The organism is Streptomyces fructofermentans, from assembly GCF_014651055.1.
Taxonomy (GTDB): Bacteria; Actinomycetota; Actinomycetes; order Streptomycetales; family Streptomycetaceae; genus Streptomyces; species Streptomyces fructofermentans.
The window spans coordinates 195,026-250,932 of the sequence record NZ_BMWD01000010.1 but is presented as its reverse complement, the minus strand read 5'-3'; the positions used below and the strand labels follow the sequence as shown (position 1 = coordinate 250,932).

At 72.1% G+C, this 55,907-nt stretch carries 54 protein-coding genes; 28 read left to right on the top strand and 26 right to left on the bottom strand.

Annotated features, from left to right (window positions below; genetic code table 11):
• Positions 1–450 precede the first annotated feature (450 nt).
• Positions 451–966 (top strand): GtrA domain-containing protein, encoded by a 516-nt coding sequence (locus IE265_RS17015; RefSeq protein ID WP_190036412.1) that lies wholly within the window; start codon positions 451–453, stop codon positions 964–966.
• Between the two features lie 54 nt (positions 967–1,020).
• Here the strand turns inward: IE265_RS17015 and IE265_RS17010 are convergent, their stop codons facing one another.
• On the bottom strand, positions 1,021–2,133 hold the full coding sequence (locus IE265_RS17010; RefSeq protein ID WP_190036411.1) for an LLM class flavin-dependent oxidoreductase: 1,113 nt from the start codon (positions 2,131–2,133) through the stop codon (positions 1,021–1,023).
• An 840-nt stretch (positions 2,134–2,973) separates the two neighbouring features.
• Here IE265_RS17010 and IE265_RS17005 point away from each other — a divergent pair.
• The 14 genes from IE265_RS17005 to IE265_RS16940 all read left to right on the top strand — a co-directional run bounded on the left by IE265_RS17005 (position 2,974) and on the right by IE265_RS16940 (position 18,062).
• The gene (locus IE265_RS17005; protein WP_229916233.1) at positions 2,974–4,287 is read left to right on the top strand and encodes an NtaA/DmoA family FMN-dependent monooxygenase; all 1,314 of its coding nucleotides are present in this window, start codon (positions 2,974–2,976) and stop codon (positions 4,285–4,287) included.
• Between the two features lie 427 nt (positions 4,288–4,714).
• Positions 4,715–5,491 carry an ABC transporter permease gene (locus IE265_RS17000; RefSeq protein ID WP_229916239.1) on the top strand — a complete coding sequence of 259 codons (777 nt, stop codon included), beginning with the start codon at positions 4,715–4,717 and terminating at the stop codon, positions 5,489–5,491.
• Positions 5,492–5,556: 65 nt separating this feature from the next.
• On the top strand, positions 5,557–6,612 hold the full coding sequence (locus IE265_RS16995) for a taurine ABC transporter substrate-binding protein (RefSeq protein ID WP_190036409.1): 1,056 nt from the start codon (positions 5,557–5,559) through the stop codon (positions 6,610–6,612).
• Positions 6,599–7,417 (top strand): ABC transporter ATP-binding protein, encoded by an 819-nt coding sequence (locus IE265_RS16990; RefSeq protein WP_190036408.1) that lies wholly within the window; start codon positions 6,599–6,601, stop codon positions 7,415–7,417. The genes IE265_RS16995 and IE265_RS16990 overlap by 14 nt, the downstream gene beginning before the upstream one ends.
• 88 nt (positions 7,418–7,505) lie before the next feature.
• A complete protein-coding gene (locus tag IE265_RS16985) occupies positions 7,506–8,375 on the top strand; it encodes a TauD/TfdA dioxygenase family protein (RefSeq protein WP_190036407.1) in 870 nt (289 codons plus the stop codon).
• A 197-nt stretch (positions 8,376–8,572) separates the two neighbouring features.
• A complete protein-coding gene (locus IE265_RS16980) occupies positions 8,573–9,934 on the top strand; it encodes a bifunctional o-acetylhomoserine/o-acetylserine sulfhydrylase (protein WP_190036406.1) in 1,362 nt (453 codons plus the stop codon).
• Positions 9,931–11,082, top strand: coding sequence for a homoserine O-acetyltransferase MetX (gene metX, locus IE265_RS16975; protein ID WP_190036439.1), 1,152 nt, complete (start codon positions 9,931–9,933; stop codon positions 11,080–11,082). The genes IE265_RS16980 and metX overlap by 4 nt, the downstream gene beginning before the upstream one ends.
• Before the next feature lie 191 nt (positions 11,083–11,273).
• The gene (locus IE265_RS16970; RefSeq protein ID WP_190036405.1) at positions 11,274–12,491 is read left to right on the top strand and encodes a hypothetical protein; all 1,218 of its coding nucleotides are present in this window, start codon (positions 11,274–11,276) and stop codon (positions 12,489–12,491) included.
• A gap of 221 nt (positions 12,492–12,712) precedes the next feature.
• On the top strand, positions 12,713–13,648 hold the full coding sequence (locus tag IE265_RS16965) for an ABC transporter ATP-binding protein (protein ID WP_190036404.1): 936 nt from the start codon (positions 12,713–12,715) through the stop codon (positions 13,646–13,648).
• A complete protein-coding gene (locus IE265_RS16960) occupies positions 13,645–14,493 on the top strand; it encodes an ABC transporter permease (RefSeq protein WP_190036403.1) in 849 nt (282 codons plus the stop codon). The genes IE265_RS16965 and IE265_RS16960 overlap by 4 nt, the downstream gene beginning before the upstream one ends.
• A 273-nt stretch (positions 14,494–14,766) precedes the next feature.
• On the top strand, positions 14,767–16,194 hold the full coding sequence (locus IE265_RS16955; protein WP_190036402.1) for a sensor histidine kinase: 1,428 nt from the start codon (positions 14,767–14,769) through the stop codon (positions 16,192–16,194).
• Entirely contained in the window at positions 16,191–16,868 is a 678-nt protein-coding gene (locus IE265_RS16950) for a response regulator (protein WP_190036401.1), read from the top strand. The genes IE265_RS16955 and IE265_RS16950 overlap by 4 nt, the downstream gene beginning before the upstream one ends.
• A gap of 129 nt (positions 16,869–16,997) precedes the next feature.
• Positions 16,998–17,597 (top strand): hypothetical protein, encoded by a 600-nt coding sequence (locus IE265_RS16945; protein WP_190036400.1) that lies wholly within the window; start codon positions 16,998–17,000, stop codon positions 17,595–17,597.
• 27 nt (positions 17,598–17,624) lie between these two features.
• A complete protein-coding gene (locus IE265_RS16940; protein WP_190036399.1) occupies positions 17,625–18,062 on the top strand; it encodes a VOC family protein in 438 nt (145 codons plus the stop codon).
• A 4-nt stretch (positions 18,063–18,066) separates the two neighbouring features.
• On the opposite strand, the gene IE265_RS16935 is transcribed toward IE265_RS16940, so the two are convergent.
• Positions 18,067–18,531 (bottom strand): hypothetical protein, encoded by a 465-nt coding sequence (locus IE265_RS16935; RefSeq protein ID WP_190036398.1) that lies wholly within the window; start codon positions 18,529–18,531, stop codon positions 18,067–18,069.
• Between the two features lie 345 nt (positions 18,532–18,876).
• Here IE265_RS16935 and IE265_RS16930 point away from each other — a divergent pair, with 345 nt between their 5' ends.
• Positions 18,877–20,085: a hypothetical protein gene (locus IE265_RS16930; RefSeq protein ID WP_190036397.1), complete on the top strand. Its 1,209-nt coding sequence runs from the start codon at positions 18,877–18,879 to the stop codon at positions 20,083–20,085.
• A 117-nt stretch (positions 20,086–20,202) separates the two neighbouring features.
• On the opposite strand, the gene IE265_RS16925 is transcribed toward IE265_RS16930, so the two are convergent.
• On the bottom strand, positions 20,203–20,529 hold the full coding sequence (locus IE265_RS16925; RefSeq protein ID WP_190036396.1) for a plasmid stabilization protein: 327 nt from the start codon (positions 20,527–20,529) through the stop codon (positions 20,203–20,205).
• A gap of 246 nt (positions 20,530–20,775) precedes the next feature.
• Here IE265_RS16925 and IE265_RS16920 point away from each other — a divergent pair, with 246 nt between their 5' ends.
• A complete protein-coding gene (locus tag IE265_RS16920) occupies positions 20,776–21,303 on the top strand; it encodes an SMI1/KNR4 family protein (protein ID WP_190036395.1) in 528 nt (175 codons plus the stop codon).
• Positions 21,304–21,500: 197 nt separating this feature from the next.
• Here IE265_RS16920 and IE265_RS16915 read toward each other — a convergent pair whose 3' ends face one another.
• Positions 21,501–22,997, bottom strand: coding sequence for a sialate:H+ symport family MFS transporter (locus tag IE265_RS16915; RefSeq protein WP_190036394.1), 1,497 nt, complete (start codon positions 22,995–22,997; stop codon positions 21,501–21,503).
• A gap of 76 nt (positions 22,998–23,073) precedes the next feature.
• Complete coding sequence (locus IE265_RS16910) at positions 23,074–24,003, bottom strand: dihydrodipicolinate synthase family protein (RefSeq protein WP_190036393.1); 930 nt, start codon at positions 24,001–24,003, stop codon at positions 23,074–23,076.
• Between the two features lie 182 nt (positions 24,004–24,185).
• Between IE265_RS16910 and IE265_RS16905 the strand changes: the two genes are divergently transcribed.
• From IE265_RS16905 to IE265_RS16895, 3 genes are all read left to right on the top strand, one after another.
• The gene (locus tag IE265_RS16905; protein ID WP_190036392.1) at positions 24,186–24,869 is read left to right on the top strand and encodes a FadR/GntR family transcriptional regulator; all 684 of its coding nucleotides are present in this window, start codon (positions 24,186–24,188) and stop codon (positions 24,867–24,869) included.
• A gap of 169 nt (positions 24,870–25,038) precedes the next feature.
• Positions 25,039–25,401 carry a VOC family protein gene (locus IE265_RS16900; RefSeq protein ID WP_190036391.1) on the top strand — a complete coding sequence of 121 codons (363 nt, stop codon included), beginning with the start codon at positions 25,039–25,041 and terminating at the stop codon, positions 25,399–25,401.
• 48 nt (positions 25,402–25,449) lie between these two features.
• The gene (locus IE265_RS16895; RefSeq protein WP_190036390.1) at positions 25,450–26,208 is read left to right on the top strand and encodes a hypothetical protein; all 759 of its coding nucleotides are present in this window, start codon (positions 25,450–25,452) and stop codon (positions 26,206–26,208) included.
• Positions 26,209–26,356: 148 nt separating this feature from the next.
• On the opposite strand, the gene IE265_RS16890 is transcribed toward IE265_RS16895, so the two are convergent.
• Both IE265_RS16890 and IE265_RS16885 read right to left on the bottom strand, forming a co-directional pair.
• A complete protein-coding gene (locus IE265_RS16890; protein ID WP_190036389.1) occupies positions 26,357–27,361 on the bottom strand; it encodes a HEAT repeat domain-containing protein in 1,005 nt (334 codons plus the stop codon).
• A gap of 6 nt (positions 27,362–27,367) precedes the next feature.
• The gene (locus tag IE265_RS16885; RefSeq protein WP_373302970.1) at positions 27,368–28,072 is read right to left on the bottom strand and encodes a HEAT repeat domain-containing protein; all 705 of its coding nucleotides are present in this window, start codon (positions 28,070–28,072) and stop codon (positions 27,368–27,370) included.
• Positions 28,073–28,246: 174 nt separating this feature from the next.
• On the opposite strand from IE265_RS16885, the gene IE265_RS16880 reads away from it, so the two are divergent.
• The 3 genes from IE265_RS16880 (at position 28,247) to IE265_RS16870 (ending at position 30,915) form a co-directional block, all read left to right on the top strand.
• Complete coding sequence (locus IE265_RS16880) at positions 28,247–28,492, top strand: DUF6479 family protein (protein WP_190036388.1); 246 nt, start codon at positions 28,247–28,249, stop codon at positions 28,490–28,492.
• 132 nt (positions 28,493–28,624) lie between these two features.
• A complete protein-coding gene (locus tag IE265_RS16875) occupies positions 28,625–30,163 on the top strand; it encodes a CYTH and CHAD domain-containing protein (protein ID WP_190036387.1) in 1,539 nt (512 codons plus the stop codon).
• A 278-nt stretch (positions 30,164–30,441) separates the two neighbouring features.
• Positions 30,442–30,915, top strand: a complete 474-nt coding sequence (locus IE265_RS16870) for a MarR family winged helix-turn-helix transcriptional regulator (protein WP_190036386.1) — start codon at positions 30,442–30,444, stop codon at positions 30,913–30,915.
• Positions 30,916–31,129: 214 nt separating this feature from the next.
• Here IE265_RS16870 and IE265_RS16865 read toward each other — a convergent pair whose 3' ends face one another.
• From IE265_RS16865 to IE265_RS16855, 3 genes are all read right to left on the bottom strand, one after another.
• Entirely contained in the window at positions 31,130–31,870 is a 741-nt protein-coding gene (locus tag IE265_RS16865; protein WP_229916232.1) for a hypothetical protein, read from the bottom strand.
• A 134-nt stretch (positions 31,871–32,004) separates the two neighbouring features.
• Positions 32,005–32,511 carry a hypothetical protein gene (locus IE265_RS16860; protein ID WP_190036385.1) on the bottom strand — a complete coding sequence of 169 codons (507 nt, stop codon included), beginning with the start codon at positions 32,509–32,511 and terminating at the stop codon, positions 32,005–32,007.
• Positions 32,512–32,554: 43 nt separating this feature from the next.
• A complete protein-coding gene (locus tag IE265_RS16855) occupies positions 32,555–33,541 on the bottom strand; it encodes a YhjD/YihY/BrkB family envelope integrity protein (protein WP_190036384.1) in 987 nt (328 codons plus the stop codon).
• A 255-nt stretch (positions 33,542–33,796) separates the two neighbouring features.
• Between IE265_RS16855 and IE265_RS16850 the strand changes: the two genes are divergently transcribed.
• The gene (locus IE265_RS16850; protein ID WP_190036383.1) at positions 33,797–34,615 is read left to right on the top strand and encodes a GAP family protein; all 819 of its coding nucleotides are present in this window, start codon (positions 33,797–33,799) and stop codon (positions 34,613–34,615) included.
• 183 nt (positions 34,616–34,798) lie between these two features.
• The gene (locus IE265_RS16845; RefSeq protein ID WP_190036382.1) at positions 34,799–35,704 is read left to right on the top strand and encodes a hypothetical protein; all 906 of its coding nucleotides are present in this window, start codon (positions 34,799–34,801) and stop codon (positions 35,702–35,704) included.
• A 319-nt stretch (positions 35,705–36,023) separates the two neighbouring features.
• Here IE265_RS16845 and IE265_RS16840 read toward each other — a convergent pair whose 3' ends face one another.
• The 4 genes from IE265_RS16840 to IE265_RS16825 form a co-directional block, all read right to left on the bottom strand.
• Positions 36,024–36,956, bottom strand: a complete 933-nt coding sequence (locus IE265_RS16840) for an alpha/beta hydrolase family protein (RefSeq protein WP_229916231.1) — start codon at positions 36,954–36,956, stop codon at positions 36,024–36,026.
• A gap of 233 nt (positions 36,957–37,189) precedes the next feature.
• On the bottom strand, positions 37,190–37,807 hold the full coding sequence (locus IE265_RS16835) for an acetoacetate decarboxylase family protein (protein WP_190036381.1): 618 nt from the start codon (positions 37,805–37,807) through the stop codon (positions 37,190–37,192).
• Entirely contained in the window at positions 37,804–39,516 is a 1,713-nt protein-coding gene (locus IE265_RS16830) for a GMC family oxidoreductase (RefSeq protein WP_190036380.1), read from the bottom strand. The genes IE265_RS16835 and IE265_RS16830 overlap by 4 nt, the downstream gene beginning before the upstream one ends.
• A complete protein-coding gene (locus tag IE265_RS16825; RefSeq protein WP_190036379.1) occupies positions 39,513–40,166 on the bottom strand; it encodes a TetR/AcrR family transcriptional regulator in 654 nt (217 codons plus the stop codon). Before IE265_RS16825 ends, IE265_RS16830 begins: the two co-directional genes overlap by 4 nt.
• A gap of 199 nt (positions 40,167–40,365) precedes the next feature.
• Between IE265_RS16825 and IE265_RS16820 the strand changes: the two genes are divergently transcribed.
• Positions 40,366–41,691, top strand: a complete 1,326-nt coding sequence (locus IE265_RS16820; protein ID WP_229916238.1) for an NAD(P)-binding domain-containing protein — start codon at positions 40,366–40,368, stop codon at positions 41,689–41,691.
• A gap of 105 nt (positions 41,692–41,796) precedes the next feature.
• On the opposite strand, the gene IE265_RS16815 is transcribed toward IE265_RS16820, so the two are convergent.
• The 3 genes from IE265_RS16815 to IE265_RS16805 all read right to left on the bottom strand — a co-directional run bounded on the left by IE265_RS16815 (position 41,797) and on the right by IE265_RS16805 (position 44,121).
• Positions 41,797–42,270 (bottom strand): carboxymuconolactone decarboxylase family protein, encoded by a 474-nt coding sequence (locus IE265_RS16815; RefSeq protein ID WP_190036377.1) that lies wholly within the window; start codon positions 42,268–42,270, stop codon positions 41,797–41,799.
• A 226-nt stretch (positions 42,271–42,496) separates the two neighbouring features.
• Positions 42,497–43,168 (bottom strand): lysophospholipid acyltransferase family protein, encoded by a 672-nt coding sequence (locus tag IE265_RS16810; RefSeq protein ID WP_190036376.1) that lies wholly within the window; start codon positions 43,166–43,168, stop codon positions 42,497–42,499.
• A 224-nt stretch (positions 43,169–43,392) separates the two neighbouring features.
• Positions 43,393–44,121 (bottom strand): SMI1/KNR4 family protein, encoded by a 729-nt coding sequence (locus IE265_RS16805; RefSeq protein WP_190036375.1) that lies wholly within the window; start codon positions 44,119–44,121, stop codon positions 43,393–43,395.
• A 107-nt stretch (positions 44,122–44,228) separates the two neighbouring features.
• On the opposite strand from IE265_RS16805, the gene IE265_RS16800 reads away from it, so the two are divergent.
• Positions 44,229–44,696 carry an SRPBCC family protein gene (locus tag IE265_RS16800; protein WP_190036374.1) on the top strand — a complete coding sequence of 156 codons (468 nt, stop codon included), beginning with the start codon at positions 44,229–44,231 and terminating at the stop codon, positions 44,694–44,696.
• A gap of 85 nt (positions 44,697–44,781) precedes the next feature.
• Here the strand turns inward: IE265_RS16800 and IE265_RS16795 are convergent, their stop codons facing one another.
• From IE265_RS16795 to IE265_RS16770, 6 genes are all read right to left on the bottom strand, one after another.
• Positions 44,782–45,585, bottom strand: coding sequence for a class II aldolase/adducin family protein (locus IE265_RS16795; protein ID WP_268255796.1), 804 nt, complete (start codon positions 45,583–45,585; stop codon positions 44,782–44,784).
• 77 nt (positions 45,586–45,662) lie between these two features.
• Complete coding sequence (locus IE265_RS16790) at positions 45,663–46,034, bottom strand: DUF4387 domain-containing protein (RefSeq protein ID WP_229916230.1); 372 nt, start codon at positions 46,032–46,034, stop codon at positions 45,663–45,665.
• Entirely contained in the window at positions 46,027–47,418 is a 1,392-nt protein-coding gene (locus tag IE265_RS16785) for an acyclic terpene utilization AtuA family protein (RefSeq protein WP_190036373.1), read from the bottom strand. Before IE265_RS16785 ends, IE265_RS16790 begins: the two co-directional genes overlap by 8 nt.
• Positions 47,402–48,517 (bottom strand): ABC transporter ATP-binding protein, encoded by a 1,116-nt coding sequence (locus IE265_RS16780; protein WP_190036372.1) that lies wholly within the window; start codon positions 48,515–48,517, stop codon positions 47,402–47,404. The genes IE265_RS16785 and IE265_RS16780 overlap by 17 nt, the downstream gene beginning before the upstream one ends.
• A complete protein-coding gene (locus IE265_RS16775) occupies positions 48,510–50,252 on the bottom strand; it encodes an ABC transporter permease (protein WP_190036371.1) in 1,743 nt (580 codons plus the stop codon). The genes IE265_RS16780 and IE265_RS16775 overlap by 8 nt, the downstream gene beginning before the upstream one ends.
• Complete coding sequence (locus IE265_RS16770; protein WP_190036370.1) at positions 50,249–51,367, bottom strand: ABC transporter substrate-binding protein; 1,119 nt, start codon at positions 51,365–51,367, stop codon at positions 50,249–50,251. The genes IE265_RS16775 and IE265_RS16770 overlap by 4 nt, the downstream gene beginning before the upstream one ends.
• 501 nt (positions 51,368–51,868) lie before the next feature.
• Here IE265_RS16770 and IE265_RS16765 point away from each other — a divergent pair.
• Positions 51,869–52,474, top strand: coding sequence for a dihydrofolate reductase family protein (locus IE265_RS16765; RefSeq protein ID WP_190036369.1), 606 nt, complete (start codon positions 51,869–51,871; stop codon positions 52,472–52,474).
• A gap of 398 nt (positions 52,475–52,872) precedes the next feature.
• On the opposite strand, the gene IE265_RS16760 is transcribed toward IE265_RS16765, so the two are convergent.
• From IE265_RS16760 to IE265_RS16750, 3 genes are all read right to left on the bottom strand, one after another.
• Positions 52,873–53,868, bottom strand: coding sequence for an alpha/beta hydrolase (locus tag IE265_RS16760; protein ID WP_190036368.1), 996 nt, complete (start codon positions 53,866–53,868; stop codon positions 52,873–52,875).
• Positions 53,869–53,884: 16 nt separating this feature from the next.
• Positions 53,885–55,327, bottom strand: a complete 1,443-nt coding sequence (locus IE265_RS16755; RefSeq protein WP_190036367.1) for a sensor histidine kinase — start codon at positions 55,325–55,327, stop codon at positions 53,885–53,887.
• A partial coding sequence (locus IE265_RS16750; RefSeq protein WP_229916229.1) for a response regulator transcription factor occupies positions 55,324–55,907 on the bottom strand: 584 nt, incomplete at its 5' end. The genes IE265_RS16755 and IE265_RS16750, both read right to left, overlap by 4 nt.

Sequence of the window (55,907 nt, the reverse complement as noted above, 5' to 3'; positions counted from 1 at the left end):
GAAGCGGGTACGGCCGCGACAACCCACCCGTCCACACGCTCCGACCTGGGGCGATGCGGCGACACCAGGTCACGCCAGTATGGCGTCACGCGCAATCTCGACCCTCATGACACCCACAGTGGCACCAAGCGGCGCCACATGGCACCGCCAGGGCACCCCTCGATCCCGTACACCGCGGCCACCACGCCGCCACTCCACCTTCCACCGACGGGAGCGGCGACCGTCCACGGCACCGCGAAACCAGCGAAGGCGACCGCGCCCCTGGCCTGCCCACACGCGCAGACCGGTCGCGCGTGGCGCCATCAGTTCATGCGTGGCGCCAATAATGGCTCCACATGGCGCCACACATGTGCCACTATGGCTCCACTCGCGACGCACCCTCGTTGTCACATCCGGCATCGCACCCGAGGGAGCGCGCTCCGCGCACTGGGCCGTTGAAGGAGTCGGATCATGGAGACAGCACAGAACCGGCAGCCGCCGGCCCCCGGTGCCCTCGGCGCGTTCGCCCGCTTCGTGCTCTGCGGCGGCGGGGTCGGGCTCGCCTCCAGCTTCGCCGTGGCCGCTCTCGCCTCGTCGGTTCCCTGGGTCCTGGCCAACGCCCTGATCACCGTGGCGTCCACGCTCCTGGCCACCGAGCTGCACGCCCGTTTCACGTTCGGTGCAGGCGGCCGCGCCACTTGGCGCCAGCACACGCAGTCCGCCGGGTCCGCCGCGGCGGCGTACGCGGTCACCTCCGCCGCGATGCTCGCCCTCCAGCACCTGGTGGCGGCACCCGGCCCGGCGATCGAGCAGGCCGTCTACCTGTCCGCGTCCGCGTTCGCCGGCGTCGCCCGGTTCGCGGTGCTGCGCCTTGTCGTCTTCGCACGGAACCGCACCCAGGCCCCGGCCACCGCTCGCCCCGTGCGCACGGTCGCGGCCCGCGCCGAGGCGGCGACGGACCCGGCGGCGCTCTGCCACGCGGCCTGACGGTTCAGGGGCCCCTGCCAGGGCGCCGCCCTCACGCCCGTCGCCGACTCCTCCTCACGCGGCCACGGCCCGCGTCAGCTCCCGGAGCCGCGGGGCGACCTCCTCGCCCACCCGGTAGGCCTCCTCCAGGTGGGGATAGCCGGAGAGGATGAACTCGTCCACCCCCAACCTCCAGTACTCCGCGAGCCGTTCGGCGACTTCCGCGTGCGAGCCGACCAGTGCCGTACCGGCTCCCTCGCGGACCAGGCCGATCCCGGCCCACAGATTGGGGGCGACCGTCAACGCGTCGCTGCGCCCGCCGTGCAGGGCTGTCATCCGGGCCTGCCCCGCCGAGTCCATGCGGGCGAATCGCTCCTGGGAGACGCGGATCGTCTCGGGGTCGAACGCGGCGAGGATGCGGTCGGCCTCCGCCCAGGCCTCCTCGGCGGTGTCCCGCGCGACGACGTGCAACCGCAGCCCGAAGCGGACGGTTCGCCCCAGCGCGGCGGCCTCCTGCCGGAGGCGGGCGATCCGTTCGGCGACCGCGGCGGGAGGTTCACCCCAGAGCAGTTGTACGTCCGCGTGGCGGGCGGCCACTTGTTCGGCCGCCGGGGACGCACCGCCGAAGTACAGGGCGACCGGCCGGTCGACGGCCGGTTCCTCCAGTCGCGCGCCCGCCACCCGCACGTGCCGCCCGTCCAGGTCCACGGTCCCGCCGGCCAGCAACCTGCCGACCACGTCCATGAGTTCGCCCGTCCTCGCGTACCGCTCATCCTTGTCGAGGTGGTCCCCGTAGGCCCGCTGCTCCCGAGGGTCGCCGCCGGTCACGACGTTCAGCGCGATGCGCTCGCCGAACAGCCTGCGGAACGTGTCCGCCTGCTGGGCGACGAGCGTGGGCTGGGCGAGCCCGGCGCGGAAGGCGACGAGGAATCCGATCCGCTCGGTGGACGCAGCGACACCCGAGGTCAGTACCCATGGGTCCACGCAGCCGAGGCCCACGGGGGTCAGTACCTTCTCGAACCCGGCCCGCTCGGCGGCCCGGGCCACCTCGACGAGGTATCCGAGGTCCGCCGGCCGCCGCGTGGCCGCGGCGGTACGTCCCTGCACGGCGGTCACCCCACCGGGGTCACGTCCGTCACCGCCGGTGGGCAGGAACCAGTGCAGAACGGGGGCGGAGCGCAAAGACATGCCGGGGTCCTTCGACGAAGGGTCGAGCGGGCCGTCACGGTCCGGAGACCGGCGCACGGCGGCGCGGGTGGGGAACAGCACGGCGACACGCACGAGTTGGCGGTGCGGCCGGGCGGATGCGCAGGCTCAGCGGCCAGGACATCGGCGGCGGGCGCCGGTCCGACAACACGCACCCTGCGCACGCACGGGACTCCGGCGGTGCTGCGGCGGGCGGCTGGCTGTCATGGCCGCATCCTCGGCCGCCGACGCCCGGGCGGCAAGCAGCGGTCCGGCATGTGGACAGTGGTGGCACCGCGGAACCGGTGCACCGAGTCCGCGCGGGACAGCCGTGGCACCGCGCGCCGCAGCCCGGTCCGTCACTCCCGTGACAGCCGTGCGGGGCCCGGACGGTCTTGCGGCCCGTACGACCGCGGGGGACCATGTGGCTGCTGATCGATGGCGCCCGCCGTGGTCGAGGAACGACTGCGGAGCGGTGGTACGGGCTCGACGCGAGCCGCAGCACCGGGCCGCCGTTCGCACCACGGCACCGTCAGGCGCCGGCGTCGTGACCGAGGGGAGTCGGCGTGGGGACCTCGCCCTTCATGCTGCCCCTCGCACCCGTACGGACCGCGGCCCTGCTCCCACTTCGGACGAAGCGTCGGCACGTGGACCTGTGCCGCACCCACACCGCGCTCTGTCGCTGACCCGTTCTTCGGCTTTCCCCTGGCAGGCACGTGTGTCGGCCGTGCCCGTCCAGGCCCGACCGCGCGCGTCCGGGCGTCCGAGCACGCCCGAAGGACCGCGCCCACCGAGACGACACCGGAGTCGGCGAGCACCGAGCCGGTGGGAATGGACGAGTTCGTGAGCGCGAAGCAGCCCAGGACACTGAAGACCGTCACCGGAGCCGGCGGCACCTCGGAGACGTACGACCTGGCGGTCGATCCGACCCGGTCCACACTGGACACCGCCGTGCGGGTCGCGAAGCTCGCCGAGGCGGCGCGGATCGACGCGCTGTTCACCGCCGATCTGCTCAGCTTCGGCGCCCAGGGGGCGATCGGGTCGCAGGAGCCGCTCGTCTTCGTGTCGGCGCTGAGTCAGGTGACCTCGCGGATCGGACTGATCGCCACGGTCTCCACGACCTTCAACCACCCCTTCAACCTCGCCCGGTTGTTCGGGACCCTCGACCACGTCAGCAACGGGCGCGCCGCCTGGAACCTCGTGACCTCCTCCATCGGCGAGGAGAACTTCGGGCCGGGCGAACTGCCCAGCCCCGAGGAGCGCTACGCACGGGCCGCGGAGACCCTGGAGGTGGTCAACGCCCTGTGGGACAGCTGGGAACCCGGGGCCCTGACCGTCGGCCCGGACGGGAGCGCGGTGCTGCACCGCGACCGGGTGCGCCCGATCAACCACTCCGGCCGCTTCTTCGACGTGGCCGGTCCGCTGAACATCCCGCCCCTCCCCCAGCGGCGCCCGGTGCAGATGCAGGCCGGGCAGTCCGAGGCGGGCACGGCCCTGGGCGCGCGCTACGCGGAGGTCGTCTTCACGTCGCTCCCCACGCTGGACCACGCGCTGGACTTCACGCGCGCGATCAGGGGCCGGGCCGAGCGCTTCGGCAGGGCCGACGGGCTGCCGCTCATCTTCAGCTCGTTCCACGCCACTTACGGCGCCACCGAGGCGGAGGCACGCCAACTCGTGCGCGAGCGGCGCGAGTCGATCGACTTCGAACGCGGCCGGGCCCAGGTCGCCGACATGCTCGGCGGCGGACTCGACCTGTCGGAACTCCCCCTCGACGCGAAACTGCCGGAGAGCCTGCTGCCGGAGATCACCTCCGTGAACCGCCGCCGCGGCCGCGTAGACATCTTCGCCGGCTATGTGCGGCAGGGCCGCACGCTGCGCGAACTCGTCGTCGCCGCCCAGGACACGGGCCACTGGGCCGCCGCCGGCACCCCCGAGCAACTCGCCGACGCGGTGGAGGAGCGCTTCCGGGCAGGCGTGCTGGACGTCATCACCCTGGGCGGCCTCGCCGACCCGCGGGAGCACGACTTCGTCGTCAACGGCCTGCTGCACGAACTGCGCCGGCGGAGGATCGTCGCTCCCGACTACACCGGCACCACGCTGCGCGAGAACCTCGGACTGCGACTGCCGGCCCGTGACGACTCGGCCGTACGCACCTGACCGGGCGCGGATCTCCTCGAGTGTTCCGAATCGTGGGACAGCTCTTGGTGGACAACGTCGGCTGCTGTACAACTGGGCCCATGATTCACGAGCCCCTGGTGCGACGCCTGGTCATCGACCTGTGCCGACGCCCGGCTGCGTGTTGTCGCTGATCACACCTACCTGACGCTCCCTCGGGCCGGTGCTCTCCCCCGGTCCCTGAGCCGTCGCACCCTCCCCCCGCCGGGGTTCGAGGGTGTCGTCCCCGCTTCCGTCGCGCCCCGTACCCCACGGGGCCGTCCGACGGCGGCGGCCGACGTCGACCATCCACGTTCCGGCGCCCCCTGGAGGCCGCCCCGTGTCCACGACCCCACGTCTGTCACCTGCTGAAACCATCCCCGTACCCGAGAAGACCCCCGCGTCGCGACGCCCGCGCGTCGCCGCGCGGGTGCGCCACGTCGCCCTCCCGCTCGGCTCACTCCTGCTGTTCCTCGCGCTGTGGCAGCTCCTGGCCGCGAGCGGCACCTGGAGCCGGACTCTGGTGCCGTCGCCGTCCGCGGTGTGGGACGCCTTCATCGACGTGTCCACGACGCACGACGGCACCCGCGGCTACAACGGCACCACCCTCGTCGAACACCTCGGCATCAGCCTGCGACGCATCCTGATCGGGGCCGGGATCGGCATCGCCGCGGGAGTCGTCCTCGGGCTGCTGATGGGAACGGTGGGGTGGCTGCGTTCCCTGTTCGAGCCCTGGATCACCTTCCTGCGGACACTGCCGCCGCTGGCGTACTTCTCACTCCTCATCATCTGGCTCGGCATCAACGAGGAGCCGAAGATCACGCTGCTCGCCGTCGCCGCGTTCCCTCCCGTGGCGGTGTCCACCACCACGGCCGTGGCCGCCGTGCCCAAGAGCCTCATCGAGGCAGCCCGCGCGCTGGGCGCCTCGCGCTGGGACGTGGTCAGGGACGTCGTCGCCCCGTCCGCGCTGCCGGAGACGCTGACCGGCGTGCGGCTGGCCGTCGGGGTGGCCTACTCCTCCCTCGTCGCAGCCGAGTTGGTCAACGGACTGCCCGGCATCGGGGGCATGGTCAAGGACGCCGCCAACTACAACAACACCCCGGTGGTACTGGTCGGGATCATCGCCATCGGTGTCTCCGGCCTGATCATCGACGGTCTGCTGCTGCGACTGGAACGTGTCGCCGTCCCCTGGCGCGGACGCGCCTGACAGCGCCGACCCTGCCGTCCGTCCCTTCTCCTCAGCCCCGTCCTCAGCACAGAAAAGGCTCCGCCATGTCTCGTTCGGTTCCCCAAGGTCCCTCCCGCCGCCTGCTCCTCGCCGGGGCGCTCGCCGCCGTCTCCGCGGCGGTCACCGGCTGCTCGTCGGACAGCGAGGCGTCGTCGTCGGGCAGCGGCAAGCGGCTCCGCATCGGGTACTTCGCCTTCCCCAGCGGCGACTTGATCGTGAAGAACAGGAAGCTCCTGGAGAAGGCGCTGCCGGACCACAAGATCACCTGGATCAAGTTCGACTCGGGAGCCAGCGTCAACCAGGCCTTCCTCGGCAAATCCCTCGACATAGCCGCCCTCGGGTCGAGTCCCTTCGCCCGGGGAGTGTCTGGAGCCTCGCCGATCCCGTACAAGGTCGCGTGGATCCTGGACGTGGCCGGCGAGAACGAGGCACTGGTGGCACGCAAGGGGTCCGGAATCACCGACGTGGCCGGCCTCAAGGGCCGGACGATCGCGACCCCGTTCGCCTCCACCTCGCACTACAGCCTGCTGGCGGCACTGGAGGAGGCGGGCCTGAAGCCCTCCGACGTCAAGCTCATCGACCTTCAGCCGCAACCGATCATCGCGGCCTGGGAGCGCGGGGACATCGACGCCGCGTACGTGTGGCTGCCCACGCTCGACGAGCTGCGCAAGACCGGTACCCAGCTCACCAGCAGCAAGGAGATCGGCGCGGCGGGCAAGCCGACGCTGGACCTCGCCGTCGTCTCCGACGAGCTGATCGCCGAGGACCCCGAGGTGATCGACACCTGGCGGAAGGTGGAGGCGGAGGCCCTCCGGCTCATCAGGTCCGACCCCGAAGGCTCGGTCAAGGCCGTGGCGGACGAGCTCGGCATCAGCACGAAGGACGCCGAGGCACAGCTCTCGCAGGGCGTGTTCCTCACCCCGGAGGAGGTCACGTCCGCCGACTGGCTGGGCACCGACGGCAGCCCGGGCAAGCTGCTGACCTACGTCACCGACACCGCCCGGTTCCTGGCCGACCAGAAGCAGATCGACGCCGCTCCGGCCGAGTCCGCCGTCCGCAAGGCCTTCTACCTGAAGGGGCTGCCCGATGTCCTCAAGTGACACCACCACGACCGTCCCCGACACGGAGCATCCGGCACGCGCCGGGGCCGTCCGGCTCGACCGGGTCACCCACCGGTACGGCCGGGGCGGCGAGACGGTCACCGCCGTGGGACCGGTCGACCTGACCGTGCCCGCCGGCGAGTTCCTCGTGCTGGTCGGCGCCTCCGGCTGCGGCAAGAGCACGCTGCTGCGGCTGATCGCGGGGTTCGAGCAACCCACCCACGGATCGGTCCAGGTCTCCGGCGCCGCGCCGCGGCCCGGCGGGACGGCCGGTGTCGTCTTCCAGACACCGCGCCTGTTCCCGTGGCGCACCGTGCGGGGCAACATCGACCTGGCACTGCGGTACGCGGGTGTCGAGCGCGCCCAATGGCCGCTGCGCCGGGCGGAGTTGCTGGCCCGCGTCGGCCTTGAGGGCACCGAACGGCGGCGCGTCTGGGAGATCTCGGGCGGCCAGCAGCAGCGCGTCGCCATCGCCCGGGCGCTCGCCGCCGAGAACCCCCTCTTCCTCCTCGACGAGCCGTTCGCCGCACTGGACGCGCTGACCCGTGAACGGCTCCAGGAGGACGTCCGCCGGGTGACCGCGCAGACCGGGCGGACCAGCGTGTTCGTCACGCACTCGGCGGACGAGGCGGTGTTCCTCGGCACGCGCATCGTCGTGCTGACCAAGAGCCCGGGAACCGTGGCCCTCGACCTGCCGATCGACCTGCCGCGCGGTGACGTCGACGCCGAGGAGCTGCGCGAGTCGAAGGAGTTCAACGAGCTGCGTGTGCGGGTCGCACACGCGGTGAAGAGCGCCGCGGCCTGACCCGGCCCCGTACCGACCCGAGACCGGAAGCGACACCCGCACCACGGCCGCGTACCAGAGCGGTCGACTCCCGGGAAAGGAAACCCAGGTGAGCATTCTCAGCGAGCGACCGGCGGTGGCACTGCCGCCCGTCACCGAACTCGGCCCGCGCTTCGGCGCCGAGATCCACGGAATCGACCTCGGACGCCTCGACGACGACCAGGTCCGCGCGCTCCGCGCGGCACTCGTGAAGTACAAGGTGCTGTTCGTCCGGGGCCAGGACGGCCTCGACGACGCCGCCCAGATCGAGTTCGGCAGGCGTCTGGGCGAGGTGACCGCAGGGCATCCGGTCCACGACTCGGGTGACGTGGCGCCCGAGGTGTACTCCCTCGACAGCCAGGACAACGGGTTCGCCGACGTGTGGCACACCGACGTCACCTTCGTACGACGGCCGCCGGCCATCTCCGTGCTGCGGGCCGTCGTCCTGCCTCCCAACGGCGGGGACACCAACTGGGCCGACAGCCAACTGGCCTACGAGTCGCTGTCGCCCGGACTGCGGGCCTACGTCGACACCCTCACCGCGGTCCACGACGGCACCCGGGAGTTCGGCTACTACCTGGCGCAGCGCAGGAAGGGCCGCGGCAACCTGTGGGAGGGCGAGGTGTTCGCCGACCTGACCCCCGTCGAGCACCCGGTGGTGCGGGTGCACCCCGAGAGCGGCCGCAAGGGCCTGTTCGTGAACCCCGGTTTCACCTCGCACGTCGTCGGCGTCTCGGAGCACGAGAGCAGGGGCATCCTCGACATCCTGTACGCCCACCTCACCAAGCCCGAGCACGTCGTACGGAACCGCTGGCAGCCGGGGGACGTCGCCCTGTGGGACAACCGCAGCACGGCCCACTACGCCAACCGCGACTACGCTGACCAGCACCGGGTGATGCACCGCATCACGCTCCGCGGCGACACACCGGTCGGCCCCTGACCCCAGGTGCTCCCACCCCGTCCGCACGGCCGCCCGGTGCCGGCCTCCCCGGAGCCGTCCTGGTGCGCCGTCACCATCACCTTCCTCACCACCGCACCGCGCTGCCCCGCGCACTGCCCTCATCGACGGCCGGCGCTGACGGGACAGCCGCCCCGCGGCCCTTCACGCACCCAGCACGCCTCGTACAAGGGAGAACCATGAGCCAGCCGATCGACTCCGTCACCGCCGGCCACACCCCTGAGGACGGCCCCGCCGGACCCGACACCTCTGCCTGGTCGTTCGAGACCAAGCAGATCCACGCAGGAGCCGTGCCGGATCCGACGACCGGCGCCCGGGCGGTGCCGATCTACCAGACCACCTCGTACGTCTTCCGCGACACCCAGCACGCGGCCGACCTCTTCTCGCTCGCCGAGCCGGGCAACATCTACACCCGCATCCACAACCCGACCCAGGACGTCTTCGAGCAGCGGATCGCCGCACTCGAAGGCGGAATCGCGGCGGTGGCCCTGGCCTCCGGGCAGGCCGCGGAGACGCTGGCCGTCCTGACCCTGGCCGGCGCGGGCGACCACATCGTCTCCAGTACGTCCCTGTACGGAGGCACGTACAACCTCTTCCGCCACACGCTGCCCAGGTTCGGCGTCGAGGTGTCCTTCGTCGACGACCCCGACGACCCCGAGGCCTGGCGTGCCGCGATCAGGCCGAACACCAAGGCCCTGTTCGCCGAGACGCTCGGCAATCCGCGCGGCAACGTACTCGACGTACGGGCGGTGGCCGACATCGCGCACGAGTCGGGCGTCCCTCTGATCGTGGACAACACCGTGCCGACCCCGTACCTGCTGCGGCCCATCGAGCACGGCGCCGACATCGTGGTGCACTCCGCGACCAAGTTCCTCGGCGGCCACGGCACCACCGTCGCCGGTGTCGTCGTCGACGCCGGCACCTTCGACTTCGGCGCGCACGCCGACCGCTTCCCCGACTTCAGCGAGCCGGACCCGAGCTACCACGGCCTGCGGTACTGGCCCGCCCTGGGACCCGGCGCCTTCGCGATCAAGCTGAGGGTGCAACTGCTCCGCGACCTCGGACCGGCGCTCTCCCCGCACTCGGCCTTCCTGCTCCTGCAGGGCGTGGAGACCCTCAGCCTGCGCATCGAACGCCACTCCTCCAACGCCCAGGCCCTGGCCGAATGGCTGGAGCAGCGCGACGAGGTCGCCGTCGTGCACTACCCCGGGCTCCCCTCGAACCGCTGGTACGAGGCAGGACGGCGCTACCTGCCGCGCGGCGCCGGAGCCGTGCTGGCCTTCGAACTGCGCGACGGCGTCGAAGCCGGGAAGCGGTTCGTGGACGCCGTCGAGCTGTTCAGTCACCTCGCGAACATCGGCGACGTCCGCAGCCTCATCATCCATCCGGCGTCCACCACCCACAGCCAGCTCGACGAGGCCCAGTCGGCCGCCACCGGCACCTCGCCGGGCCTGGTCCGGCTGACGGTCGGCATCGAGAACCTCGCCGACCTCAAGGCGGACCTGGAGGCGGGGTTCCGCGCGGCCAAGGGCGCGTCCTGAACACCGTTCCGACCAGGACCGCGGTCCCCCTCCCGCCGGCCTCCGGGGCCTGGCGCGAGGGGGATCCCCCGGGCCGCCGCCGGTGGCACGTGCGGCAGGAGCCGCTGCCGCTGGAGGCCGGCGGTGAACTGCCCGCTGTGCGGCTGGCGTTCGAGACCTGGGGTCGGCTCGCGGCCGACGGCTCCAATGCCGTACTGGTGCTCCACGCGCTCACGGGCGACAGCCATGTCGCCGGCCCCGCGGAACCAGGACACCCCACCCCCGGCTGGTGGAACGGACTCGTCGGGGCCGGACGGGCGCTGGACACCGACCGCTGGTTCGTCGTCGCGCCCAACGTACTGGGCGGCTGCCAGGGCAGCACCGGACCGTCCTCGCCGCGCCCGGACGGGCGCCACTGGGGCGGGTCCTTCCCCACGCTGACCCAGCGCGACCAGGTGGCCGCCGAGGCCGGACTCGCCGACGCGCTCGGCATCGACCGCTGGGCCCTGGTGATCGGCGGCTCCATGGGCGGGATGCGCGCCCTGGAGTGGGCGGTGTCGCGTCCGGAGCGCACACGCGCACTCCTCCTGCTCGCCACCACGGCGGCCGCGAGCGCGGAGCACATCGCCTGGGCGAACATCCAGCTCCACGCCATCCGCGCCGACCCCCACTGGCAGGGCGGCGACTACCACGCCACGGGCCTGGGACCGCACACAGGGCTCGGTCTGGCCCGCCGCCTGGCCCACGTCACCTACCGCAGCGAGCCCGAACTCCAGGCCCGCTTCGGTCGCGCGCCGCAGGGTTCCGAGGACCCCTGGAACCAGGGCAGGTACCAGGTCGAGTCCTACCTCGACCACCACGCCGCCAAGCTGGTACGCCGGTTCGACGCGGGCAGTTACGTCGTGCTGGCGAACGCCATGAACGCGCACGACATCGGCCGCGACCGGGGCGGCACACGCACCGCGCTGCGCAGGGTGACAGCCAGGACCCTCGTCGCGGGCGTCGGCTCGGACCGCCTGTACCCCCTGTCCCAGCAGGCGGAGTTGGCCGCCGGCATCCGCACCGCGGACCGTCTCCGGGTCATCGAGTCGCCCTACGGGCACGACGGCTTCCTGATCGAGGTGGAGCAGGTGTCCGCGCTCGTACGCGAGCTCGTCGCGACGCCCTGAGCCGACCCCCTGAGCCGACCCCCTGAGCCGACCCGCTGAGTCGACCCGCTGAGTCGACCCGCTGAGTCGTACCGGGCACACCCTGGTCGGCCGCGCCGTGCCCGAACACCGGCGACGCCGTCACCGTACGAGTACGGCCTCGGACGAAAACACCTGGCGGTGCGGTGTCCGGTCGGGCAGGGTGCCGGGTGATGAGCGACGAGTACGGGATGACCTACGCACACCACCATTCCCTGGAAGGCCTGTTGCAGCGGGGACGCGGCCTGGGTGCGGTGCGCGCGCTGCAAGTCCCGGAGAAAGCCTCGGAGTTCGTGTACGACGGGATCCGCCGCGACTGGCGGTGGGACGGGGTCGACGACCGGTCGCTGTACCTGGCGCGGCTCGTCCGGGACCTTCGGCTGCCCCTCGCGCCGATCGTGGACCGCCTGACGGCGGACGAGGATTCCTGTCTGCGGGCCTGCGAGGTACTGGAGTTGCTGGCTCTCGCCGGATCGGACGAGGCGCGCGAGGCCCTGCGGGCCCATGTCCGGGAGGGCGGCCACTGGGTCCAGGTGATGGAGTCCGTGTCCCTGGTCTGGCCGCCGGAGTGGTGGGAGGACCTGGGTGACGTGGCGCGGGCCCGGATGGGCAAGGAAGCGGAGCTTCCGTGGCTCGCCGAGCCGTGGACGCGGTTCGGGATCGAGGTCCAGCGCCACCCGCGCGCTGCGCGACCGTCCCTGGCCGGGCTCGGCACCGGCGAGCTGCTGGCCCTGCTCTCCGGCGACCACGCCGAGGACGACGTGAAGTTCGACGCGCTGCGTGAGCTGAACGGCCGGGGTCCGACCGGGGAACTGATCGCGCTGGTCCCCTCGTTGGGCAGCCGGAACAGTCCCCGGCCCCTGCCCGGGCTCGTGCGGGCCGTCGAGCGCCTGGGCGCCGCCGCGGTGCCGGCGGCGCGCAGTTGGGCCGCGGACGACCGCCCCTGGCTGGCGCGACTGGGCGCGGACGTCCTCGCCGACCACGCCGGCCCCGAGGTGCTGCCGGGGCTCGTCGAGGAACTCGCCGCCCAGTGGGCGGCGCGGGCCTGGTGCGGCCCCGACCGGACGGCCCGGCGGCTGGCCCGGTTCGGCCCCGCCGCCGCCGGGGCGGTGCCCCATCTGCGGCGCCTGTGGCTGCGCACTCCGCACTCGTACGAGCGGACCGCGTACCTGGAGGCACTGGCCGCCATGGACCGGGACGGCCTGGACCACGCGTACACCGAGTCCCTCTGGGACTGCGAGGAGACGGCCCGGCTGCTGGGAACCGCCGCGGCCCCCGCCCACCCGGACGTCCTGGAACGCGTCGCGGTCCTGAGGGACGACCCGATGGAGACGGCCGACGTGCGCTCCGCAGCCCGGACGCGCCTGGCAGGACTCGACCGCCTCTCCTGACCCGCACGGTCCGGCGCCGCCGCGCCTCCCCCGAATGCGGCGGGCAGGGCGCCGGTCGGCCGGGGCCCCGCCGCGCGTCCGGGCACCCGGCGCACGTGGTACCGCGGTACTACGTGCCCGGCCGCACAGGGCTCCCCGGTACCACGGATCACGTTCCGCCGGCTCCTAGCGTGAACGGGAACAGCCAGGTGGGGCACGCCCCCGGACGCGAGGGAACATCGATGATCGAGGCACATCAGCTGACGAAGCGGTACGGGGAGAAGACGGCGGTGGACCGGCTGGACTTCGTCGTCCGGCCCGGCGCCGTCACCGGCTTCCTCGGCCCGAACGGCGCGGGCAAGTCCACCACCATGCGCATGATCGTCGGGCTGGACGCGCCCTCCGGCGGCAGCGTGACGGTCAACGGCAGGGCCTACGCGCGGCACACGGCACCGCTCCGGGAGGTCGGCGCGCTGCTGGAGGCCAAGTCGATCCACCCGGGCCGGTCCGCCTTCGACCACCTCATGGCACAGGCCCACACCCACGGCATACCCCGCCGCCGGGTCGAGGAGGTCATCGGACTGACCGGACTCCAGTCGGTGGCCGGGAAGCGCGCGGGCGCCTTCTCCCTCGGGATGGGCCAGCGGCTGGGCATCGCCGCGGCGCTGCTCGGCGACCCGGCGACGGTCATGCTCGACGAACCGGTCAACGGCCTCGACCCCGAAGGCGTGTTGTGGATCCGCAACCTGCTGACCGGGCTCGCGGCGGACGGCCGTACGGTCTTCGTCTCCTCGCACCTGATGAGCGAGATGGCCCTGGTCGCCGACCACTTGATCGTCGTGGGCCGAGGACGCCTGCTGGCGGACACGACCGTGCGTGAGTTGGTCGAGCGGGCCGGCGGGGACACCGTCACTGTGTCGTCCGACGAAACCGCCCGTCTGCGCGAGGTGCTGGCCGGTCCCGGCGTCGAGGTCACCGGTGCCGCCGGATCCGAGGAGCTGCACGTGTCGGGCCTGTCGAGCCAGGAGATCGGCCTCAGGGCCGCCGAGCACGGCATCCCGCTGTACGAACTCCGCTCCCGGACCGTCTCGTTGGAGCAGGCCTTCATGGACCTGACCCGCGACGCCGTCGAGTACCACGCGACCACCGACGTCGAGACCCCCGGGAGGGCGGCATGAGCACGGTCACCGTCGGCGACAGCCCCGCGTCCGCACCTACACCACTGGTACGTCCGGCGTACAAGGTCACCGGTCTGCGCGTCCTGCGTTCCGAGTGGGCGAAGATGTGGTCCCTGCGCTCCACCTGGATCACCCTCGGCCTGAGTCTCTTGTTCCTGGTCGCGTTCGGCGCGATCGCTGCCGCGGACTACCGGTCGGATCTCGGCTCGGGCCGGCCCCTGGAAGCCGCCGAGGCCTCGGCGACCGCGCTCGGCCTGTCCGTGTTCGGCACGAACTTCGCGCAGCTGGCGATCGGGGTGCTGGGGGTGCTCGCCACCGCGGGCGAGTACTCCACCGGCATGATCCGCTCCACCCTCGCCGCCGTCCCGCGCCGCCTGCCGGTGCTGTGGTCCAAGGCCGCGGTGTTCGGCCTGGTCGCCCTCGCCCTCTCCACCGTCGGTGTCGTCGTCGCGTTCCTGGTCGTCGGCGGAATCGTCTCCGCGACACCCGCGGCCCTCCCGGTCTCCCACCCCGGTGTGGTCAGGAGCCTGCTGGGCGCGGGCCTCTACCTCGGCCTGGTCGGCGTGATCGGCACGGCCCTGGGCGCGCTGCTCCGATCGGTCGCCGGCGGCATCTCGGTCCTGGTCGCCTCGCTGATGCTGGTGCCCGGCCTGGTCGCGCTGCTGCCCGGCTCGTGGCAGGACGACATCAGCCCGTACCTGCCGAGCAGCGCGGGCGAGTCCATGTTCGCCCTGACCCACGACGCGACGGCGCTCTCCCCCAGCGCCGGGCTCGCGGTCTTCCTGGGCTGGACCGTGCTCGCCCTGGCCGGCGCCGCCCATCGGCTCGTCCGCTCGGACGCGTGACGGGTGCTGCCTGACGCGTTACGTCGGACGCCTGACGCTTGAAGTCCGGCGTCCGCCGTCCGCGGCCCCCGGCCGGCACCGGAAGGCCGACGCGACGACCGGCACGGCGGCCGCACGGGTCCTCCCGTACGGGCGCCGTGCCGGTCGCACCCGACGCACGCGACGCACCCGCGGTGCCCGGGTTCGGACCTTGACGCAGGCGGGCGCGTACGACGACGCCCCCCCCCGCACACAATGGACAGGTGACACCCATGAGCACGGACCGGTGACCCCATGACGATCGACGACACCGCCCGGCCGGTGGCGGCGGACGGCCCGCCCTTCACCGAGACGGACCTGCCGTGGAACCATCCGCTGGCCCGTGCGCTGTCCCGGCTCGGCCGCCGCCTCAAGCGGGGCGACCGGGCCCGGCCCTGGGTTCTCGACGCCACGGTGACGGCTGTCGTGACACTGCTGTTCTGCGTGTCGGAACTGGTCAACGACGACGACGATGACGCACGGCACGGCCTGGACACCGAGTTCGTCGACCTGCCCTGGCCGGGGACGCTCGCGCTGCAGGCCGGACTGGTGCTGCCCCTGCTGTGGCGGCGCCGGAAGCCCTCCCTCGCCTTCGGCGTGGTCATCTCCGTGTTCCTGCTGCAACTCGCGCTGGGTGTCTGGCTGCGCGCCGACATCGCCGTGCTCATCGCGCTCTACAGCCTGGTGCTGCACGGAGACCTCCGGCGGCTTCCGGCGGCCTGCGCGGTCACAGCCGGTGCACTGGGACTGGTCGCCGTGCGTCTGCCGTCCGAAGTGCGTTTCCTGGACGCGCTGTTCTTCCTGTTCAGCACGATCACCGCCGCTGTCGCCCTCGGACTTGCCGTACGGATCAGGCGGGGCCAGCTCGCGGTCCTGCGCGACCGGGCGGCACGGCTGGAGATCGAGCGCGACCAGCGGAGCAGGCTCGCCGCCGCCACCGAACGAGCGCGCGTGGCGCGCGAGATGCACGACATCGTCGGCCACAACCTCTCCGTCATCATCACCCTCGCCGACGGCGGCGCGTACGCGACCGATGTCGCGCCCGAACGCGGCAAGCAGGCCCTGCTCCTCATCGGCGACACCGGCCGCGAGGCACTCGGTGAGCTGCGGCGCATGCTCGGCGTCCTGCGCGAGCAGACCGGGGCGCCCTCCGCACCCGAGTTGAGCCCTGCGCCGGGCATCGGCGACATCCACGCCCTGTGCGAACGCATCCGGACCGCCGGACCGCGGGTCGTCCACCACAGCAGCGGCACACTCGACACGCTGGACCGTGGTGTCCAGTCGGCCGTCTACCGCATCGTCCAGGAGGCACTGACCAACGCGTTGAAGCACGGGGGTCCGGAGACACGGATCGACCTCGCGGTGAGCGTCGAGGACAGCACGCTGCGCATCCATGTGCACAACACGGGGCGGCGTACCGGCGCCGGGACCGTCCGGCCGCACACGGATGCGGAGGTGGGGCACGGAGTCCCCGGCATGCGGGAACGCGCGGCCCTCTACGACGGCACGGTCGACGTGGGACCCGCTCCCGACGGCGGGTGGACGCTACGGGCCACCCTCGAACTCACGCCGTGGGCGGGACAGGGGATCGGAACACGAGTCGGGACAGGTGCCGAGGCCGGCGGCGGGACCGCGGCCCGGAGCCGTCCCGCTCCATCGGCGGGCAGGGGCGGTGCGGTGTGACCAGCGTGCTCATCGTCGACGACCAGCCGCTCCAGCGCCTCGGCTTCCGCATGCTGCTGGAGAGCACGCCCGACACCGACGTGGTCGGTGAGGCCGCGCACGGCGGTGACGCCGTCCGCCGGGCCGCCGAACTCCGTCCGGACGTCATCCTCATGGACGTTCGGATGCCCGGCATGGACGGGATCGAGGCGACCCGGCGGGTCGTCACGTCCGGTGGCCGCTCCCGCGTCCTCATCCTGACCACGTTCGACCTGGACGAGTACGCCTACGCGGCGTTGCGCGCGGGAGCCAGTGGCTTCCTCCTCAAGGACGCCCGCCCCGAGGAACTCCTCGCCGGAATCCGCGCGGTCGCGGCGGGCGACGCCGTGATCGCCCCGGCCCTGACCCGCCGCCTCCTGGACACCTACGCCGAACACCTCCCCCACCGGGCGTCGGACGGAAGTCCGCGGGACGACCCCCGGATACGCGCGCTCACCGAGCGGGAGTACGAGATCTTCGGCGCGATCGGCCAGGGCTGGAGCAACAGCGAGATCGCGGAACGCCTGGTCGTGGCCGAGTCCACGGTGAAGACCCATGTCGGACGGGTCCTGTCGAAGGTGGGGGCCCGCGACCGCGTCCAGGCGGTCATCCTCGCGTACGACCTCGGCCTCGTCCGCCCGAACCCGCCCGGTTGACACGGCCGTTGGGCGCCGGCCGGCAACGCCTCCCGGACCTCACCGGGAGCAAAGGACGCGCCCTTTGCGGCTTCGCCGACGTGGGTATGAGTTCGGTCCAGGGCGGTGGCGACAAGCGGGGGCGGGCGCATGTTCGACGGCATCAGGGGCAATCGCGGGCTGCGGAGAGCGACCCAGGCGTGGTTCTGGCACAGCAAGTTCCACGCCGTGTCGGTCTTCACCCGGTCCCGTGCCGTGTGGGTGGTCGTGGGGAACGCGGGCACCCTTCTGACCGCCCTCGCCGGGACGGCGCACTACTGGTCGCGCCCGGTGTCGTTCGCGGGCTTCGCCGTCCTTCAACTCGTGTGCCTGGCCTTCCAGGCGATCGCCCTCGTCCCGGTCGCGTGGCCGGGAGGCACCGCGACGCCGCGGGACGTCCGCGGCTTCTCCGAGCTCCACCAGAGCCTGACCGTGGCCACCGTCTGCGGTTCGTGGATCTTCGGTGTGCTTCCGGGGCTGGCGCTGCTCACCCTCTACGACGTGGAGGCGGGCAGCCCGCAGTCCGCCGCCCTGTTGGTCCCCGGGACGGCACTGATGCTGGCGTGCGTGGCGGGTCTGATCACCGCGACGGGCGTCGCCGTGAAGGTGATGGCGCAACACCGCGACGCGCCCGCACCACCCGGCGTGTCCGAGGGGGTGGGGAGTGGAGAGGTCGCCGAGGTGGACTCGGGCGGCTTCGACAGCGACTGAGCTGCCCGGATCGGTAGCATGCGAAGCATGGCCATCAGACTTGAGAACGTCGGAATCGCCGTGCGCGACATCGAGGAAGCGATCTCCTTCTTCACCGATCTCGGCCTCACCGTGCTCGGCCGCGACACGGTCAGTGGCGAGTGGGCGGACACCGCGGTCGGCCTCGACGGAAACCACGCGAAGATCGCGATGCTGCAGACGCCGGACGGCAACGGACGCCTCGAGTTGTTCGAGTACCTCCACCCCGAAGCCATCGAGTCGGAGCCCACGCGGCCCAACGACATCGGCATGCATCGCGTCGCCTTCTCCGTGGACGACATCGACAGGGCCCTGGAGACGGCGGCGAAGCACGGATGCCACCCGCTCCGCGGTGTGGCGACCTACGAGGACGTCTACAAGCTCACATACCTCCGGGGCCCCAGCGGCATCCTCGTGATGCTCGCCCAGGAGCTGAAGAAGGACTGACGGCTCACGGAGACCTCTTCAGGGTGCTCCGGGCGGTGTTGCGGATGCGCTTGGTGCGACCGCGGGCGGCGAGGACTTCGAGGGCGGCGGCGTTCGGCGCCTCGGCCGTCCTGAGCTGGAGCCAGTCGGACGCGCCGAGCAGGGCGTCGGGACTCCACCGCTCCGCCAGCGCGATGGCCCTGAAGAGGGACCATTCGTCAAGGCGCCGGGTCAGGAACGGGTGGCGCGTCGTGGCACGGGTCATGCTCTCGGCCCAGGACGGGTAGGCCGGCTCGGAGTGGAGGCCGCGCGCTCGGCGGTCCAGATGCCGCAGGACGGCCGACTGCGCCACCGTCCGGTCCTGGTCCGCGAGGACCGCTTCGACCACCTCGAACTCGTCGGCCTCCGTGGCCTGTTCGAGCCTGCTCAGGTGGTTCCGGAAGCGGACGTGCTCGGCGGGCTCCTCCTGCTGCGGGGCGTCACGGTTCATGCGGCGCCATCCTGCCGCTCGACCAGGGCACCGCTCCCGGACCGCGGCGGCCCAGGACGGGCTCGACGACTGCGCCGGAGCAATGGCGTTCCTCCCCGACCCGCGCCGCGAGCGCGGACCCACTCGATGTCCGTCGACCGATCATTGGGGAAGGTACGCCTTCAGCACCCCGTCCCGGAACCCGGCCACGGGTCTCGGGCGTTGCCCGGCCCGGAGCACGGTCGCCGCACCGGCCGGGCAGTTCACCGAGTGACCACGTCCGTGCGACGGGGCGGTCGGTGGGCCGGTGTGTGACGGCGAACCGGCCTCACCCGTCGGCGGACGGCACCCAGGTACGATCCGGCGATGCACATGCCACGTACCGCTGGACGAACAGCCCTCGGCCTGGCGCTGGCCCTGGTGGCCGGTTGCGGAGGCGCGAGCCCGCAACCGGTGGAGCCGCGGCCGAGCGCCTCCACCGGCGGCGCGGGCAAGGCGCTCCGATCCTGGTCGTACACCTACGTGTCCGAGGAGTTCGGGAACGACAACAGGATCACGGACATCGCCGTGGTCTCACCGAAGGACGCCTGGGCCCTGAGCTGGAGCCCCTCCGCACGCTCGTCGCTGCTGCGCTACGACGGGAAGGCCTGGCAGCCGTACGAGCTGCCGGGCGGGATCGCAGAGGCGATCGGCGGACAGATGCAGAACCTGTCGCTGACCGCCGTCGGGACGGGTGACGTCTGGCTGAGCGGGTCCGCCGAATCGGGCAGGCCGTTCGCCGCCCGCTTCGACGCGACGGGTTGGCGTGCCGTGCCGTTGCCTGCCCGCGGACCGGGCGTCGGCCACGTGACCGTGCTGGGCCCGGACTCGGTGTGGGTCCTCGGCTCCGACGACGCCGTCTGGCACCTCGAGGGCCGTAACTGGACCCGTACGGTGCTGCCCTTCCGGGCTCCGGGACTCGTCGCCGACCCGACCGGCACCGATGTGTGGGCCGTGGGCACCGACCGCAAGACCGGCGCGGAGCCGCCACCGCACGAGGACGCGCCGGACTCCCGGCAACCGGCGTCCGCCCGCTGGGACGGCACCCGCTGGCACCGGGTGCCGATCCCGACCGAACTCACACTGAGCGACGGCCACGACTTCAGCGCGTCCGTCACGAGTACGACCGTCCTCGCCGACGGCAGGGCGTGGATGACCGGCATGTCGGGCGACGAGCCGGAACCCATCGAGGACGGCGACTACTACCCCGCCGACGAGGTGCCGTTCACCCTGTTCTTCGACGGCACACGCTGGCGTGCGCCGTCGAACGGCGAGCACCCTCCCGCGGCGGTACTGAGCGCCACGAGGATGCGCGACGCCGCGGGCCGGACCCACAGGATCGGCCGTCCGCCGTACGCGCCCGGCGTCTCCGGCAAGGTGACCGGGGCGGATCGCAGGCAGAAGCTCCTGCTCGACGAGATCACCCCGGTTCCCGGCACGGACGAGGTGTGGGCGGCGGGCCGTATCGAACTCGGGGCGCAGGGCTACGCCGACTTCACCCGCGCCGTCGTGGTCCGCTACCGCCTGGTCGGCTGACCGCGTGGCCCGGGGGCCGGTGCGGCTGCGCCGGTTCCGCGGGCCCGGGTGGGCAGCGCATGTTGCGCGGGCCCGTGCGGACGAGCGCCCGGGTCCCGGCGTGCGAGGGCTCCCGCGTCAGTGGCCGAGCGCCTCGCGGAGCTGCTGCTTGTTCATCGACGAGCGGCCCTCGATGTTCTTCTTCCTGGCCTCCGCGTAGAGCTGGTCCCTGGTGGGGCCCTGCGCACCACTGTGAGACCGCTCCCCGCCGCGCTGGGGCGCGGACTTCCTGTCGTGTGTGGACGTCCTGCTCGCGGTCTTCGACTCGCCCGCCCGGGCGCGCTCCTTGTTCACCGTCCGCGCGGCGATCTCCTTCGCACGGTCTGTGGGGACACCGCGCTCCTCGGCGCTCGCCTTGATGTGCTCGTACTGCCGTTCGCGCTTGGGGCTGGATCCTGCGGGCATGGCCCTCTCCTTGTCCTCCAGGGCCGGCGCTTCGAGCCGTCCGGCCACCCCTGACGCGTTCCCGGGACTGGAGGCCCCATACACCGGGCGGCCGCCTCCCCACCCCGGTCCAGCCGAAGGGCGTGCCTCCCGCGATCCGGCGGGCGCGGACCACCGACGTCAGGAGCGGTGACGTGACGCGCGGCCCGGTGGCACCCGGCCGGACCCGACGAAGCGCCGCCGGGCCGGACTCCTACGATGTCGCCCATGGCGGACGTCGAAGATCCTCAGCCCCCGTTCTGGGACAGCGGCAGCGACCGGGGAGTGCAGCCGCCCCTGTCCGACCGGGCGGTTCTGGAGGCCGAGCGGCTGCTGAAGGTCAGGCTTCCCGCCGCCCTGCTCGATCTCCTCCGTGAGCGGAACGGCGGCCTGACCGCATCCGGCCGGGACGCCTTCCCCACCGGTCGTGCGACCTCCTGGGCGCCCGACCATGTGCCCTTCGACCTCGTGATGGGGATCGGCCGGCGCGAGGACACGCTGTCGATGCTCGACAGCCCGTACCTGGTCGAGGAGTGGGGGCTGCCCGCGGGCGTCGTCCTGATCTCGGGCGACGGCCACCACTGGATCGGGCTGGACTACCGGACCTGCGGCCCGTACGGGGAGCCCTCCGTCGCCTGGTTCGATGCGGACGACGGCTCGGACCTCCCCCTCGCCGCGAACTTCCGCGCCTTCGTACGGGGCCTCACCTCCGCCGACGGGTTCGACGGCGAGCAGGACGGGGGCTCACCGGCCTGAGCACGCCTGTGCGGGGAGCGGGACGTCGACGGCCGACGCGGCCGCCGTCCCCGGAAACCCGTGAGGGTGCCGTGGACGGCGGCTGCGTCGGCGGGGTTCGGGACCTGACGCCTTCGGGGGAAGGGGGTCCGGCAGCCGGCTGCCGGACCCCGCGGGCGGTGGGTCGCCCGAGGGGTCCAAGCCTGGTTGCGGGTGTGTCAGCGGCCGGCGTCCTTGCCGGTTCGCGACCCGGCCGCGACCGGCACCCCGGCGTCCTCGACGGCCGCGTCGGTGGTGAGGTGGTCCGGGACGGTGACCGGGTCGATGAGCCGGTTGAGGCGGCGCGGGACGTCGAAGCCGATGAGCAGGATCACCACCAGCGTCAGCGAGAACGTCAGCACCGCGAGCGACTGCCCCAGGGACATGGTCGATGCCAGGTTGGCGCCGAGAACCGGTGCCACGGCTCCGCCCAGCGCTCCCACGTTGTAGGTGAAACCGAGGGACGCCGCGCGCGATTCGGTCGGGAAGTGTCCGGCGATGTAGCGGGGCAGCAGTCCCGAGATGCCCTGCATGCAGGCGAGCATCAGGAAGAGCAGGGCGCCCAGGCCCAGCGGACTGTCGCGGACCGCGAAGACCGGGAAGACGAAGGCGATGCCGACCAGCAGGGTGCAGGCGTAGGCGACGCGCGTGCCGAACCTGTCACCGAGGAAGCCCGCCACGACGCAACCGGTCATCGTGCCGAACCCGGCGTAGTAGAGCGCGTCACTGACCTGCGACGGCGAGAATCCGAGCTCGGTCTTCAGATAGGTGGGCAGCAGGGCCTGGACCGGCCAGCTGTAGAGGAAGGCGCAGAAGACGGTCACGCAGAGCGCGACGAACAGCACCCACCTCTTGCGTCCGCCGAGCTGGACGGCGAAGGCGACCAGGCACAGGGTCGCCACGACGGCGAGCACCGGCACCATGCCCGCCCCCAGCGGGGTGAACACCGCGAAGAGCGACCCGGTGGCGACGACCGCGATCAGAGAGTTGGCCCACGCCCTGCGGGGGTCGGCGAACAGCGGCCTGAAGGGGTTGGGCCGTTGGCCCGCCGAGCCGACCCGCTCCTCCCAGTCGTCGGCCTCGGGCAGCGCGCGGCGCACCCAGAGGGCGACGACCACCGGGAACAGGCCGATGTAGAACAGCCAGCGCCAGCCGTGGCTGGGCACGACGTGCTCGTAGACCTCGGCCGCCAGGACGCCGCCGAGCGAGAAGCCCGAGATGAGGAATCCCGAGGCGCGGTTGCGCAGCCGGGCGGGCCAGCTCTCCAGGACGTAGGTTGCGCTGGCGCTGTACTCGCCGGCCATGCCCATGCCGATCAGCAGCCGGGCGGTGAACAGGCTGGTGTAGTCCCAGGCGAAGCCGCAGGCGAAGGTGCCCACCGAGTACAGCAGGATGCTGACCACCATGGCGCTCTTGCGGCCGAAGCGGTCGCCGAGGGCCCCGAGCACGGCCCCGCCGAGCCAGCGGGTGATGAAGGCTCCGGAGACCAGGCTCGCGGACTCGACGGTGGACAGGCCGAAGTCGTCGGCGATCTCCGTCAGTACGAGGGTGATGAGGACGAAGTCGAAGCCGTCGAGGAGGTAGCCGATCCAGGCGGCGAAGAACGACTTCCACTTCTCTCGGCCGATCTCTCTGTACCAGGGCGGAGAGGCGGGGGTGGTGCGCGCGGTAGACATGACGAATCCAATGCGGGTGAAGGAGACTCTCGGCAGGACTACGGCCCGGGACGGGTGGGGGCGGCCCGGTCGGGGGTCACAGCAGGCCGGCGGTGACGAGGCAGCCGCGGACGCGTTCCACGGCCGCGTCGTCGAGCGGTACCTGCGGCGCGGCGGTCGCGGCGCAGTCGATGAGGCCCTGGAGCTGCGCGGCGGCCTTGAAGGCGCCGAGCGCGGAGGAGCTGGGGCCCATCAGTGCCGGGTCGCCCGCGTCGGTCAGGGAGAACAGGGCCGCCAGCCGGTCCTGCTCGGCCCTGGCCGCGGCCCAGTCGCCGGCCCGGGCCGCCTCGTAGAGCCGTACGTAGCCGTGCGCGTCGACGTTGCCGAGGCCCGGGACGACACCGTCCGCACCCGCGAGCAGCGCGCCGTCGACGGTGAGTTCCGAGCCGGTGAGCACGGAGAAGCCGTTCGGGAGCCGGCGCAGTTCGGGCATCAGGCGGCGCAGCGAGCCCTCGTCGCCGCTCGAGTCCTTGAGGCCGGCCAGGGTGCCGTCGGAGGCCAGGTCGAGCACGATGTCGCGGGGCAGCTTGGTGTGCACGGCGGCGGGGATGTCGTAGGCGAACAGCGGCAGGTCGGCGCCGGCGCGGATGCGGCGGAAGTGGTCGGCGATCTCCACCTTGTGCGTACGGGTGTAGAAGGGCGCCGTGGCCACGAGTGCGTCGGCACCCGCGCGTACCGCGTCGGCCGCCCGGTCCAGGACCCGGGCCGTGGTGGTGTCGATGACGCCGGCCAGGACGGGGACCCGGCCCGCCGCGGTGTCCACCGCGGTCTCGAGCGCGGTCAGCCGCTGGGCGTCCGTGAGGTAGGCGGTCTCGCCGCTCGATCCCAGCAGGAACAGGCCGTGCACACCGGCCGTGATCAGGTGCTCGGAGAGCCGGCGCAGCGAGGCCGTGTCCACCTCGCCCGCCGCCGTGAGCGGGGTGATGACCGGGGGGATGACGCCGCGCAGGGGCGTGGGGAATGACATGTGGTGCTCCAGGTCGTGCTGTTCGCGCCCCGGCCGATGGGTGCTGCGTACACCTAAGGCCAGGACATAGTACGCGGGACAGAAGGCATTGGACGTAGGACGTGGGACGTAGGATGTCCTACGTCCTGGTAGAGTGACACACGGCAGAGCAGGAGATGTCAAGGTCCGAGAGAGGACGCCACATGCGATCGGTCGCCGCCGACGCCGAGGACAAGATCAAGGAACTGATCGTCGAGCAGGCTCTCGGCCCCGGCGACGCGCTCCCCACCGAGACCGAGCTGATGCAGCGCTTCGGCATCAGCCGCAACTCGCTGCGCGAAGCCCTGAAGTCCCTCCAGGCCATGCACATCGTCGAGATCCGACGCGGCTTCGGCACATACGTCGGCACCCTGTCCCTGGAGCCGATGACGGAGGCCATCGCGTTCCGCACCGTGGTCGGCCACCGCCGCGGACAGGGCAGCCTCCTCGAACTGCTGCAACTGCGCGAGGCACTCGAAGCGGGGCTCATGCACCAGCTCGCGGGCCGGCTCCCCGACGAGGACCTCCGCGAACTCGACGCGCTGGTGGCGCGGATGCACAAGGAGGTGCGGGAGGACGGCGAGATCGCGGCCCGGACCGACCGCGCCTTCCACCGCACCCTCCACCGCTCACTGGACAACGAACTGCTCAGCGAGCTGCTCGACGCGTTCTGGAACGCCTTCCACCGGGTGCGCTCGGAAGGGCTGGGCAAGGCGGCCGACGGCGAGGAACTGGCCGACATGCACGCGAGGATCGTCGACGCCGTACGCGACGGCGCCGCCGAGGCGGCCGAGGCCGCCGTGCACCGCCACTTCGACGACATCCGCAGGCGCCTGTCGAACCCCTGACTCCGGACCCGCGGCCGGGCGCGCCCAAGAGGCGTCGGCCGCTCGGCAGTTCGGGTACGTGCCCTGCCCCGTGCGGCGGGCCGTCCCCTGTCGGGCGCCGCCGCGCCGCGTCATCCGGGCGGCCGCGCGGTGCGAGGCCGCCCGCCCGCCGTCCTGGCAGGATGACGGCATGGAACGAGTGCTTGGAATCGGCGGGTACTTCCTGCGGGCCGCCGACCCGGAGTCCCTGGGCGCCTGGTACCGCGACCGCCTCGGCCTGGAGGCCGACGAGCACGGCTTGTGGCGCCAGGAGGACGGCCCGACGGTGTTCGCCACCTTCGAGTCCGGGACCGACTACTTCGGCTCCCGCTCCCAGCAGTCCATGCTCAACTTCCGGGTGCGCGATCTGGACGCGATGCTCGCGCAGTTGCGTGCCGCGGGCGCGGACGTGGCCGAGGAGACCCAGGACATGGAGGGCGTCGGACGGTTCGGCTGGGTGACCGATCCCGAGGGCAACCGGGTCGAGCTGTGGCAGCCCGCCCGACAGACGTGACACGAGGGCAGTGGCAGCGGCGACCGGGCCGACCGCCGCTGTGGGGGAATGATGATCGAGGGGTACGAGGACGATCCGCTCGTCGCCGGCGAGGAGTTGCTGTCCCGGCCGGGATTCTGGGCCGCCCATCTGCTGTGGCTCGGCGAGACCGGTGAGGGACCCGAGCCGGCACCCGCGTGGTTCGGGGCGGACGAGGCGGATGCCGACGCGGCGTACGAGGCGTTGTGCGACGAGACCCGCCGGCCGGTCTTCCGGATTCCGTTCGCAGGCGGGCACAGCGTCCTCGTACTGGGGCGCAATCTCGCGGAGGACGCCGGGACGGAGTTCTTCGTCACGCACCCGTCGTGGGACCGCCTCGGCCACCTCGCCACGGCCGACGGCCACCAGGCCGGCCCCGGCCTGGCCTGGCGGGAGCTGATCCACATCGCGCGCACACCCGATCCCGCCGCCGAGGGTGTGCAGGATCCGCATGCCCGACTTCTGCTCCTCCTGCCCGCGCTGGGTGACGCGGACCTGCCCGAGGACGCCCTCGGGGTGCTTCGCGACGCCCTGGTCCGGGTGGGAACCCCTGCGCGGCGGGCTGCGGCCGTCGCCGAAGCCCTGCTGGTGGAGCATCCGTTGTGGGAGCCGGCCACCTGGACGCCGCAGGGCCCGTCTCCACTGTCCGGCGGCCAGGGCCCGTTCACCGGCATCCTCTGCTGCGACGAGTCGGGAAGTCCCCGATGCGGAACGCGACTTGCCCAGGGCATCAGCCTTGAGCAGAGCGACCGGCTCGCCCGCGCCCTCGGCACCTGGCCGGGTGAGTGACGGGACGTGGTGCGCACGGCGGCCGACGCCCGGAGTCCCCTGCCGGAAGGCTCCGCCGCCCGGTCGGAAGCATCGGCGCGGCGCGCTCCAGGAGGACGGCAGGGCAGGGCGGTCGGCTGGTCGGGGCCCGGCCGGCCCCGTGACTCCGTCAGGGCGCCTCGCGCAGCGTCAGAACGTACGTCGCGGTGAGCGCGACGACACGGTCCCCATCCTGCGAGAGTTCCGCGAGGGCGTCCGACGCGACGGTTCCCGGGATGTCCGCCAGCGCTTGAGTCAGTCGTCGGCGCGCCGGCGGTTCGAGGCTGCCGCGGGCGAGGAAGCCGACGAGCGTACGGGCGATCCGGTCCGCCGGCTCGGGACGGGCGGCCAGCGCGCTCAACGTGTCGGCCGCGTCGACGTCGTTCACCCCCTCCACGATCATGTCGACGAGTGCCGGAACCGCGTCGGCCACCCCGCGGGCGCCCAGTGCCGGAGCCGCGTATCTGCGGACCGCGGGATCGGAGTTCGTGAGGGCTTCCCGCAGCAGTGCGGTCGCCTCCTGGCTCGGGATCTCGGCGATGGCCTGGACCGCACGCCCGCGCACGTCGGCGAGGGGGGAGCCGAGGCCCTCCGCCAACAGGGCCAACACGTCGTCGCCCGACTGCGCCAGTGCCCATCGCAGGGCACCGCCGACGTTGGGGTCCGCCTCGCTCAACGCCGCCTCGACCAGGGCCTCCACCGGCACCGGAGCCCCTTCGACCGACGACAGGGCCGCGCGCTGACGCCTGCCCGCGTTCTCGGATCCCAGCGCTTGGAGCAGTGCCACGGTCTGGAGGACGTCCTCCCAGTCGGAGGGCTCCGCCGCGCCGATCCGACGCAGCCGCGTGAGCAGCGCGGTCTCCCCCGCGATGCGTTCCCGGGTCTGGCGGATCAGGTCGTCGACGAGCGCCGAGGGCTGGAAGCCGGGATCGTCCAGCGCGTCCCCGACCTCCCGCAGTGACAGCCCCAGCGACCGCAGGCTCTCGATGTGGAAGATGCGCCGGATGTCGTCGCTGGAGTACTCCCGGTATCCGGACCCGGTACGTCCCGTGGGGCGCGCCAGGCCGAGCGCGTCGTAGTGCCTGAGCATGCGGGCGCTCACCCCTGAACGTCGGGCCACATCACCGATCAACACTGCTTGTCACCCCTCCTGGGCGTTCGTGCCTAGGACCACGATGCGCTTCGCCTCCTCGATCGCGAACTCGAATCCGGCATCCGGGTCGCGCAACAGGCGTTCCGTGGCGATCGCGTGCTCGCGCACGTGCGGGTCGGCGTTCGCCGCCGCCGCGTGCAGAGTCGGCACGGCCGCCTCACCGAGCGCGATCAGCGCACGGCTCAGGCTCAGCCGTGTCTCCCGCCCACCGCGCCCGAGCCGGGTCGCGAGCACTTCGGCCAGGCCGGGCTCCGCGCCCTCGGGCGCGAGCACGACCGCCGCGCGCCAGGCACTCCGGGCCACCTCGTCGTCGGCGTCGGCCAGCAGTGCGGGTGTGAGCGCGGGCCAGGCCTGCCGATCCCCGATCTTGGACAGGGTGTGCAGGGCCTGGCTCCGTGCCTGGGCCGACTCCGACCGGAGTTCGTCCACGAGCTTGGGGACCGTGATCGACGCAGCGTGGCGGGTGAGAGCCCAGGTCAGCATTTCGCGTACATAGAACTCGGGCTCGACGGCGCACCGTTCGACCAACTTGTCGATGAATCGCGGGTCCGGGGCCGTACCGGCTCCCAGTGCCGCCCGCAGCCGCACGGTCGGGCTGGTGTCCTCCAGCGCCCCGAGGGCCCGGATCACGGCGGCGTCCACCTCCGGTGCCAGCCGCTGCTCCTGCTCCTGCTCCTGCTTCGCCATGGTCATCGGGACCACCTCCTCGGCCCCAGTGGAGACCTTGTCATCGTGTCAAGGTCAAGTCCGACCGTCCGACCGGGCCGCCGAGCCGGCCGAGGCGGGGGTGGTCGCCACGGGGGACGGATGCACTGGCTCGGGACCACTACGACGGCTGGAACCGCCGAGCCGGGGTACCCAGCCGGAATGAACGCAACGACCGACCTGGCCGCAGGCGCAAGCTCGTCGCTGATCCTCATCCTGGTGGGCGTGATCATCGTGGTCGCGCTGCTCGCCGCCTTCGTCGTGGGCAGCCGCCGCACGGCCCGCAAGAACACCACCGCGTCCGCGTCCCCCGAGGCCGCCGGGCAGGGTGCGACCGCGGGCAGCGGACGCGGCGAGAGCTGGCAGACCATCGACGACGACCCCGACCAGGGCCACCCGCACCGCTGAACCCCACCCCGCCCGCACCCCACCGCCACCGCCACCGCCAAGGGCACCGCCAAGGGCACCGCCAGAGACATCCCGAATAAGTACATACGGCGCAAAATGTTTGGGTCATGGATTTACGTGTACGCATTCCCCATGGCGCGATCCGTACGAGAAATCGAACGCAAGTACACGGCGCCCGCCTCCGACGACTCGTCGTGGCTGGCCGACCTCACCGCGGTCGGCCCCGTCGCCTCGGTCGCGGAGCGGGGCGTAGTGGAACTGGACGCCGTCTACTACGACACCGACGACCTCCGTCTGACCCGTGGCGGCGCGGCCTTGCGCCGCAGAACCGGCGGCGAGGACGCCGGCTGGCATCTCAAGCTCCCGGTGGCGGACGACACCCGCGAGGAGATCCAGACTTCGTCCACGGCAGAGGAGGTGCCGGAGGAACTGCGGGACCTCGCCCTCTCCCGCACGCGCGGTGCGGCGCTGCGGCCGGTCGTACGCGTCCGCTCCAGCCGCTCCGTGCACCATCTGCTCGACGCCCGGGGCGACGTGCTGGCCGAGTTGAGCCGGGACGCGGTGTCCGCGGACGGCCTGCTCGACGAGGGCGGCCATGCCGCATGGCGGGAGCTGGAGGTCGAACTCGCCGGGAGCGGGGACACCGCACTCCTGAACGGCATCGAGAAGGTGCTGATCAGGAGTGGTGTCGACCGCGCCAAGAGCCCGTCCAAGGTGGTCCGCGCGCTGGCCGAGACCGAGTCGGGCCCGCAGCCGGCGTCCGGTCGGGCTCCCGGGGTCGCACCGGGGTCCGCCGGAGACCACGTGCTGGCCTACGTGGGCAGGCTGGTCAGCGATCTCACCGACCTCGACCCGGCCGTCCGCCGCGACCTGCCCGACGCCGTGCACCGGATGCGCACGACCGCTCGTCGGCTGCGGGGCTGCCTTCGCTCCTACCGTTCCGTGCTCGACGCGGAAGCCTGCGCCCCCGTACGGCGGGATCTGAAGTGGCTCGCCAACGAGCTGGGAGTGGAGCGCGACCACGAGGTGCTGGGCGAGCGCCTGCGTTCGGGCCTGCGGGAGCTTCCCGGGGAGCTGGTGCTGGGTCCGGTCGACGCGCGTCTCGAAGCCTGGGACGTGGCGAAGCGGGCGGACGCCAGGCGGCGCACCCTGGACGCGCTGGCGTCGCCCCGCTACCTGGGCCTGCTGAACGGTCTCAGGTCGCTGACCGACGAGCCGCCGCTGCGGGCGAAGGCGAGCGGCAGGCCCGAGAAGGTCATGGTCAAGGTGCTCCGGAAGGAGTTCCGGCGACTCGCGGGCCGGATGGACCCGGCACTCGACATGGCGTCGGGCCCGGAACGCGATGCCGCGATCCACGACGCGCGCAAGGCCGCCAAGCGGCTCCGGTACGCGGCGGAGACCGCTTCCCCGGTGCTGGGGAAACCCGCACGGCGCCTCGGCGGACGCGTCAAGGCGGTGCAGCAGGTGAGTGGCGACCAGCACGACAGCGTGGTGACGCGCGACGCCCTGCGGCGCCTGGCGGTGTCCGCCCAGGGGGCGGGCGAGCCCGGCTTCACCTGGGGGCTCCTGCACGGTCAGGAGCGGGCCTCGGCCGGGGCACGGGAGCGGCAGCTCCCCGAGGCGTGGGCCAGGGCACGCGCGGCCGGCCGGAGCAAGCCCTTCCGGCGCTGACCGTACGCACCGGGGGTCGCAGTCGTGGCCGCGGGCCCGCGGCCGGCAGTCCGCCGTCGGACGACCGCACAAATAGTAGCCATGTACATGGTAGCCATGTACTGTATCTCTCGTGAGCCAGGCACCCGCGCGTCATGGCCCGGCTTCCGGAGCGCCTGCCGGATCGGAGGGCGGGCGATCATCCGCAGGGCGTCCGCGCCCCGAGCCGCCATCGCCGCCGACTGCACAACTCCCGACCCAGCTTGCGACCCGCACACCGAGACGAACACGGAGCCGTCATGACCACCACCGCACCGACGCCGTCCACGACGGACCCGTCACCCCTGGTCAACCCACGCCTCATCGCGTTGGCGCACCACGCCGGTCGCGCCCTCCTGGAGGACGTCCTGGCCCGGCACGGGGCCACGTTCCACCAGAGCGTCACACTCCGGGCCGTAGTGGCGGCGGGCGGCTCCGTCGGCCGTGACGAACTCGTCGGAGAGGTCACCGGGTCACTGAAGATCGACGCGTCGGTCGTGGACGGCGTGATCGGGGAGCTGACGGCCGCGAAGCTGCTGGAGGGGGACCCCTCGCACGCGTCCCGGGTGCGACTCACGGACACGGGACGCGAACTGCACGAGAACACCTCCGCGGAGGGCGCCCGGATCTCGGCCCGGCTGTACGCCGGGATTCCGGTCGAGGACCTCGCGGTGGCGGGCCGCGTACTGGCACTGGTCACCGAGCGCGCGAACACCGGGCCGGCCGCAGGCTGAGGCAGCGCCCCAGCCGCGCGGACTCCGGCCGCGATGCTGCGGATCCTCGACAAGCCGAGTGCCACGTGGGAACTCGCGCTGCGGACCAGGTCCGAAGCCTGAGCCGTACGGGCCACTCGTCCGGGCGAGGCCGCCGCAGCCGCCGTGCCGATCCTCGCGGGTGTGATGGCCCCCGCTCGGGGCACAGCGGCGAGACGCTCCGGACGTCAGGGACTCAGGGCCGCTGCGGCCACCGGTATCCGAGTTCCCTCGCGAACTGCGCCGACCCGCCGCAGACTTCGGCGATCATTCGCGGGTCGTCCGCCGCCAGCTCGGCGGCGAACCTCGCGGCCTGGGCCGCCGGGTCGTCCTCGGAGACATCGAGTTCCAACCGGAACTGCAGCCAGGGGTCTCGGCCGCGCGTGACCGAGCGGCTCGGATGGAAGAGGAAGAGACCGATCCGGTCGGGTTCCCACACGAGGGCTTCCACCATGTCGAGTTCGCACTCCCACTGAGCGAGCCATTCGGCATGCTCCACGAGGCTCTGCTCCAACAACCGGGCGACGGTACGCGCGGGCCATTCCCAACCGCGGTCGGCGACCGCCCGCTCGACCTCCGCCCGATACTCCCCGGCGTCGAACCGGAACTCGGGCAGATCGACCCCGTCCCGGTCGGGGTTGCGCCAGTCGCTCCAGACGACGTCGTCGCCGTCGCGCCGGAGAGTCACGTAGAGAGCACCACAGCAGGCCTCCACACAGCTCGCCTCGGCCAACCTCACCTCGTGCGGCTCGGCACCGGCGATGAGCGGACCGCCCGGCGGCAGGAGGTACTTGGGGTCCTCGCCCGGCCCGTCGGTGAACGCGACGGCCAGGATGTCCCGACCGTCGACCAGCGGCCGCAACTCCACGCCGTCGCCCCTCAGCGCAGCCTCGGGTACGACAACCTGGAGGGTGAGGCGATGCTTCGTGTCGGTCATCGGAGAAGTATCGGGGCTGCGGCCCTGCTCGTGCCGCCGGGTCGCGCAGCCGGGGTTCAGCGGCGCCCCGGGGCAGAGCGGCAGAAGGGCTGAGCGGCACTCGGTACCCGCCCTGGCATGCCGTGGCGCGTGGCCTACCGGTGATCGCCGGCCTCGCGGTACGACCCGAGCGTTCCGACATCGGTCACCCAGACCTGGAAGGGGGCGGGCCCGGGATCCTCCCCGGTCCGCTCCGGCTCCTCGCCGCACGGCTCCAGGCCGGCCCATCCGACGACACCCGGTTCGTCGTCGGCCAGGAATCCCTCGACGACTGGACCGGGATCGCCGGAGGGCACGTACTCACCGCCGAACGGCAGGTCGTCCGGCGGGACGGACCCGGTCGAGCAGCACAGCGCGCCGGCCTGCACGTCGTGCCACACGTAGAACGTCGCGTCTCCGGAGTACTCCAGGTCGCGGATGCGGTCCCGCAGTGCCGTCGCGGTCCGTTCGAGGGCGGCCACCACCTGGGGCACGGACAGGGATCCCCGGTCGTCCGGTCCCGCGCCCAGCCTCCAGGTGTTCGTCTCGCACTCCACCTGCCGGTCGGCCGGTTCCAGCACCAGTGGTTCGTCCGCGATCTCGGCAATCCATGTCAGCAGCACGCCGGAAGTATCGCGCCCGCCGCAGGGTGGCCCGCACCGGGAATCACGTACGCCGGACGTCCCCGGGCGGGAAGTCCGGCGGGCCGAGGCGGTGCGCGAGGAAGGGCTCCCTGGCCAGCACCGCACCCGTGCTGATGCTGATGGCGACGGCCACGCACACCACGATGAGCCAGGAGAGCAGGACGAAGACCGAACCCGCGGAGCCGTACTCGGCGAGGGTCCGGTTCAGTGCGCGGGGCATGTAGAAGTGCGCGACCAGCGAGAGGCCCGTCACGGCGACCCCCGTGATGACCGACCCCGGCAGGAGGGGCCCCCACCCGACCAGACCGCCCAGCAGGAGGTGCTGCGTCCACCACCACAGGGCCGTCTGCGTGATCACCGTGATGGGAATGCCCAGCCAGGCTCCCAGGCCGAACCCGTCGCGCAGCGGGCCCTGCACCATCAGTGCGAGAACCCACAGGACGATCCACGCGAGCCACCGCCAGGCGGCGACCCGCGTCCCCGACCGGGGTATCGCCCACGCCCGCTTGCACAGTCTCTGCATGGCGCGGCTGACCGCGGTCGCAGACAGGAGGACCATCAGCCCGCCGACCACGCCGATGGCCTGCCGCAGGTCGCTGTCCGGCGAGCTGAACACCTTGTCCAGCTGCTGCTTCGCCGCCCCGGTCAGTCCGAAGACCGCGCTCAGCGACGAGACGAGCTGCTCCTGCACCGGCTTCGGCGCGTAGGCACTCACCACGAAGAGCAGCGGGATCGCGGTCAGGAAGCACTGTGCCGCGAGGCGGGTCGCGGAGTCGAAGATGTTGACCGACACCATGCGGTCCACCAGGCGTGTGATGACGGGCAGCCTGGTCTCCACGCGGGCGTGCAGCGCGCGGGCCCGCGCGGTGACCTCTCCCGTCCGACGGCGCCACCACGACGCGTGCAGCACCGAGGTGGTCCGGCGACGCGAAGCGGCCCTCGGACGGCCGGGGCCGGCGGGCCCGCCGCGCGGCTCCTCCCGGTCCTTGCCGAGGTGCGGGGGCGGCATCAGGCGCCGCTACGGGCCGCGCCCTGGCGGAGCCCGCGGATCCCGGGTGCCGGCGGCAGCCGCGCGGAGGTCGTCATGGCTCAGCTCCTTCCCAGGACCAGGGTGCGCGACGGCACCGGGCACGGCACGTCGTACGGGCTGTCATGTACGAATCCGCCGGCAGGAGCGGTACGGCGGCGGTCCGGCCGTCCAGAGGTGCGGTGGCCCGACGCCCTGCATAGGCTCGAACTGTTCCGTGCACGATGGGATGGCTCCATGGTCTTCGACCTCCTGCTCATCGCTCTTGCCATCACCCTGGACCCACTGCCCCTCATGGCCTTCGTGCTGCTCGTGTCGTCGGCCAGGGGGGTGTGGAAGGGGCTCGTCTTCATCCTGGGCTGGCTGGCGTGCTTCGTCGGGGTGATCGCCATCGTCCTGGCGGTGACCGGCGGGCAGCCGCCCGCGCCCAAGTCGCCTCCCTCCACCGGCGTCCTCGTCGCCAAACTCGTCATCGGCGTGCTGCTGGTCGTCTACGGCGCACACCGGCACCGTCGCCGACGGCAGCGCCGCGACGGGGAGCGGACGCCGAGCGGGACAGCCGCGGACCGCCCGAGGAGCCCGACGGCGTCCGACCCGTCCGTCGTGTCCCGGTCGCCCGAGCCGGCCGGGACGGCCGGGACGACCGGGCGGGACGACTCCGCACCATCCCCCGGATCTGCCCAGGACCCGCCGCGTAGGAAGAGGTCGAGGCCGTCGCTCGGGGCCATGCTGGACCGCGGCGCCATCTGGCCGGCGGCCGGCGTCGCCGTCTTCCTCCAGCCCTGGGGCCTGGTGGCCGCGGGCGCGGTCACCGTGGTCGAGGCGAACACCTCGCACACCTCGACCTGGCTCGTGCTGTTCGGCTTCTGCCTGCTGGCCACCGCGAGCCTGCTGGCCGCCGAGCTGTACGTGGTCCTCAGACCGGCACGGGCCCAGGCGCGGCTGCTGGCGCTGCGCGGCTGGATGGAGGCCCATGCGCAGCAGGCCATCGTGCTCGGCTGTCTGCTCGTCGGCCTGCTGCTGACCGGCAAGAGCATCTACGGGCTGACCGGCTGACCCTTCCCGACGTGCGGGGCCGGCCCCGCCGTCCCGTCCGGAGCGGCATGTGCATCCGTGGGGACGGCCCGGCACGAACAAGTCGCGTGAGTACGGACGGAGACGTTCCGTTTGGCGGTACGGGCATGAACGGGGCCGTACGCGGCAGGGGAGCCGTGGAGCGCGGTCCTCCAGGAGGCGCACATGACGGGCACGGCAACCTTCGAGATCCGGAAGAGCGCGCCGCCGGATGTCACCCGGACGGCGGAAGACCCGCTGAGCTGGCGCGGCCTGGGTCTCGACTCACTGGCCGGGATGCTCGTCCTGTCCTTGCGGCGCCTCGGGAACCGCAGTTTCGAGGCCGACTGCCAGTGGCCGCGGCTGCACCCGCTCAACGAACGGGATCTCGCGGTCACGCACCATCCTTTGATCATGGCCGAGTCCACCCGCCAGATCGCCGCCGCGCTGCGTGGCCGGCGGATGCCGCCGACCGCCCGCGGCTGTGAGCCCGTCGGTGTCCGTCTGGGGCTGGACCCCGGCTCACGGCCGGTGGAGCGCGGCGCCGCGACGGACGTGCCGGCGCGGGTCACGGTGAGCGACATGGAGGTACGGGCGGGCGAACTGGTCTCCTTCAGAGTGACGGCCGAGTACCTGTACGCCGGACAGGTGTTCGGCACATGCGCCCTGCTCTTCGCCGAGGTACGGACCATCGACGGCGATCGGACCGCGGGACTCCCCCGTCCGCCCGGCCTGCTGCATCCGGCCGCGGCCGCCGTGGGTGCCGCGGCCGAGCCGGACGTCATGCTGGCACGGGCGGCTCAGGGCAGGCTGGTGATCCTTCCGCGCGACCCCGGTCATCCCTTCTTCCTGGCCGGTCGGCCGCGCTGCCTGCCGGTGCTCGCGGTGGCCGAGGCCGGTCGCCAGGCGGCACTGCTGCGCCACGGGGGAACGGCCTCCTCGGTGATGGGTCTGAGCGTCCAACTGGGGGCGCCCGTGCCGCTCAGCGGCGCGGCGCTGGAGGTCGACGCCGAACCGGGCGGAGCCCGCTTCGTGGTGCTGGCGGAGGGGCGGCCCGTCGCGTCCGGGTCGGTCACCGTGCCGCTGCCGTGATGTGCGGGCAGGCGTACGCGGGCAGGAAGGCGCGTGCCCCGGCGCGGCGTGGTGGACGGCAGGCGTGGCGGGCCGCCGTACCCGTCCGGCGTCCGGTGGGTCGCCTGAGGGGCGAAGCCCTGGCTGGGTCGCCGCCCGGTCGAAACCGTCGCCGGGTCGAGCCGTCGCGGAGCTGCGGAACCGGCGTGGGCGGGCGGCCAAGGACGAGTCGTCCTTGGCCGCCCGCCCGTGGAGCACGCGGACCGGCGGTCGGGTCAGGGTGTGCTTCCGGCCGACACCGCGAGACGGTGTGTCCGGCCCGTGCTCGGTGTCGCCGGGTTCACGGCTTGGCGGAGTACACGACACCGGGGAGGTTCTGGGCCGCGGCGCCCCACACCTGGTCGCGGAGGGAGCCGTCCCCGCCGAGGGTGTGGAGGAACCAGGAGGTGGTGATGCCCCGGGTCGCCTGCTGCTGCGCGGCGCGGGTGATGGTTCCGCTGTCGCAGCCGAATCCCGAGCTGTCCTCGAATCCGCAGTGGAACCCGCCGGTGATGACGCGCAGTTGGGTCGGTGCCGGCTTGGCGTTGTACATCTTCTGCTGATGGTCCGCGACCCCGGCGACGGTGTCGGCACTGCCGCCGACGTACTGGGCGGGGATGCGCAGGGTGCCGGAGGCCGCGACGGCCGACGGGTTCGTCTCCGCGGCGGCCAGGGTGGAGACGCTCTTGACGGCTGCGTTCCGGCTCGCGGCGAGCAGTGCCGCGCCGCCGCCCATGGAGTGGCCCGACAGTCCGAGACGCGTGGTGTCGACGGTGCCCGCGAATCGCGATCCGGCGGTGCCGTTCTGCGTGGTCAGCCAGGTGAGTCCCGCGTTGAGATCGTCGGCGAATGCCGAGTGGCTGGGGAACAGGCCGCCCTGAGACTTCGGCGTGACGACGATGAACCCCCAGGAGGCGTAGTGCTTGAGGATCGTCTCGTACTGGGTGATGCCCTGGAAGAAGCCGTGCCCGAAGGCGAGGCCCGGGTGGGCTCCCGGCGCCACGGGCGCGTTGGCTCCGGCCGCGGTGCCCGGGTACCAGACGCGGGCGCTGTACGACCGGCCGGCCGCGGAGACCGTGAGGTCGGTGTAGGCCACCGCGAGGGCCCCCGGGGCGGACGGATCGACGGCCGCGAGGGGCGCCGACGGTCGTGAGTCGGCGGCGTGCGCGGCGGTGAGGGAGGCTGCGACGGCGAGCAGGGTCGCTGCTGTCGACATCATGAGTCTGCGTAACACGAGATCACCTTTTCTGTGGGGTGGAAACAGTGATTCCGGGCACTTGCGACTGGGGCGGCCCTGCGGTTCCCGAGGGGTGTGGGTCGAGGGCTCGCACGTGGTGCAGATCGATCGGCACCGCGTGCGAGGTTCGGCGCGGGCAGGGCGTGGAACGCGAGGCGGGCGGGGCCGGGTTCGCCGACCGGACGCGCGGCCGAACAGGCCTGGCGTGGTGAGGCGTTGCTCCTCCGAATTCAGCCTCCGAAGCGGAGCGTGAAGTCGCGCAGCGCGAGACTGACGAGGGGTGAGCGGCGCGTGAGCGGGCAGAGGGGGCTGTTCTCGGGAACCGTCCACTGGGCCCGGGCGAGCCGTACAACGCCTCTGCTGCGCACGGGACTTGTCTTCGGTCGGCCGTCGAGCGTCTGCGTCAGCCGGTAGCGCAGCGGCCAGGTTCCCGGCAGGCGGCGGCGTTCGGTGAACCGGCCGGTGGCGAGGGGGCCGTCCTGTGCCTTCGCCGCGAAGGATGCCTCCTGGGCCCGTTCGACGTCGAAGACGGCCATCTCCTTGGGGATGCCCCACAGGGCTCGTCCGCCGGCCATGGACGCGGCGCTGTCGACCCAGATTTCGGTGATGCAGACGCGGGGCCGTGCGCCGTCGCGTACGAGCACCGCCCGGAGCAGCTCGTTGTAGTGAAGGACGCTGTCGTTCTCGTAGACGACCCAGGCCGCGCCGACCAGTCCGCGGCCCGCGACGGTCACGGGGCGGGTGCCTTCCGCCACGGGAGGCAGTTCGCCGCGCGGCGGCGTCCACAGGGAGAGGTACATCTGCCCGGCGAGCTGCCAGGGTTCCTCCGGGTAGGGGGTGGGGGTCATTCCGTGTCCTTTCCGGTGGCATGGGACAGCCGAAGGGCGCCGGGCGCGGTGGCGGGGACCGCGGGCCGTCGGGGCGGGACGGGGGTGACGGCCCGGTACGGCAGGCCGGGTTCGGGGCGGGTGTCGGGCTCCCCCAGGTTGGGCCACAGCGCGGTCGCGCGCTCCGCGAGTGCGGTGATGGTGAGCGAGGGGTTGACGCCGAGGTTGGCGGAGATGGTCGAGCCGTCGATGATGTGCAGTCCGGGGTACCCGTGGACCCGGTGGTACGGATCGACGACACCGGTGTCCGTGCTGTCCCCGACGGTGCAGCCGCCGATCAGGTGGCCGGTGGTCGGGATGTCGAGGAGGTCGGCCCATGTTCCGCAGGCCTGGCCCCCGATGTGGGCGGCAGCGGTGCGGGCCGCCCGGTGTCCGGCGGGTATCCACGTGGGGTTCGGGGTGCCTTCGCCGGGGCGGCTGGTGAGGCGGCGGCGGCCCGTTCGGGTGCGCCGCAGGTAGGTGGTCACGGAGTTGTCGACGCTCTGCATGACGAGCAGCACGACGGACTGCTGGGACCAGCGGCGGGGATTGTGGAGTGCGGGCAGGTGGCGTGCGTTGCGGGCCATCGTGGCGAGTCCGGCCCGGATGCGGGACCGGCCGGGCACCGGGTCGACGAGCATCGCCGCGAGGAGTCCGAGGAGGTTGCTGCCGCGGCCGTAGCGGACCGGTTCGACGTGGGTGGTCGCGTCCAGGTGGATGGAGGAGGTGATGGCGACGCCGCGGGTGTAGTCGGCGTCGCGGTCCTTGGCGCGTACGCCCAGGATGGCTTCGGAGTTGGTACGGGTCAGCCGTCCGAGGCGGGTCGAGACGCCGGTGAGCGAGCCGTTGTCCCTCAGTGTGTGCAGCAGGCGCTGGGTGCCGAGGGCCCCGGCGGCGAAGACGACGTGCTGTGCCGTCAGGGTGCGGCGTCGTCTGCGCAGGGCTCCGCCGGTGCGGACGGAGGTGACGGCCCAGCCGTCGCCGCTGCGGGTGACGCCGGTGACGGTGCGGCGCTCCAGGACGGTCGCCCCGGCCCGTTCGGCGAGGCCGAGGTAGTTCTTGGGAAGGCTGTTCTTCGCGTTGTGCCGGCAACCGGTCATACAGGCACCGCAGTTGAGGCACGCGTTGCGGGCCGGGCCCGCTCCGCCGAAGTACGGGTCGGGGACCCGCTCGCCGGGAGTGGTGCCGGGCGGACCGAAGTGGACTCCGACCGGCGTCGGCCGAAAGGTGTCCTCGCAGTCGAGTCGTCGTGCCGTGTCCTTGAGGAGCCGGTCGGCCTCGGTGAACACCGGGTTGACGACGACTCCGAGCATGCGGCGCGCCTGGGCGAAGTAGGGCGCCAGTTCCCTGCGCCAGTCGGCGAGTCCGGCCCAGTGCGATCCCTCGTAGAACGCGTCCGGTGGTTCGTAGAGGGTGTTCGCGTAGCCGAGCGACCCTCCGCCCACACCGGCTCCGGTGAGAACCAGTACGTCGCCGAGCAGGGACATGCGGAGGATGCCCGTACAGCCCAGGCGCGGTGCGAACACGTAGTCCCGGATGTGCCAGGAGGTGCGCGGGAGGTCCGTGTCGGCGAAGCGGCGGCCGGCTTCGAGCACTCCTACGCGGTAGCCCTTCTCCGTGAGCCGCAGGGCGGTGACGCTGCCGCCGAATCCGGAGCCGACGACCAGGACGTCGTAGTCGTGGCCGGTCATCGCTCGCCCCGCGGCCGGGCGTCCGCCAGCAGGGGGGCGACGAGGCGTTCGAGGTTCTCCCGGCGGACCTGAGGGTGCACTCCCACGAGCCGGACGGGACCGTCGAGTCCCGGCGCGTGGGTCAGGAGGGCGAGGTGGGGCAGCAGGACGAGCAGGTGGGACAGCAGGGCGTCGAGGTCCGCGTCCTTGCGCAGGTCCTCGGCCTCGACCGCCCGCTCCAGGAGGGGGCGCAGCCCTGACAGGTAGATCTCGTGCACGGGCACGCGGACCGCGTCCCGGACCGCGGGGTCCATCTCCATGTTCGTGGCGGCGGTGACGCCGCGTTCGAGCGGGTGCTCGGCGAAGTAGTCGAGCCAGGCCTCCAGGGCGTCGGCGAGGTGGGTGGAGAAGCCGACGGTTCCGTCGTAGCCGTCGAGCCAGGGGTGCATCTGCTCGTAGATGCGCAGCGAGGTCTGTTCGGCGACGTAGGTGAAGAGGTCGAGCTTCCCGGCGAAGTACTGGAAGAGCGACCCCTTGGCGACGCCCGCCTGTCGGGCGATCACGTTCAGGCTGCCCGTGGAGTAGCCGTGGGTGCCGAACTCGTCCATGGCGGCGACCAGGACGCGCTCCCGCCGGGCTGCCGACAGTCGGGTCCAGGTGGGTGTGGGCATGGGCTCCCCCGTATGTGACCGGACGGTCATGTGACCGCCCGGTCATCGTGGGGGCGCCGCGTCGAGTTGTCAACGAGTGCGGCACGTAAGGCTGTTGTGGTCGTTGGACGGAACCATTGACAGGGTGGGACGCACGCAGCAGCCTGTGACCGGACGGTCATGTGACCGCCCGGTCACAAGGGGGTCGGCGTTGCGCAAGGTGTGTGTGATCGGAGCCGGTTCATCGGGAATCGCCGCCTGCCAGGTGCTCGCGGAGCGCGGCATCGACTACGACTGCTTCGAGCTGGGGTCGGACGTCGGGGGCAACTGGCGCTACATGAACGACAGCGGCCAGTCGTCGGCGTACCGGTCGCTGCACATCAACACCTCGCGCCGGACGATGCAGTACGCCAGCTTCCCGATGTCCGACGACTACCCGGTCTACCCCGGCCACGCCCAGATCGCACGGTACTTCGACGCCTTCGTGGAGCACTTCGGGCTGCGCCCGTCGATCTCGTTCCGCACCGAGGTGGTCGACGTCTGCCCACGGGGTGACCAGTGGTCGGTGACCACCCGCCACCGTGACACGGAGTCGAGCACGTCGCAGACGTACGACGCCGTCCTGGTCGCGAACGGGCACCACTGGAAGCCCCGTTGGCCGCAGCCGGAACTGCCGGGGGCGGCGGCGTTCCGGGGCACCCGCACGCACGCGCACGACTACCGCACGCCCGAGCCGTTCACCGGCAAGCGGGTCCTCGTGCTGGGGATCGGCAACTCCGCGTGCGACATCGCGGTGGAGACGTCGCGTGTGTCGCAGCGTACGTTCCTCGCGATGCGCCGCGGCGCGCACATCCTGCCGAAGTACCTCTTCGGCACGCCCACCGACCATCTGACCAACTCGTGGCTGGCCAGGGCACCCCTCGGCATCCAGGACCGCGGCCTGCAGCTCCTGCTGCGCCTGAGCCGCGGCCGGCTGGCGGACTACGGGCTGCCCACTCCCGCCCATCGTGTCCTGGCCGCCCACCCGACGATCTCGGACGATCTGCTGTCCAGGCTCGGGCACGGCGACATCGGCGTGAAGCCCGCCCCTCGGAGCATGGACGAGACCCGGGTGCACTTCGACGACGGCAGCAGCGAGGAGATCGACGCGATCATCCACTGCACGGGGTACGACGTGTCGTTCCCCTTCCTGAAGTCCGAGTTGATCGACCCCTCCGACAACGATCCGGGCCTCTACCACCGGGTCGTCGCCCCCGACCTGCCCGGTCTGTACTTCATCGGCCTCGTCCAGCCCCTCGGGGCGATCATGCCGCTGGCCGAGGCGCAGTCGCACTGGGTGGCCGATCTGCTGGAGGGGCGCTGCGAACTGCCCGGACAGGCGCGGATGCTGAAGGAGATCAGCGCCTACCGCGCCCGTACGGCCCGCCGTTACGTGGCCTCCACCCGCCACACGATCCAGGTGGACGCGCGGGCGTACCTCCGGGAACTGGCCAAGGAGCGCAGGCGCACCGCCGTACGGCGGAGGCCTGCCGCACCTCCGTCCTGACCTCCGGGGCAGCGATGACCCGCCGCCCAGGCCCATCGGCAAGCCGCCACCTCGCCGCTCCCGTCGGGCAGTTGTACGCCGATGGGCCGTGCCTCGCCGGCACCGTCAGCCGAACTGGCCCGGCGTGTAGTCGCCCGCCGGCTGCTGGACGATCACATTCATGCGGTTGTAGGCGTTGATGAGGGCGATCAGGGACACGAGCGCGGCCAGTTGCTCCTCGTCGAAGTGCTTCGCCGCGTCGGCCCATGCCTCGTCGGTGACGCCGCCCGCCGCGTCGGCGATCCTCGTGCCCTGCTCGGTCAGTTCGAGCGCCGCGCGCTCGGCCTCGGTGAACACGCGGGCCTCCCGCCAGGCCGCCACGAGGTTCAGCCGCACCGAGGTCTCCCCCGCGTGCGCGGCGTCCTTGGTGTGCATGTCGGTGCAGAAGCCGCAGCCGTTGATCTGGCTGGCCCTGATCTTCACCAACTCCTGCGTGGCGGCGGGCAGGGTCGAGTCGGAGACGGCCTTCCCCGCCGAGTTGACGTGCTTCGCGAACTTGATCGCGAGGGGGCTGCCGTAGAAGTTCAGTCGCGCGTCCATGCCGGTCTCCTTGCCGCGTTGACGGTTACACAGCACTGACGGCGGGCTCGCGGGGAATGTGACAGAACCGCGGGGCGAACGGGTGTGACCTGCACCACTCGCCCGTCGGCACGGGCGGACTGCACGCGGCCCGGGCCGGACACCCCCAGTCGCCCGGCTGCGCGCACACTGCCGCCCGACGGCCCGTATCGGCTGGAGAGCGCGCGGGCCGCCCGCGGACTGTGGGTCACGGCGCCCGGGAAGCGAGTACGGCAGGCTCGCCGAGGCGCGTGGCGGCCGTGCGCCAGGCCGCCGTCACCGCTCCGTGGGCACGGGAGGTCAGCACGGCGCCGTCACCTTCCGGAGCCAGCGGCATCCCCACGTGGACATGCAGTTCCGGCCGGCGCAGCGGCGCCGTGGCGAGCCCCGCCCACTGCTTCGCGACACCGCCCGAAGTCACCCGCCGGGAGCCGGCCTGACCCACGGGTACGACGGGGGCGCCGGAGCGCCGGGCCAGCCGCGACAGGCCGCTGCGGAAGGCCTCGGGTGCCTCCTCCCGGACGTCCTTGCGCAGCGGCAGGCCTCCCTCGGCGTAGATCAGCACCAGCCGTCCCTGCCCCAGGGCCGCCGCCGCGGTGTCCAGGGCTTCGGCTGCCCGGGGGTCGTTCCGGTGGACCGGGATGTGCCCCTCGCGGGCGAGGGCACGGCCGAGGACCGGGACGCGCCAGAGCCCGGCGGCCGCCATGACCACCGGCTCGACACCGAGGCGGTACAGCGCCGCGAGCACGACCGCCGGGTCGGCGAGTGACGTGTGGTTCGCGACGAGGATGCTGCCGGGGGCCAGTTCGGCCTCCGGGTCGGCGGAGACCGTGAGGCGCCCCACGGCGGGCACCAGTGCGGCGGCGAGGCGGCTGAGCATGCTCGGGTCTCCCTGGCGGCGAACGGCGAATGATCTTCATCATCGGCTGTGGGCCGGGGCTCCCGCATGGGGTGCCGTACTCACTTCGGCGCACCCCGTACTCAGTGGAGGACCCGCACGCCCCCCGCCGACCTGGGAGTCCGGTCGGCGCCACCCCTGTCGCCCGGCGCGTGGGCGTGCGCGCGGACTCTGCGGGAGCACGGGCCCGTGCGGCGTCGCCCCGATCAGCGGTAGTCGTCCAGCCAGTCGCCCGGGATCAGGTCGCGGACGCGTTCGAGGTCGCCGGCCGTCCTGCCGCGGGCCAGCACCGCCATGCCGTCGTCGCTCCGGATCAGCACGTCCGGACCCAGGAACCACCGGGTCGCCTGCTCCTCCGCACTCGTCGGGTACGCCGGAAACGCCAGCGGGACGCAGTGCTCCTCCAGCAGTTCCGCGGTCTCGTCATCGGGATCGAGGAAGTCGCAGACCTCCCCGCCGGCGTTCAGCGACTCGGAGAGGACCAGTTCGAGGAAGCCGAGGGACAGGCGGTCCAGCCAGCCCTCCCACCGTTCGGCGGCCTTGTCCGCCAGGTCGAGCCTGATGAACACGGCGGGATCGTCGTCCCGCGGGTCGCCGAGCGGGACTCCCCAGGTCGCGGCACCCTGGTTCTCGTGCCGGAAGACCAGCGTCCTCCCGGCCTCGTCCAGGTGGAGCGCCGCGGGGGCGAGCAGCCTGTCGTGGTTGCCGACGAGGTCCCTGCGACGCCCGAAGAGCGCGTACGCCTCCCGGAGCACCGCGGGCAGTCGGACGCCCAGCCGCTCCTCCGCGGCGGCCAACTCGCTCTCGGGCCAACCGTCTCCGTCCTCGATCGGGCTGAGCCAGTCGGCGGCGTAGTCCCGGATGAAGGTCCACGCCTGGCCGCGGTCGCCGACGCCCCTGGCCAGAGAGCCGGCAAGGTCGAACTTCTGTGTCATGGCAGGAAGATAGCCGTACGGCCCGCCGGCACTCGGTCCGCCCCGGCACAGCCGTTGCGGTGCGCGCCCGGGAGGCCGCGGCGGACCCGCGTCCTAGACTTCACGACATGGGAAGGACCGATCGCGCCACCCGGACGATCGCCGCACCGCCGGCGGCCGTCTACGACGCCCTCCTCGACCGGGAGTCCCTCGAAGCCTGGCTGCCTCCCGACGGCATGCGCGGACGGGTCGAACGGTGGGACCCCCGGCCCGGCGGCGGCTTCCGGATGGTCCTCACCCATCTCGACGCCACCGGCGCCCCCGGCAAGACATCGGACGCGACGGATGTCGTGGAGGTCCGCTTCGCAGAGCTGGAGCCGCCTGAACTCGTCGTGCAGCAAGCGGTGTTCGAGGCCGACGACCCGTCGTTCGCGGGCACCATGACGATGACCTGGCGCCTCGTCGCCACCGCCGGCGGGACCGAGGTGACGGTCACCGCCACGGACGTGCCGCCGGGCATCGACCAGGACGCCCACGAGGCGGGCATCGCCTCCTCCCTGGCCAACCTGGCGTCCCACCTCGAAACGGCCGGCTGAGGCGAGTCGACCGTACGACGGGCTCCCGCCGGTCGGGGAGGGACGGCCCGCGCGGGTACCGGGCAGGCGCGGGCCGTCGGCACGCTCAGTCGAACAGATCCGGGTCCGTGCGCGAGATCTGGTCGAAGAGCGGTTGGAACTGGAACCAGCCCGCCAGGTCGAAGCCCACCTGCTCGTAGGTCGACCTGGCTTCCTCGTGCGGGATCTGCAGCGTGGGCCCGCTCGCCTTCGCGGCGAGCTGGGCCTGCGCCGACCGCTCCATCGTGATGAACCAGTAGGCGGCTGCGTCCACCGACCCCGCGCCCGTGAGCAGTCCGTGGTTGCGCAGGATGACCGCCTTGTACGGGCCCAGCGCGGCGGCGATGCGCCTGCCCTCCTCCGGGTCGTTCGCCACCCCCGAGTACTCCTCGTAGCAGCCGTGGTCCTCGTAGAACGCGCAGGCGTCCTGCGTGAGCGGTTCGAGCCTCTGCGGTGTCGCCGAGAGGGCCTTGCCGTAGACCGAGTGGCTGTGGGCGGCGCCGACCACGTCCGGTCGGGCCGCGTGGACGGCCGAGTGGATCGCGAAGGCGGCCCTGTTCACCCGGTGGCGTCCCTGGACCACGTCGCCGTCGTGGTTGACGAGCAGCAGGTCGCTCACCTTGACGTGCTTGAAGGACATGCCGAACGGGTTGACCCAGAAGTGGTCCGGGAACTCGGGGTCGCGGGCGGTGATGTGACCGGCGACGCCCTCCTCGAAGCCGAACCGGCCGAACAGGCGCAGCGCGCCGGCCAGGCGCTCCTTGCGGTGGCGTCGCTCGATCGCCGGATCGGTGAACTGCGCCGGGAGCCGGAAGACCAGCTTCTCCTCCGGGATGGGGACCAGGTCCTGCCGGGTCAGGGGGTCGGCGATGGGCGTGCTGCTCCTGATCGCTTCTTGCGTCACTTCTCTCTCCTCCGTGTACGACGCTCTCGGTGAGGTGCGCGGGCTCAGGGGCGGGGCTCGGCCCCGCCGTCGTCCGTGAGGTGCCGCTCGGGCACCCGCAGCGCGGCGAGGGGTACGTGGTGCTGTCCGGCGTGGATGTCCCGGTCCCGCAGGCCGGCCTGGGTGACGGGACGCGGGAAGGAGATCTTGACGACGTTCAGCGCGGGGATCCGGTAGATCTGGACGAGCGCGGCGTCGACCTTGTACAGGTCGGCGATCACGTCCTCGTTGAGGAACGCCTCGTCGGCCGCGATGGCGTATCCGGCGCTGTCCCTCATGAAGGTCTCCATGGTGACCCAGAAGGGTCCCGCGTTCTTGGAACGGACCTCGATCGCGTAGTCGCCGAGCAGGGGCGGGCTGTCGGGGCGCTCAGGCACGGGAGACCTCACGGGTGTGGTGGATGCGGAACATGCTGGTGGGCGCGTCGACGTCGACGACGTGGTTGAGGACGAACTCGTAGGCCGCCCCGCGTTCGATCTCCGCCGGTGAAGTGGCGAAGGCGAAGCTGGGCAGGTACGGCATCTCGGGCAGCGGGAGGTGCAGCATGAGCGGGTTGGCGACCTTGGCGACCGCCGTCGCGGTGGCCTGCGTGGGGGCGTTGACGAGGAGCATGACGCCGACCTCCTTGGGCGGTCCGGGGTCCGGGTCGATGTCCTCGAGGATGGCGTTGTGGCCGTAGAGGCGGATGTCGAGGCCGTAGTCGTCGTCGGTCAGGCCCAGGGTCTGGCTGACCCGCTCGGTGAGGATGACCCGCAGCAGCGCTGCCCAGCGGTCGATGCCGGCGGCGATGTACGGGTCCCGGATGCCGCTGAAGGAGACGGTCTCGTAGCCGGTGACCCGGGCACCCTCGAGTTTGATCGTGTGCTGGTCGGCGGGCTCGAAGCGCGAGCCCTCGACACGTACACGCCGATCGTCCAGTGCGCTGTACGTGGCGTCCGAGACATCGAGTGTGCCCGCGGGTTCGCGCATCCGGTAGGGGTTGGCGGTCTCGTACAGCATGTGGGCCGCGACCGACATGGGGGTGCAGACGTTGGTCGCGTCGAGGGGCTCGATGACGAAGCCGTCGTGGTCGATGGTGGCGAAGACGCCGCCGAGGCGCGGGTCGGTCGTGCACTGCCCGCCGCATTCGACGATCTTGGCGGCGTGCCAGGTGGGTCCGGCCGGCATTCCGAGCATCAGGGGGACCGCGGCGGCGAGGGCGGTGTCGGTGGCCCGTCCGGCGAGGACGACCTGCGCGCCCTCCCGGATGGCCTCGACGAAGGGTTCGTGTCCCATCATGCCGACGATGTGCGTGCAGCTTTCGAGGGTCTCGGGCTGGAGGGGGCCGTGCGGGGCCAGGGCGTGGACGCGTCCTGCGCCGAGTTCCTCCTTGAGCTGGGCGGCCTCCTGCTCGCTGTAGATGCGGGCGACCTTCAGGGTCAGGCCCTCCTCGGCCATGACACGTTCGGCGATGCCGGCGACCCAGTCGACGCCCGAGTCGGTTCCGCTGGTGCCGCAGGAGCCCACGATGAGGGGGATGTCCGCGGTGGCGGCGGCCTTGAGGAGGATGCGCAGGTCACGGCTGACGGCGGCCTCGGTCGTCTTCGCGATGCCGGTGCCGAGGTAGTGCGGGCCGGAGTCGGTGGAGCCGCCGTCGACCGCTATGACGTCGGGGCCGAGTGCCAGCCCTCGTTCGATGGTCTCGGGCGCGAAGCCCGCGCCGAGCATGCCGGAGGGCGCCAGAACGCCGACCTGTGCGGGGCCTTCAGTGGACGGGGGCATGCGGGTTCTCCTCGTACGGGTCGGATTCCACCGGGAAGATGCGGATGTCTTCCGGGGAAAGGCTGATGGTGAGTTCGGCCCCGTCGACGGGACGGGTGGTGGTCACCGCGACGGGCGTGCCGCCGATGCGGATGCTGTAGCGGTGGTGGTCGCCGAGGTAGGCGCGGCCCTCGACCGGGACCGTGAGCCGGTCCGGTGCCGTGCCGGTGCCGTCGCCGGCCCGGTGGATGTGGATGTTCTCGGGCCGGACGGACACCTTCGCGGTGCCGAGGCGCTTGTCGGTGTGCGGGACGTCCAGGGGTGTGCCGATGCCCTCGACGCGGACCCGCGCCCGTGTGCCGTCGGCCGCCACGACTTCTGCGGGCAGGAGGTTGGCGGTGCCGACGAAGTCGGCCACGAACAGGTCGGCCGGGTACCGGTAGATCTCCTCGGGGGTGCCGACCTGGTGCACCCTCCCCCGGTTCATGACAGCGACGCGGTCGCTGAAGGAGAGGGCCTCGTCCTGGTCGTGCGTCACGAACACCGTGGTGACGCCCACCTGGGACTGCAGCGCCTTGAGCCACTGGCGGGACCGGTCCCGGAGTTTGGCGTCCAGGTTGGAGAAGGGTTCGTCCAGGAGCAGCATGTCGGGCGGGTGGGCGAGGGCCCGTGCCAGGGCGACGCGTTGCTGCTGGCCGCCGGACAACTGGTGCGGGTACTTGAGGGCGTGGTCGCCGAGTTCTACGAGTTCCAGGACTTCCCGCACCCGGCGGTCGCGTCGGGCCGCGGGGGTCCTGCGCAGCTTGAGGGGGTAGCCGACGTTCTCGGCGACCGACATGTGCGGCCAGATGGCGTAGGACTGGAAGACGACGCCGCAGTTGCGGTCCTCGGGCTCCACGTTGACGCGGCCGTGGTCGAAGACGACGCGGTCGCCGAAGGCGATGCTGCCGGAGTCGGGCCGGTGCAGGCCCGCGATGGACCACAGCGTGGTGGACTTTCCGCAGCCGCTGGGGCCCAGCAGGGTGAAGATCTCGCCGTCCCGGACGGTCAGCGACAGATCGTGCAGGGCGGTGTGGCGGCTGAACTGCTTGGTGATTCCGTCCAGGTGGAGGCTAGGCACGGGGGCGCACCCCCAGCAGGGCGCGCCCGGCGCCCAGGACGACCAAGGTGATGACCATCTGGATGACTCCCAACGCGGCGACGGTCCCGCCGAAGCTTGTAGCCGCGAGTTGCAGCATGGTGAGGCCCAGTACGGGGGTCTCGTCCGTGACGAGGAACACGGCCGGTTCGGCGTCGTTGAGCATGGCCACGAACAGCAGCACGAACGAGGCGCCCATGGCGGGTGCCACGAGCCGGAGAACGATGGTGCGCATGGCGGTCCACCAGGTGGCTCCGGACGTACGGGCGGCGTTGTCGAGGTCGGCGCCGATGCCGGCGAGCGCCGGGTAGAAGGCGCTGTAGCCGAGGGCCAGGCTGCGTACGGCGAACGCGATGCCGATGCCCCACAGGCCGGCGCGGATCGCCCCGGACCTGTCGAGCAGGGCGAAGCTCCAGAAGAACGCCATGCCGGTGACGAGGGCCGGCATCATGCGCGGCCAGAGCATGCCCTGCTGAAGGGAGCCGCGGAAGCGGAACCGCGATCGGTGCGCGATCACCGAGAGGACCGCGATGACGATTGTCGTCAGGGCGCCGCCGACGCCGGCGATGAGCAGGCTGTTGATGATCGAGTCGGTGTAGAGGGGGTTGTCCAGGACCGCGGTGAAGTTGTCGAGGGTCAGCACGCTCCACGGGGAGATGAACGGGGACAGGATGGAGGTGAACGCCGCCAGGAGGACGCCGGCGAGCGGCACGACGACGAAGACGAGCAGGAAGAGCGCCACGGCCGCCGCCAGGAGCCAGCGCGCGCGGCCCAGTTGGAGGATGCGGACTCCGGTGGGTTTGCCGGTCGTGGTGGTGAACCGGGCGACGTCCCCGACGAGCCGGTTGCGGAGCACGAGCAGTCCGGACACCGCGATCAGCAGGAACACGGCGCCCGCGGACACCAGTCCCTGTTCCGCGTCGTTGACCCAGTGGTCGTAGAGGTAGGTGGAGATCAGGTTGATCCTGCTGGAGAAGCCCAGGATCAGGGGGAGGCCGAGGACCTCCATCGACAGGGCGAAGACCAGCAGCGCCGCGTTCGTGATCGCGGGGCGCAGCAGGGGCAGGCTGATGGAGAACAGGCTGCGCAGCGGGCCGGCTCCAAGCGTCCGGGCGGCGTCCTCCAGGGCGGGGTCGATCGACAGCAGGGTGCCGCGGCACAGCAGGAAGACGGTAGGGGAGGCCACGCTCATCGCGACCATGGCCATCCCGGGAATGCTGTAGAGGTTCACCGGCATGACCAGGAAGGTGTTGGTCTCCAGCCACGAGGACGCGAATCCCGCCGGGGTCCACATGGCCGCCCAGCCGATGATGAGGACCAGCCCGGGCAGGGCTATCGGTATCAGCAGGAACGTCGTCAGGACGCGGCGTCCGGGGACGTCGGTCCGGGTGAGGAGTACCGCGCACGCCACGCCGACCAGGATCGACCCCGCGGTGTTGAGGGCCGCGAACAGGACCGAGTTGAGCACCGCGGTCCACCAACCGCGGTCGGTGACCAGGGAGTGGAAGTTGTCCCAGGTCGGATGGCCTCCGCCGTCGTACAGCGGTGCCGACCACAGCGAGGCGGCCACGACCGGCACGATCGGGCCGACGACGACCAGGAGTGCCGCCGCCCACAGCAGGTAGTGGCTCGCGGTGGTGGACAGCAGCCGTCTCCGGGGCCCACGGGTCGGGGGCGGGGCAACGGCCGGTGGCGGACGCAGTCGCGTGTCGCTCATCGGTCGTACGCCTTCTTCCAGCGTTCGACGATCGCCGGCTTGTTCCGGACGATGTCCTCGGGGTAGCCGCCGAGCATCATGTTGTCGGCGCCGACGACCTTTTCGACGGCTGCGATGCCGTACGGGCACTCGACTCCGTCGCGGTACGGGGTGAACCCGCCCTTGCAGGCGGCCTGTTGTCCCTCGACCGACAGCAGGAAGTTGACGAAGAGCTTCGCTGCTTCGGGCGACTTCGCCTTCCTGGTGACGGCGACGGCCCTCGGGAGCATGGGCGTCCCGTCCGTCAGGTAGGTGTAGTTGAGGATCTTCGCAGCCTCGTCCTCCTCGATCAGCGCGCGGACCGAGCCGGCCACGAAGTAGGTGGCCTGGTACTCGCCCTGGGCCAGTTTCTGCATCAGGTTGCCGTTGCCCGACTCGACGCCGGTGTTGGGCCCGAGGGCCTCGATGTTCCTCCAGCCCTCGTCCCCGTGCTCGGCCGTGTAGTTGCTGACGGCCCCGAAGGACTGCGGGTTGCTTATGTCCGTGGTGCCGACCTTGCCCTTGATCGAGTCGGACAGCTCCGCCAGGGACTTGAGGTCCTTGGGCTGCTTGTCCCTGGGAAGGAGGGCGGTGTTGTACACGGCGACGAGCGGGTCCTCGGACATGGCGACGACTCCGGGTGCCAACCGGGCGTACTCGGGGAGGTGCTGCACGTTGGGGTCGTCGTAGTCCAGGACGTTGCCCTTGTCGACGAAGTTCAGCATGCCGACCGCGTCGGTGGCCATGACGACGTCCGCGGTACGAACGCCGGTGGCGGTCTCCGTGGCGTAGCGCTGGAAGGTCTGCGTGTCGTTCATGTTCAGCACGCGCAGTTCGATGCCGTCGTACTTCGCCTCGAAGGCCTTCACGACGGGCGCCATCTGGTCGGCGTCCGCGTTGGTGTACAGGAGGAGCGATCCCTGCTTCTTGGCCTTGGCGATCGTCGCCGCGTCGAGTGGCGTGACGGGTGACGCCTTGCCCACGTCGACCGAGGGCGTGGGTGTCGCCCCTCCGTCCGCGTCCGTCGGGCCTCCGCACGCGGTGAGTACGACCGCGCAGGCGGCCGCCGAGGCGCAAGCTCTGGAAAGCGAGATCATCGTTGATCCTCCACTATTTGCTATAGCGCTTGACCGATAGGGATACGCGTCCGCCACTCGCTGCGCCTGAGTGGCATGCCGGTGAGAAGAGGTGCTCCGAGGGGAGCGGGGAGGCGAAGCGGGTGGGCCGTCCCGGGCGCACCCGCCTGTGCCGATCGCGGCGGCGGTACCGCGCGCACTCCTTGCCGCCGCACGGGTCCGCTCCCGGCCCCGGATGGGCGGCCGGGGTGTCCGTCGCCCGCGTCGATCACTTCGACTGGAGAAGCGGGGTCCGCTCCATAGGAAAGATGGTATTTGCTACAGCAGGATTGTCAACCAGTTGCGCCGAGGCGGGCCAGGTGGGTGTGACTGAGCGCTTCAGTCGGCCCCTGAGCGTCCTACCTGGCCCGGCTGGACGTGACGGTTGGCCGGGCCGTTTCTCTCGTTGCTCCGCGGCGCGGCCGATGAGTTCGTGGCTCCCGGCCGGTCCAAGCTCGTGACACCTCAGGAAAGGACATCGCCATGTCGGAGCTTCTCATCGACTTCATCACCTCCCTCGACGGCCACGCATCGGGAGAGGGGTGGCCGGGGTTCTGGGGCCTTGAGGGCCCGGAGTACCTCTCATGGCTCGGCGAGCAGCCCGAGGCCACCTACCTGATGGGAGCGAACACCTACCGCCTGATGTCGGGCTTCGCCTCGGGGGAGGTCCCCGATGGCCAGGACGAGTTCAGGCCCGAGGAGGAGGCGTCCGTCGACGAGCTCACGCAAGCTTCCAAGGTCGTGTTCTCCTCCTCTCTCAAGGAGCCGCTGACATGGGCCAACTGCACGCTCGTCCGCGACGACGCTGTCGAGGCGGTCCGCGCCATGAAGTCGAGCGGCTCGGGGCTCCTCAGCACGATCGGCAGCCTCAGCCTGTGCCGGTCCCTGCTGCGTGCCGGACTCGTCGACCGATTCCGGGTCGTGATGTTCCCGGTGATCACCGGGGCCACGGGCGAGGAACGCATCTACGACGGCTATCCGGACGTTGCCCTCGACATGATCGAGCACCGCACCTTCGACGGTCGCATCCAGCTGGTCGAGTACAAGCCCCGTGTGCTTGAGCACCCGCCGCTCGGCGTCCCCGAGTGACGACGCCCCGTCCGCCGCTCCGGACGGCCGCCCGCCGACGCCGGCGGGCCGACGCCGGCGGGCGGCCAACGTCAGGGCGCCCGGCCCACCTGGCCCCGGAGCCGTTGGACGTCAGCCCGTGGACGCCCTCCCAGGCCGCGGTCTCCGCACAGATCCGCCTTCCGGCAGCGAACGCGCCGCTGGACGCTTACCTGGGCGGAGCCTCGCGAGCTGAGCGCTCCACCTGGCCGATGGGGCCGACTCAAGTGCTCGGTCACAGGGGGACGGAAGGATCTCCGGGCACGCCCGGCACCCTCGGCAGAAGCGGTCCCGCGCCTGGTGGGCACGCACGCCGCTTCCCCGCCCTGGGCCGGCCGAACTGCCGTCTCCCAAGGAGGTGCAGCTGCCTGCCCCGCCGCTCAGGTGCCCACGCCCAGGGTTCTGCGCAGGGCGCTGTGGCGGTGGCCCCGCAACCGCACGCTCGACCCGGCCTCCGGCGCCAGGTTCTCACCGCCGTGGATGCCGCCCGGGTGGACGTGCAGCTCGACGGGGACTCCGGCCCTCATGAGCCGCAGGGCGAAGTCCACGGCCTCGTCCCGGAACAGGTCGAGATCGCCGATGTCGACGTAGGCCGGCGGCAGCCCCGTGAGGTCCCCGGCACGCGCCGGCGCCGCGTAGGGCGACACCCGGTCCGTTCCGAAGTCCGCGCCCAGGAACGCCTGCCACGCCTGGACATTGGCCTCGCGACTCCAGGCGCCGAACCCGGTGTTGGTGCGATGCGACGGTGTCGGGCGGTCGTCCAGCATGGGAGAGACGAGCATCAGGCAGGCGATCCCGGGGCCGCCGCGGTCACGGGCCAGCAGAGCGGTCGCCGCCGCCAGGCAACCGCCCGCGCTGGGCCCGTAGAGGGCGAGGCGACGGGGGTCGACGCGAAGTCGCCGGTGGCTCTCCGCGACCCACACGAGTGCGGCGAAGCAGTCGTCGACGGCGGCGGGGTACGGGTTCTCGGGCGCCAGGCGGTAGTCGACCGAGACGACGACGCAGTCGGTGGCGCGGGCGAGTCCGGCCGCCCTCGCGTCGTCGCCGTCCACACTCCCGGCGACCAGCCCGCCGCCGTGGAGATACAGCACGCACGGAGCCACTGGCGGGGCACCCCTCGGCCGGTAGACCCGTACCCGCACGGGCGGACCCGTGTCCGTACCGCCCCTGATCCCGTGGTCGCGCACCTCGACGTCCCCGGCCTCCCCGGCCGCGCCGGGGTGACCCGCCGGGCGGTGGCCGGCCGTGAGTTCCGCCTGCCTGCGCCGCCGCTCGGGGATGTCCTCGATCCCGCTCAGTCCCTGCGGGCCCACGACGGCGAGGTACTGGTCGAGCCTGGCCCTCACCTGCGGGTCCATCCGGTCTCGGATGTCCATGTCCTCCTCGATTCCTTCAGTGGACGGCCTTGTCCTCGCGGCCGGCACGGGGAAGCCGGATGGTGACGGTGGTCCCGACGCCCACCTCCGACGCCACCCGCACCTGTCCGTGGTGGGCGTGGACGATGGCCTCGACGATGGCCAGGCCCAGACCGGAACCGCCGTAGGCACGGCTGCGGCTGGCCTCGGCGCGCCAGAAGCGCTCGAAGACGCGGGGCAGGTCGCGCGGCGGGATGCCTGGTCCGTCGTCGATGACGCACAGCTGTACGTCCCCGCCGGCGGAGGTGATCCTGACCAGTACCGCGGTGCGGGCGGGGGTGTGCTGGACGGCGTTGCCGACGAGGTTGCGCAGGACCTGCTGCAGCCGGTTCGCGTCTCCGGTGACGGGGGCGGGCGGTGCGGGTTCCAGGGTGACGGCGCGCTCGGGGTGGATGATCTGGGCGTCCTCGACGACACCGGCCGCCAACTCGGTGAGGTCGACGTCGTCCTGTTCGACCGGGCGGCCTGCGTCCAGGCGGGCGAGCAGTGCGAGGTCCTCGACGAGCAGCCGCATCCGCCCCACCTCGTCCTCGATGTGCTCGAACGCGGTCTCCAGGCCGGGTCCCGAGACGCCGCCCTGCCGGTGCAGGTCGAGCCAGCCGGAGATCGTGGAGAGCGGGGTGCGCAGTTCGTGGGAGGTGTCGGCCGCCAGGGACCGCACGGTCGCCTCCGCGCGGGCCTGCGCGTCGAAGGCCCGGTTGACCGCCTCGGCGAGCAGGTCGACCTCGCTGCCGTCACGCCTGGCCGGCAGTCGTTCCGTGAGGTGGCCCTCGGCTATGGCGTCGGCGGTCCGCGCCATGCGGGCCAGGGGGCGCATACCGACGCGCAGGACGACGACGGCCAGCCCCAGCAGGAGCAGCAGGGCGCCGCCGACCAGGGCGAGTTGGCGCCCGATGAGCGCGTCGGTGGTCGCGTCGTCGACGGAGGTGTCGATGGCCAGGACGAGCGCGGCCGGTGCGACGTCGGCCTCACCGGTCCCGCGGTCGATGGTGAGGCCGGGGCTGGGTATGCGGATCGCCGCGAGGCCGTGCTGCTCGTCGTCGCCGTCGTACGTGACGATCCGGCCGGTCGGAACGGTCGCGCTGAGTTCGGCGAGTTCGCCGGCCACCGCGGACGCCGAACCGGTGCTCTCCAGGACGGTGTTGTCGCGGTCCACGGCCACGACGCCCTGCGGAGGCCCGAGAAGGGCCGCGAGTTGCTCGGCGTCGGCGGTCTGCGGCCCCTGCCGGATCACGTCGGTGAGCCGCTCGGCGCCGACCCTGAGCGAGTTCTCGTAGCGTTTGTCCAGGAAGTCCTCCAGGAGGAACCCGGTGATTGCGGCACTGGCTGTCAGACCGGTCACGAGCAGCACGGCGAGGCCGGCCAGCAGGCGCAGCCGGACACTGGAGAAGGGCCGGGCGAGACGTCCGTACAGGTTCACCTGGCGGCCTGCTCCCGGAGGGTGTAGCCCACGCCCCGCACGGTGTGCAGCAGGGGCACGCGCCCGTCGTCGATCTTTCGGCGGAGGTTGGAGACGAAGCGCTCGACGACGACGCTGTCCCCGCCGAAGTCGTACTGCCAGACGGCTTCGAGGATCTGGGCGCGGGAGAGCACCTGCCCCTGATGGCTCAGCAGGTAGTGCAGCAGCCGGTACTCGGTGGGTGAGAGGTCGACCAACTCGCCCGCACGCCTGACCTCGTGCCGTGGATCGTCGATCGCGAGGTCCGCGCAGCGCAGCGACGCCTCCTCGGCGACGGGGGCTCCGCCGCGCGCGCGGCGGAGCAGTGCCTGGAGCCGGGCGCCGACCTCGACGACGCTGAAGGGCTTGGTGACGTAGTCGTCGCCGCCCAGGCGCAGCCCCCGTACCCGGTCCTCGACGGCGTCACGGGCGGTGAGGAAGAGGACCGGGACGTCGACGGCCCGGGACCTGAGGAGTTGGAGGACCTCGAAGCCGTCGGCGTTCGGGAGCATGACGTCGAGCACGACGACGTCGGGGGGCCGGCGGGCGATCCGGTCGAGGG

Coding starts and splice junctions, on each gene's coding strand:
- IE265_RS17015 (WP_190036412.1), top strand. CDS start 451: ATGGAGACAGCACAGAACCGGCAGCCGCCGGCCCCCGGTGCCCTCGGC.
- IE265_RS17010 (WP_190036411.1), bottom strand. CDS start 2,133: ATGTCTTTGCGCTCCGCCCCCGTTCTGCACTGGTTCCTGCCCACCGGC.
- IE265_RS16995 (WP_190036409.1), top strand. CDS start 5,557: ATGTCTCGTTCGGTTCCCCAAGGTCCCTCCCGCCGCCTGCTCCTCGCC.
- IE265_RS16990 (WP_190036408.1), top strand. CDS start 6,599: ATGTCCTCAAGTGACACCACCACGACCGTCCCCGACACGGAGCATCCG.
- IE265_RS16980 (WP_190036406.1), top strand. CDS start 8,573: ATGAGCCAGCCGATCGACTCCGTCACCGCCGGCCACACCCCTGAGGAC.
- IE265_RS16970 (WP_190036405.1), top strand. CDS start 11,274: ATGAGCGACGAGTACGGGATGACCTACGCACACCACCATTCCCTGGAA.
- IE265_RS16965 (WP_190036404.1), top strand. CDS start 12,713: ATGATCGAGGCACATCAGCTGACGAAGCGGTACGGGGAGAAGACGGCG.
- IE265_RS16960 (WP_190036403.1), top strand. CDS start 13,645: ATGAGCACGGTCACCGTCGGCGACAGCCCCGCGTCCGCACCTACACCA.
- IE265_RS16955 (WP_190036402.1), top strand. CDS start 14,767: ATGACGATCGACGACACCGCCCGGCCGGTGGCGGCGGACGGCCCGCCC.
- IE265_RS16945 (WP_190036400.1), top strand. CDS start 16,998: ATGTTCGACGGCATCAGGGGCAATCGCGGGCTGCGGAGAGCGACCCAG.
- IE265_RS16940 (WP_190036399.1), top strand. CDS start 17,625: ATGGCCATCAGACTTGAGAACGTCGGAATCGCCGTGCGCGACATCGAG.
- IE265_RS16935 (WP_190036398.1), bottom strand. CDS start 18,531: ATGAACCGTGACGCCCCGCAGCAGGAGGAGCCCGCCGAGCACGTCCGC.
- IE265_RS16930 (WP_190036397.1), top strand. CDS start 18,877: ATGCACATGCCACGTACCGCTGGACGAACAGCCCTCGGCCTGGCGCTG.
- IE265_RS16925 (WP_190036396.1), bottom strand. CDS start 20,529: ATGCCCGCAGGATCCAGCCCCAAGCGCGAACGGCAGTACGAGCACATC.
- IE265_RS16920 (WP_190036395.1), top strand. CDS start 20,776: ATGGCGGACGTCGAAGATCCTCAGCCCCCGTTCTGGGACAGCGGCAGC.
- IE265_RS16915 (WP_190036394.1), bottom strand. CDS start 22,997: ATGTCTACCGCGCGCACCACCCCCGCCTCTCCGCCCTGGTACAGAGAG.
- IE265_RS16910 (WP_190036393.1), bottom strand. CDS start 24,003: ATGTCATTCCCCACGCCCCTGCGCGGCGTCATCCCCCCGGTCATCACC.
- IE265_RS16905 (WP_190036392.1), top strand. CDS start 24,186: ATGCGATCGGTCGCCGCCGACGCCGAGGACAAGATCAAGGAACTGATC.
- IE265_RS16900 (WP_190036391.1), top strand. CDS start 25,039: ATGGAACGAGTGCTTGGAATCGGCGGGTACTTCCTGCGGGCCGCCGAC.
- IE265_RS16895 (WP_190036390.1), top strand. CDS start 25,450: ATGATGATCGAGGGGTACGAGGACGATCCGCTCGTCGCCGGCGAGGAG.
- IE265_RS16885 (WP_373302970.1), bottom strand. CDS start 28,072: ATGACCATGGCGAAGCAGGAGCAGGAGCAGGAGCAGCGGCTGGCACCG.
- IE265_RS16880 (WP_190036388.1), top strand. CDS start 28,247: ATGAACGCAACGACCGACCTGGCCGCAGGCGCAAGCTCGTCGCTGATC.
- IE265_RS16875 (WP_190036387.1), top strand. CDS start 28,625: ATGGCGCGATCCGTACGAGAAATCGAACGCAAGTACACGGCGCCCGCC.
- IE265_RS16870 (WP_190036386.1), top strand. CDS start 30,442: ATGACCACCACCGCACCGACGCCGTCCACGACGGACCCGTCACCCCTG.
- IE265_RS16865 (WP_229916232.1), bottom strand. CDS start 31,870: ATGACCGACACGAAGCATCGCCTCACCCTCCAGGTTGTCGTACCCGAG.
- IE265_RS16855 (WP_190036384.1), bottom strand. CDS start 33,541: ATGCCGCCCCCGCACCTCGGCAAGGACCGGGAGGAGCCGCGCGGCGGG.
- IE265_RS16850 (WP_190036383.1), top strand. CDS start 33,797: ATGGTCTTCGACCTCCTGCTCATCGCTCTTGCCATCACCCTGGACCCA.
- IE265_RS16845 (WP_190036382.1), top strand. CDS start 34,799: ATGACGGGCACGGCAACCTTCGAGATCCGGAAGAGCGCGCCGCCGGAT.
- IE265_RS16835 (WP_190036381.1), bottom strand. CDS start 37,807: ATGACCCCCACCCCCTACCCGGAGGAACCCTGGCAGCTCGCCGGGCAG.
- IE265_RS16830 (WP_190036380.1), bottom strand. CDS start 39,516: ATGACCGGCCACGACTACGACGTCCTGGTCGTCGGCTCCGGATTCGGC.
- IE265_RS16825 (WP_190036379.1), bottom strand. CDS start 40,166: ATGCCCACACCCACCTGGACCCGACTGTCGGCAGCCCGGCGGGAGCGC.
- IE265_RS16815 (WP_190036377.1), bottom strand. CDS start 42,270: ATGGACGCGCGACTGAACTTCTACGGCAGCCCCCTCGCGATCAAGTTC.
- IE265_RS16810 (WP_190036376.1), bottom strand. CDS start 43,168: ATGCTCAGCCGCCTCGCCGCCGCACTGGTGCCCGCCGTGGGGCGCCTC.
- IE265_RS16805 (WP_190036375.1), bottom strand. CDS start 44,121: ATGACACAGAAGTTCGACCTTGCCGGCTCTCTGGCCAGGGGCGTCGGC.
- IE265_RS16800 (WP_190036374.1), top strand. CDS start 44,229: ATGGGAAGGACCGATCGCGCCACCCGGACGATCGCCGCACCGCCGGCG.
- IE265_RS16785 (WP_190036373.1), bottom strand. CDS start 47,418: ATGCCCCCGTCCACTGAAGGCCCCGCACAGGTCGGCGTTCTGGCGCCC.
- IE265_RS16775 (WP_190036371.1), bottom strand. CDS start 50,252: ATGAGCGACACGCGACTGCGTCCGCCACCGGCCGTTGCCCCGCCCCCG.
- IE265_RS16770 (WP_190036370.1), bottom strand. CDS start 51,367: ATGATCTCGCTTTCCAGAGCTTGCGCCTCGGCGGCCGCCTGCGCGGTC.
- IE265_RS16765 (WP_190036369.1), top strand. CDS start 51,869: ATGTCGGAGCTTCTCATCGACTTCATCACCTCCCTCGACGGCCACGCA.
- IE265_RS16760 (WP_190036368.1), bottom strand. CDS start 53,868: ATGGACATCCGAGACCGGATGGACCCGCAGGTGAGGGCCAGGCTCGAC.